Raw genomic sequence first — 57,671 nt, forward strand, 5'->3', positions numbered from 1 at the left:
AAACGCTTAGGGTTTAAAACGCCTATGCAGGCGTTCTATAATATTAATTAGCGTTGCACTTGGTGTGTTAATCTAAGCGGTAAATAATTGATCGTTGCTTGTCTTAAATATTTTTTTAAAGCCTGTTTTAAAAACTTTCTTAAGGACTCAGATAACAGGCTTAATTAAAACAAGCAACAATCAGCATATCATTAATGCCCTAGTCACCCTTTGCAATTTTAGGTGGACCTTTTAGCAAATGCTCATCGACGAACTCATTAGCCGAGTTATGATCAGCAGACTCTTCGGTGATGAAATATTGCTGCGCACGATATAAAATCAAGCGATCGCGACTTAAACCACGCAACAGCGCATACATCATGACAAAGACTACCAGAGCAAACGGCAAACCTGCCACGATAGCGGCGGCTTGTAGCGCACCCAAACCACCAGCTGCTAATAATATTGCAGCAATGACCCCTTCCATCGTCGCCCAAAACAAGCGCTGAATCTTTGGCGGGTTGGTATCGCCGCCTGCCGTCAACATATCGATGACAAAGCTTGCCGAATCAGAAGACGTGACGAACCATAATACAATCATGATAACAATCAGCAAGGTCACAGGTTTTGTCAGTGGATAGTATTCGACCAGTTTAAAGATCGCACTACCGGTATCGGCTTGCACTGCTTCAATCAGTCCAGGACTCAGCATGTCAGGGTTGATCGATGCCAATAGCTCCATATGGATAGCAACACCGCCAAACGTAGTAAACCAGAAGAATAAAATCGTCATTGGGATTAATAAGACTCCCAAGACAAATTCACGAATAGTACGACCACGACTGATACGGGCAATGAATACGCCGACAAAGGGTGCCCAACTTACCCACCACGCCCAGTAAAATATCGTCCAGCCGCTTTGCCAATCGGTATTGCTATAGGCTTCGCCCCACGCCGATAACGTCACAATCGACCCTAGATAATTACCGATATTTTCGATAAAACTGTCGAAGATAAATAGCGTCGGACCCAAAATCACCATAAAGACCAACAGAATACCCGTCAGTCCCATATTAATATCACTTAGACGTTTGATGCCTTTATCAAGACCCAGCATCAAAGAGATACATGCCATGGCAGTCACAAATGCAATAATCGCAAATTGCACGCCCAAACTATTAGGAATACCGAACAAGTTCTCCAGACCAGAATTTATCTGCATCACCCCTAAACCCAAAGAAGTCACTACCCCAAACATCGTACCGAATACTGCTAAAATATCAACGGTATGACCCCAAGGACCATAAATCTTGCGGCCCAATATCGGATACAGCGTCGAGCGAATCGATAATGGCAGACCACGGCGAAAATGAAAGTAAGCCAACGACAATGCCACGATGGTATAAATCGCCCAAGCGTGTAAACCCCAATGTAAAAACGAGATGTTCATCGCTTGTTTGGCCGCTTCTATTGTCTCCGCTTCACCAAGTGGTGGGGCCATAAAGTGATACAACGGCTCAGCCGTACCCCAATAAACCAAACCAATACCGATACCCGCCGAAAACAACATCCCTATCCAAGAGATGAGGCTATATTGCGGACGTTCTGTTTGTTTACCCAAGCGAATATCGCCGTAACGGCTCATGGCTAAATAGATACAAAAAACGAGTGCCACGTTGACCAAAACAATAAATAGCCAACCAAACTTATCGGTAATAAAGCTCTGTAAAAAACTAAAAAGTGCGCCGGCAGCTTCCGTAAAAAAAGCGCCAAAAATAATAAATCCGACAATCAACAACGTCGAGGTTATAAACACAGGTTTACTGACCCGTGGAAACGGACCCAATCGACCTACTTTTACTTCGTCCATGTGCTAATCTCGTTATATAAGGGCTGCTACCTTAACAAAATAACCTTTGATTATCAAATAATTACAAAATATAGCCATCAAGAAACACCCTATTTGCTCTAATGTTTTCCTATTCTTAAACTTATCTAAAAATATGATGTATAGATGGTAACAAGTCAAAATTCTGGTTTAGAGTAAAATAAAAGCCATCTACTCTATTCATTTTCTAAGCTTTAAAACTATAAAAGGTGCTGGATTTATGGTAAAAATCGCAGTACCCTTTATGTAGATTTATGAATTAATTTTAACAGTGCTATCATTCACTCTTTATAGCAATATACTATTTAGGTAGCAATTGCAGTAACTTAGCCGCATCGCCGTCCTCTAATAACCAGACTTGTCCATCCACGTTCAGTACACTACGAATACGCTTCCCCATATCATAGCGGTAACGTTCAGAGGCACTGTTGCTGTCATCAAAACTCACTATGATGAGCGCTTTTGATGACAGGCCGCTGATTAGCGCATTGCCTTGCCATGCTGGAAAATCATTATGAGTCCCGGCTGAATATATACTTAATGAAGAAGGTGAGATGACGGGTGTCCAAGTCACTTTGGGCGCAGTCAAGTCAGGCCGAGTGTCATGGTCAGGAATGTCTGTACCCGAATAATTACGACCGTTAGAGACCAGCGGCCAGCCATAGTTATTGCCTTTTTCGATTAAATTAAACTCATCACCACCTCTTGGCCCCATCTCATTTGCCCACAGCCGACCACTGTCATCAAAGGCCATACCCAGTACGTTACGATGCCCAGTTGTCCAAAACTGTGCCTTAATTTCCTTATTTTCGTTGGCGAATGGATTGTCTGCGGGTACGCTACCGTCAGGGTATAGTCGAATGATTTTGCCCAAGTTGACGCTCATATCTTGCGCTGGCGTTTTTTCTTGCCGCTCACCTGAACTGATATAGAGATAGCGACCATCGGGAGAGAATAGCAAACGGTGACTATAATGCCCCTGCCCTTTTACCTTTGGCGTCTGCTGCCAAATCGGGGTAATAGATTGCAGACTAGGAGCAGCGCTACCTATACCTGAGAGCTTAGCGCTAATCACTTTCGCGCCAAATTTATTGTCATCAGCACCCGTGCCGCTTTCAATATAACTGAGATATATGACATTACTGGTAGCAAAATCTGGCGCTAGAATAATGTCACCTAGACCGCCTTGCCCGCCATACGCAACGGTCGGCACGCCGCTTACTTCGGTTTTAGTATCGGTAGCAGTATCGACCATGAAGAGCTCACCGGTCTTTTGGGTAACCAGTAATGTTGGTGGCTCATCATTGGTATTGGGTAGCGCGGTCATCGCCCATGGTTCATTAAAGGTAGCGACAGTCTTAGTGGCAAAGGCAGGTTTTTCAGTGCTCGCTGCCGAATCTTTGGCAGAAGCCTGACCTTCTTTGTACTCTGTCAGATCTGCATCGGTATTGACTGCTGATGGGTTTGAGCACGCAGAGGCGCTAAATAGCAGGGCTGCTATGATTAACGGCAAGATTAATGGCGTGCTAATATATTTTTTATTGGTCATCATCATGATGTCATCTCCCTTAATGTTATATTGGCTTTATTAGGGCTTAAGTGATAGTGCGTGAAAAATAATATCGAACCATCACGCACTGCTGATATCCATTTTTCTTGCTTGCTGTGCCTGCGCGGACAGAGGCGACAAAAAATTGATATCAGCAATACCATCGTATTTTTAGGATATTTTGACTATAGTTATAACATAATCAAAGTATGACAACGGTAAAATGATTATAGAGCGCAAAGTAAAAACCCCTTATCTGCCTATATAAAAAATAGACAAATAAAGGGTTGGTTTTAAAGCATAACCGTCATTTAGCAACAATTATTTAGCGTTTACTATTAGCTCATTCGAAGCTTATCAAAGGTAAGCTTATCATCAGCGCCGACATCGACTTTGATGATATCGCCAGCGACAAAGTCACCAGACAGCAATTTTAATGACAGCGGATTTTCGATCTCTTGCTGGATAGCACGTTTTAGCGGACGCGCACCATACACAGGGTCATAACCCACGGCGACCAGCTTGTTCATCGCATCAGAGGATAGCTCGATGTCCATCTCGCGCTCATGCAAACGCTGACGTAATCGATCCAATTGAATGTCAGCAATACCTGCCATTTGCGACATACCGAGCGGATGGAAAACCACAATCTCATCAATACGGTTGACGAACTCTGGACGGAAATGCTGACCGACAGAATCCATGACCTCCGCTTTGATATCGTCGTAGCTTTCGCCAACCATCTCTTGAATTTTATGCGAGCCTAGGTTACTGGTCATGATAATAACGGTGTTTTTAAAGTCCACCACGCGACCTTGCGAATCGGTCAAACGACCATCATCCAACACTTGTAGCAAGATATTGAACACATCAGGGTGCGCTTTTTCGACTTCATCAAACAATATCACGCTATAGGGCTTACGACGTACCGCTTCGGTCAACGCGCCACCTTCTTCATAGCCAACATAACCTGGAGGCGCACCCACTAAGCGACTGACGCTGTGCTTCTCCATATACTCACTCATATCGATACGAACAATCGCATCTTCAGAGTCGAATAAGAAGTTCGCCAATGATTTGGTCAGCTCGGTTTTACCGACACCAGTAGGCCCAAGGAACAAGAACGAACCAGATGGTCGATTCGGATCCGACAAGCCCGCACGGCTACGACGCACGGCATTGGCGACCGCTTCGACTGCTTCATCTTGACCGATGACGCGCTCGTGGAGTTTCTCTTCCATCGCCAGCATTTTGTCACGCTCGCCTTGCATCATTTTACTGACCGGAATGCCCGTGGCGGCGGCAACCACTTCGGCAATTTCATTATCCGTGACCTTGTTACGTAGTAGTTTTACCCCACTATTTTCACCAGTCTGCTCTTTTTGCTCAGCCAAGTCCGACTCATGAATTCGGCGCTCTAACTGCGGAATGGTCTCATACTGCAGCTTACTCATGGTCTCATAATCGCCCTCGCGGCTGGCTTTATCATAGGCGATACGCGCTTTGTCTAGCTCGTCTTTTAGCTGCTGACTGCCTTTGACCAGCGCTTTTTCTGCTTGCCAAATCTCATTGAGATCGGCGTACTCTTTTTCTAACTCTTCTATTTGTGCATCAAGTACTTTACGCTCGGCTTGCGCGCCAGCGTCTTCTTCATTTTTGAGCACTTCACGCTGCATTTTTAACTGAATCAAACGGCTATCAAGCTTGCCAAGTGACTCAGGCTTGCTGTCCATCTCCATACGCAGACGACTGGCAGCTTCGTCGATTAAATCAATCGCCTTATCCGGCAGCTTGCGGTCAGTAATATAGCGATGGCTCATGCGTGCGGCAGCAATAATCGCACTGTCTTGAATATCGACCCCATGATGCAGCTCGTAACGCTCTTTGAGGCCACGCAAAATCGCAATGGTATCCTCGACCGTTGGCTCATCGACCAATACTTTTTGGAAGCGACGTTCAAGCGCGGCATCTTTTTCGATATACTTGCGATACTCGTCCAAAGTCGTCGCACCGACGCAATGCAGCTCACCACGGGCTAGCGCAGGCTTTAGCATATTACCCGCATCCATCGCACCTTCTGATTTACCCGCGCCAACCATGGTATGTAGCTCATCGATAAATAAGATGACATTGCCTTCTTGCTTGGCCAAATCACTCAATACGCTTTTGAGGCGTTCTTCAAACTCACCACGAAATTTTGCGCCGGCAATAAGCGCACCTAAGTCTAATGACAGTACTTCTTTACGGCGCAACCCTTCTGGTACATCACCATTGATGATTTTTTGTGCTAAGCCTTCGACGATAGCGGTTTTACCCACACCCGGCTCACCGATAAGTACTGGATTATTTTTAGTCCGACGTGACAGTACTTGAATGGTGCGGCGAATCTCTTCGTCACGACCAATGACTGGATCCAGTTTGCCAAGCTCCGCCTGCTCAGTTAAGTTAATCGTATATTTATTCAGCGCGTCACGTTGATCTTCCGCGTTTTGATTGTTCACGGTTTCATCACCACGTAATTGTTCAATAACGGCTTTTAATTTGGCTGCCGTCACGCCAGCGCTTTCAAATATTTTTTTGGTTTCGCCTTGTTCAGCGAGTGCTAATATCACCCATTCAGTGGCAATAAAATCGTCGCCTTCTTTTTGCGCTTGGCGATCGGCCAAATTCAAAATTTTGACCGAATTAGGGTTCAAATTAACGTCACCTGTTGGTTCGCTAATCGTCGCTTGATTATCAAGCGCCTTTGCCACGCCATTTTTTAGCGCAGGAATAGACGCGCCCGCTTGCTGGCAGATAGACAAGTTAGACTCGTCTTGCAGCAACACGGCAAGCAAATGCACAGGATCAATTCCTGTATGGTCGCGCCCTAGCGCCAAACTTTGGGCTTCTTGAATCGCAGATTGCAATTTTTGGGTAAATTTTTCGAACCTCATATTGGTGTCCTTTTAGAATTAATAATATTTTATATCTGATAGTAGCTGCGGCTTTTTATAAGTATCAAACAATGCCCAAGCTTTTCGTTGTTATCTATATCAGGTTTGTTGAGTAATATTTCAATATCAATTTAACGGTTATCAACAATCAATAATGGCTTATCAATATCAGCTCCTATCAATAACAAGCCAATAGCAAGCAGTGCGCATTGCACCTGATTAATATAAACCTTACTTATAACAATGATATGACGATAAGGCATTAATAGGCACATTGATGAGCTATTTCAAGGGAATATAGGAAAGAAAAATAGGTAGTGTTAAGTTTGTGAAAAAGAGAGAGGAATAGTTTAGGAGTGTGAATAAATCGTCGAAAAAAATATGCGGTTATTACAAAATATCTAAAAAGCTAATCAACTCAGCAAGCATTAAGTATACATAAACCTTAAAAGTGGCTTATTCAACAATTTCAATCGCGGTGCCTACTTTCACAGCCGCCATAATTTCATCCATCTCATCATTAGTGACGGCGATGCAGCCATCTGTCCAATCGCGTTGTTGATTGAGCCCGGCTAAATGACCAAAGCCATTCATTTGCCCATGAATCATAATGTCGCCACCTGGATTGACGCCGCGAGACTTAGCCTGTGCTTTATCTGCCGCATTTGGGTAGCTGACATGGATGGAGCGATGGGCTATTGAGTTTTCATTTTTATAATCTAAGGTATAGTAGCCTACTGGTGTGCGCTGATCCCCTTGTTGGTGCTTATGTCCTATCGGGCTGTCACCTAATGCAATGCGATAGGATTTGACCACGATATCTTTGCTTAATAACTTTAAAATGCGCTCAGACTTGTCAACAAAGACCTTATCGACAATGAGCGTGCTAGGAATAGACTGACCTTTATCAACCGCGTTTTTTGCCTGCGAGGAGGTTTTGACATAGCCTATCGCACTGGTACTAATGATGGCAGTCAGACCAAGTCCTATCGCAATAAACAACCAACGAGATTTGGTGCTAAGACTGAAAGAGAAAAATGACATAGGCTTTGGTCCTTATAAGCAATGCTTGATAGCAACGAGTCATAATATATCAAAGCACTATGTCATATTTAATGATCAGGTTTTGTGCAAAAATGATGAATAAGATAACAACGTGTTCTGGCAGTTGTCAAACTAAACCATACGAATGGCACCATCAAGACGAATCACTTCACCATTTAGGTAGGCATTATCAATAATATGGGTCACCAGTTTGGCAAACTCATTCGGTGCTCCTAGGCGCTTAGGATAAGGAACGGCTGATTCTAATTGCGTGCGTGCTTTTTCCGGTAAGCTCTCCATCATTGGGGTGGCAAAGACACCCGGTGCAATCGTCATCACGCGAATGCCATGACGAGTCAGCTCACGAGCTAATGGCAGCATCATACCGACAACGCCAGCTTTAGATGAGGCATAACTGGCTTGCCCGACTTGCCCATCAAAAGCAGCGATAGAAGCAGTATTGATAATGATACCATTGTCCGCGTTCTGCTCACTATCAGGGTTCACATTCGCTGCTACGCGCTTAGCAATACTAGCTGCTACTAAACGTGCAACATTGAACGAGCCCACTTGATTAATCATAACACCGCGACTGAACTGATCGAGATCAGCAGGATTGTTTTCACGATCCAGTAGCTTTTGCACCACGGCAATACCTGCACAGTTAATAGAACCTTGCAGACCACCAAACTCTTTTTCTGCTGTATCTACCGCCACTTGCACCTCATCACCACTGGTCACATCACAACGAACAAAACGCGTATTATCGCCCAGCTCAGCTACTAGCGCTGACCCTACTGTTTCATTCAAATCAGCGATGACGACCTTGCCACCTTGAGCGACGATAGCGCGAACCACGGCTTCACCCAATCCTGATGCACCGCCGGTGACCAAAAAGCTATTTTCTTTAATCTGCATATTATTCCCTTAATAAATTTTTGTTTGATGTTGATGTTTAACGTTTTTATAACTGCTCTTTTTATAACTGCTCTGCGCCCCTACTCTGGACCAAGAGGCTTCAATCTGCAGACAGGCTACGCAGCAAAAAGCGCTGAATTTTACCGCTTGGTGTTTTTGGTAGTGCACTCACAAATTCAACTTCCCGCGGATAAGCGTGAGTCGATAAACGTTTGCGTACCAAGTCTTTGATTTGCTGAGCAATCTCTTCAGAGCCCTCGATGCCATCTTTGAGTACCACATAGGACTTAATCGTATGCCCACGCACCTCATCAGGTATACCAACGGCAGCAGACTCCGCGACCGCTGCGTGCTCGAGCACAGTGTTTTCGACATCGGTAGGACCGACCCGATAGCCTGCCGTGATAATGATGTCATCATCACGTCCTGAAAACCAATAGCTGCCGTCACTATGACGCTCGACCACGTCGCCTGTCAAATAGTAATCTTCAAAAAACGCTTGTTTTTCATTCCAACTATAGCCTCGGAAATAAAACGCAGGCGACTGACTGACCACGACTGCCAATTGTCCTTGCTCACCATCGGGCAATACTTGCATATCATCATCGAGCACTACCAGCGTATGCCCCGGTAACGCCATGCCCATCGAGCCGACTGGACATTTATGCGCCAAAGCATGATGCTCGCAGCAGGTCATACCAGTCTCTGTCTGCCCATATTGATCGCAAACCTGACAGCCCAAATGACTTTCCACCCAACTTACTACTTCAGTATTCAGCGTCTCCCCTGCCGAGTTAGCGCAGCGTAGAGACAAGGCGTTATCGTCATTTGCGGACGATGCATCAAAAACACCACTCGATTTCATCATCCGAAAAGCCGTTGGCGATGACGCTAGATTGGTAATCTTATGGCGCACCATAAAGTCGCGGGTATTGGTCGCATCAAAGCCTGCTTCGTTAAAGTAGGTCGTGACCCCTAATAATAAAGGCCCAGTAATCGCATAATATAGCCCATACGCCCAGCCGGGATCAGCCATATTCCAGTAGTTATCAGTCTCGCGCAGATCAATCGCATAACGCATATATAGATAAAAAGCAGGCAACGCCGCTAATGACACACTAACGCCTTTTGACTTGCCCACCGTACCTGAAGTAAACATTTGCAAGAATGGTGCATCCGTATCTAGCAAAACAGCTTCTATCGCTTGCGGCTGCGTCACCCTCATCTCGTGATAATTGTCATCACCCCAAGCGTCGCTATCATGAATACTGCCAATAAGTACCATTTTGGCTTGTTTGGCCAAATCTTCAAACTTGCCACGATTTTCCTGATTGGTAAATACCACCTTGGTATTGGCCTTATCCATACGGTACTTAATCGAATCGTAACCAAAAGCGGTAAATAGCGGCTGGTACACTGCCCCAATGCGCCATGTCGCTAATACAACCGTTAGTAATTCAGGCGTGCGCGGTAGCATGGTGGCGACTTGGTCACCGGCTTTTACACCATAGGACAATAATAAATTGGCAACTTGCGCACTCGCTTCATCCAACTCGCCAAAGCTCATGCGCGTTATGTTACCGCTAGTATCTTCATGGACTAAGGCCGTATTGTCCGCGCGACCGTCACGCACATGGCGACCACAGCAAGCCATGTAAGCATTTAATCGATCATCCAAATGCGCGCCAAATATTTCCTCTAACAACGCATTCATCTCGAAGTTATTATAATAATCACTATAATTGATGGGTGTTTTAGAAGTATCCGCTGTAGCGTGCGCGGTTTGTGTAGATGAGGTATTCATGGGCTAATCCTTTAGCGGTGGAGATCGAGCTGAAAATATCAATTGCTATCACAACAGTCGATATCCTATAGACTGTGTTACTTGATAAAATTGGGCGTTAATCATTAGGGTCTGTTAAAAAAGCACGTTAACATCTAATTCAATACATAACGTATCATTTATAAATATCTGAGTCCAGATAATTATCTTACTATTAGCAGTTGTTAGACTGCTATATATTCTTCTAATGTGCTTACTTTATAAAGCAACTATTCCCGAGGCCTTTATTTTATAAGCCTCTTATTTTCTAACGCAGTTACTCTAGTGCGCTTAGTCAAGTACGCTTAATCGAATGTACTCAAAAAGCCCAGCAGTGCTTTTTCTTCACAGCTTTGATACTTTCGAGTGCGTCCACGGCGCGCTTGTTTATAGGGCTCAAAAAACTGACCTGCCAAAAACCGTTCAATAATAACAGGGTGAATATAGGATGCTCGGCACACGCTTGGAGTATTGCCAAGCTCATCTGCCACTTCTTTAACCATATCAGTGACCAACTGTTGGCGCGTCCGACTGTCCGGCTCGCTAGTCAATATCTCTTTGCCACTGGCGGCTTCAAGCTCGTCATACAGATGACTGGCAGCCAATACACTGGCCATCCAAGTACGAAAATCCTTGGCACTATACAGATTGCCACTATATAAATGATCGCTTTTATTATTGCTGGCATCAGTGCAAAGGTGCTTACGCAAATAATCATTGATATCGGCACTATCGACGACTTGCTTATGACCATTATCATCTAAGTATTTAAAAATTTGATAACCGGGCAGCTCAGAACACGCTTGTACAATCTCAATCAAACGCTCATCCTGCAATTCGATATGATGGGCTTTGGCACTTTTTCCGACGAAATCGAATGCCAAGCCATCGTCTATCTCGCTCACATGTTTGCTACGCAATGTACTGAGACCGTAGCTTTTATTCATCTTCGCATAGCGGCTATTACCGATTCGAATTAACGTCGTCTCAAGCAATTTAACCACGGCAGCCAGTACATTGGCGCGTGATAGCGGCGCTGCTTCTAAGTCTTCTTCGACTTGCGCACGTAGGTTTGGCAATGCCTCCGCAAAACCTATCATCGCATCGAACTTGGCTTGGTCACGTACCGTATCCCACTCAGGATGATATAAGTATTGCTTGCGCGCTTTGCCATCACGACCGGTCGACTGCAGATGACCCTTATCATCTTGGCATATCCATACCTCTGACCACATCGGTGGAATGACCAAGGCATCAAAACGCTGGCGCAAAGCCTTGTCTTTCACCGTCTTGCCAGTAGCATCTCGGTAAGTAAAACCGCGACCCCAACGCTGACGACTATAACCCGGTTCATTATCACTGACGTAGCGCAAATTCGCCCGACGTGCTAAATGCTCATAATCGTGACGAATATCCTCTGAGGTCGTTTGTGCAGCTGCTTTGGTCATAAATAATACACTTTTAAATAATAGTGGTTTTAGCATAATTAACTATGAGAATTTTTGCTGTTTACTTGCCACGGATAAAGTGTAATCGCTATGTAAAAATGCTGTATAGAAGGGTTATCAATTATGATTGATTGCGTCATAATTGAACGTCTGTCCATTAATAAAATCAAGTGAACACCCATGAAAAATATTTCGATAAAAATAATCCCATTGTCTAAAGCTGATTACGATGCTTGGTTAAAATTGTGGCAAAGTTATTTAATTTTTTATGAAACTCGTCTGCCACCAAGTACCACAGAAAAGACTTGGCGCAACCTGCTTGATAGCAATATGCCAATTTATGGCTTTGGGGCATGGGTCGATGAAACGCTGGTAGGTATCACGCATGTCGTGCTACATCCCAATACATGGAATACCACCGAATGCTGTTACTTAGAGGATCTGTATGTTAGTGAGTCTGCCCGCGGGCAAGGCATAGGACGCGCACTGATTGAACAGGTTTATGACTTTGCTGATAAGCAACATTGCAACCGTGTCTATTGGACCACGCAAGAAGGCAACACCACAGCACGCAAACTCTATGATGCCATCGCCACCCAAACGGACATGGTGCAATATCGTAAAAAATTATAACGATTGACAAAGATAGTCAAAATATTTTAAAAACGCGATGGTATTGCTGATATAAATTTTTTGTCGCCTCTGTCTGTGCAGACACAGTAAGCTAGAAAAATTGATATCAGCAGTGCGTGATGGTTCGATATTACTTTTCACTGACTATATCTTACGACTGAAACTTAATCTTACGACTGAAACTTATCTTAAAATTTAACCATAAAAAAACGCCAAGCGTTAAACACTTGGCGTTAATTATTATATTACTACTTTAAAATCGCTTATTTACCATATACACATAAATAAGCAGTTTCCACTTCAACTTTAACATTGAATTTCTGATTGGCTTCAACGGTAAACTGCTCGCCCGCATTAAAGGTTTGCCACTCAGTGCTTTCTGGTAGCTTAACTGTCAATGCACCACTCACCACACTCATGGTTTCAAATTCGCTAGTACCGAATTCATACTCGCCAATTTCCATCACGCCAACGGTAGCGGGCTTGGTCGCGGTTTGAAAAGCAATAGAAGTGACTTTATCATCAAAATAATTATTAACGCTTGGCATAGTTTTCCTTAATAAGGTTTTAGGTAATATTTGAAAGTTTTTTTACAATCCCGCTTTTAGACTTGCTTCGATAAATTGATCAAGGTCGCCATCTAGCACTGCACCGGTGTTAAAGGTTTCAACGCCAGTACGCAAGTCTTTAATACGTGAGTCATCCAGCACATATGAGCGGATTTGACTGCCCCAACCGACGTCAGATTTACCATCTTCAACCGCTTGTTGCGACTCCATGCGTTTTTGCATCTCAAGCTCATAAAGCTTGGCACGTAGCATCTTCATCGCCGTCGCTTTGTTGCCATGTTGGCTACGCTCATTCTGACAAGTCACCACCACACCACTCGGCTCATGAGTAATACGCACCGCAGAGTCAGTGGTGTTCACGTGCTGACCACCCGCGCCTGATGAACGGTAAGTATCGATACGCAAATCAGCTGGGTTGATATCAATCTCAACGTTATCATCAATTTCAGGCGAGACAAAAACAGCGGCAAATGAGGTATGGCGACCGTTGTTACTATCAAATGGTGATTTACGCACTAAGCGATGCACGCCAATTTCGGTACGTAACCAACCAAAGGCATAATCACCCTTAATCTCAATCGTGGCTGATTTAATCCCAGCAACGCTACCAGAAGATACTTCAATCACGTCAACTTTAAAGCCATGCGCCTCTGCCCAGCGCGTATACATGCGCAGTAGCATCTCGGCCCAATCTTGCGCTTCTGTGCCGCCACTGCCTGACTGGATATCCAAGTAGCAATTATTAGGATCCATCTCGCCACTAAACATGCGACGGAACTCTAAGTCAGCAACGCGCTTCTCCGCATCGTCAAGCTCGGCTTGTACATCAGCAAGTAACGACTCGTCTTCTGCTTCTACCGCCAGCTCCAGCATGGCAGATGCATCTTCTAAGGTGGTCTCAAGCGAGACCACGACATCGATGACGCCATCAAGCTGGCTTTTCTCTTTATTAATCTTGGTTGCACGCTCTGGATCATTCCATAGCTCGGGGTTTTCTAATTCTAAATTGACTTCTTCTAAGCGTTCTTGCTTACCATCGAAGTCAAAGATACCTCCGCAAGTCCTGTCCACGCTCAGATAGATCTTTGATTTGTTCTTGATACGGATTGATTTCCATAAGTATTCCTGTGTTTTTAAATAAATATCTCACTGATATGGCGCTATTTTAAATGAGATTGACGATAAATAGTTGACTAATTATCAATGCCTTTATATTAAATAATCATAGACCAGCTAAATTGACCAATCCTCTACTGCCCAGCGATGGGCTAACGCATGCGCATGCAACGCGTCATCAGGGGACACGCAAATAGCCACATCCGCCCATTCAAGCAAAGGAATATCATTTTTGGAATCTGAATAGGCATAGGTTTTATCAAATTTTATGCCAGCCAGTTGCTTTTTATTCAGCCACTTATCGAGATGGTATATCTTGCCTGCCTGAAAGTTTGGTTTGTCCATCAGCTTACCAGTATAGCGCTGATCTTTGATTTCCAAAGGCGTAGCCAAGACATTGGCATCTTCAATACCAAAACGTTTAGCGATAGCCGACACTACAAAGTCATTGGTCGCCGAAATAATCACCACATCATGACCTTTTTCGACATGATGACAGAGCGCCTCCATCGCTTTTGGACGAATATGAGGCTCGATTTCAGTCTTAATATAATCTTCTCGCAACTCATGCAGTCTATCCATCGGCAAACTGCTCAAAAACTGGGCGACGAATTCATTATATTCGGTCGCATCAAGCGTGCCTTCGATGTACTGTTCGTAAAATGCTTGATTGGCTGTACGATATTCAGCTTCATCAACGAGGTTATGCTTGACGATATATTCGCCCCATAGGTAGTCGCTATCGACATCGAGCAAGGTATGATCTAGATCGAATAACGCCAATTCTTTTCCATCAGTGTGTGCTTGAGTTGCCTGCATAATTGGAGCCTTATGATTTTTTAAGGGAATGATTTTTTGAATGAAAAATATTTTAGAGAAAATATTGGATATAAAATGTGCTGATAATTCTCTATAAGCCTACTGTTCACCGAACAAAATTATGCTAACTTGTTTACTTTAAAATCTCATTAGCTTATCTTTAGCTTGCTTGATAATAACAATAGAGAACCTTATGAAAGCGCCTGATGATAAAACTGCTTTGTTTAATCGACCGCGACGCCCTGCCCGCTCCATCAGAGAAATTAGGCGACGGCAGTTAGGCAAAAGCTATCAATCGCCTTTAGAGCGTCTGCTTTATGCGCTGTTAAATGGCTTGATGTATGGCTTTGGCGGCTTACTTATCGACCTTGCGATTGTTGTCATTCGCTCACTTGCTGGCATGGGCAATGGCGAGATATTCTGGTTATTTACGCCGTTTATGTTGGTTTTGGGTGCTTTAATAGGCTTTATCGTTGGCAAAAGCGCCGGTGCCGAGAGCGTCAATGCTTTGCATAATGATGAAACTGGCAACAACAATGCTTATCTTAACGACTACTCGATACGCCATGACGTTTTTCGTGGAATAATCATCGGTATTATCATTTTTGCCGTTATTTGGCTTATCATGATGCTAATGGCATAAATAACATAAAAGCTTCTGCCCCAAAATTATTTGCTCAAAAAACGTTTCAATAAAGGATGAGAAATCAATAACGCTCAATCTGCTTATCACTTATAAAACGATTATCTAAAGATAAATCAATGCTCACTTTTATATTGATTAATCAGGCATGGCTATTTCTTTTAAGCCAGTCTTAAATGTCTGACAACGATCGCTATAATGCAGCGCAGACCACTTCATCATGGCAGCTTGCTCATCGGTCAAGGTTTTGACTACTTTTGCAGGTGCGCCCATTACCAGAGAATTATCTGGAATCTCTTTGCCTTCAGTGACCAACGCTTTGGCACCAATGATACAATTTTTACCAATTTTGGCATTATTTAAAATAACTGCACCGATGCCAATGAGACTATTATCACCGACTTCGCAGCCATGCAGCATCGCTAAATGACCAATGGTGACATGATCGCCGATCTTTACTTCGATGCCTGCATCGGTATGAATGACGCTGTTTTCTTGCACATTACTATAATCACCGATATGAATGCGCTCATTGTCCCCGCGAATCACCGCCCCAAACCAAACACTGGCTTGATGACCCAAATATACATCGCCGATGACACGTGCGGTATCTGCCACCCAACCGTTAAATGGAACGGCAAACTCAGGCACTTTGTCTAAATATTGGTAAATCATAACGGGTCCTTGTTACATTGGGTATTTTAATAATTATATTCGGTTCAAAGCTATATTTATAACAGCGCCGTCCATTGTGGCAAAGCTACCTGTGAAAATCTAGCTCTTTTAGTATTAGATTTATGGTTATATCAGTCACGAAAATTCATTTTTATAACTTAGGCTATTTTATATATAGTTAGAATATCCTAGAAACGCGACGGTATTGCTGATATCGATTTTTTGTAGCCTCTGTCTGCGTAGGCACAGCAAGCAAGAAAAATGGATATCAGCAGTGCATGATTTATCGATATTACTTAGGCCATTTTATATGGCTCTTATTTTAGGCAATCATGTTCTTTAAAGACGACCATACATATGCATGTCACGCAAATTTTAAACAAAGCCCAAGTATACAGATATCGGCTTTTAGCTAAGTTAATATCGGCTATTTACTACGATCAGCAAAGCCACAGTCATCAACCTTGAGAATCGGCTGGCTATCTTAGCGGATATTGTATATAATGCGCAAAATCTGTGCCTAAGCGAGCGGACATGATGCAAGTTACCTATTCACTACCTAGTGAGTTTTGTAGTTTCCATCGATAATGTCTTCTCGCTTTTTTGTGGAAAAATTTTGGCTTTAGTCCTTTTTTATTCTGGTTTTAACAGCAGCTATAACCCTATAAATAGTGATTATAAGTCAATATTTTCACCCACAAATCATGATGGCACTCACCAATAACAGCGGAGGCAACCCTTGAATTCATCGGCAGAAATACAAGCAATTTTGGCACTAGCAGACGGTACGATCTTTCGCGGTGTGAGTATCGGCAGTCTTGGTCATCGTGTCGGTGAAGTGGTCTTTAATACAGCCATGACAGGGTATCAAGAAATCCTGACCGACCCAAGCTACGCGCGCCAGCTCGTCACCCTCACCTATCCGCACATTGGTAATACTGGTACCAATGCTGAAGATACGGAGTCTGGTAATGGACACCAAGTATGGGCAGAAGGCCTGATCATTCGTGATGCAACGCTGGTTACCTCAAATTTCCGTAACTCTGAATCGTTGAGTGATTATCTACAGAGCCATGATACGGTCGCTATTGCTGATATAGATACCCGTCAGTTGACCCGCCTACTACGTGATAAAGGCGCTCAAAACGGTTGTATCATGACCGCATCTAACGGCGACACGATTAGCAGCGAAGACGAACAGCAAGCCATCAAACTGGCGCAAGAGTTCGCTGGTCTTGAAGGTATGGATTTAGCAAAAGAATGCTGTACGCCGACGACGTTTGAGTGGACCGCTGGTAGCTGGGATTTATCAGATACCTTGCTTAATCGTGATGTAGCTGGTAGCCATGATAGCGGTACGGGCGGCTTCTTTAAGAATTTGGGCACGCACGTTGAAGCAAAATATAATGTTATCGCTTATGACTTTGGTACCAAAACCAATATCTTACGTATGCTAGTCGACCGTGGTTGTCACGTCACCGTTGTACCAGCACAAACGCCTATCGCTGACGTGCTAGCGATGAATCCAGATGGCATTTTCTTATCAAACGGTCCTGGTGACCCTGCTGCTTGTGATTATGCCATCGATGCGGTACGTCACATCATTGAAGAAACGGAAATTCCAACTTTTGGTATCTGCTTAGGTCATCAGCTGATTGGTCTAGCCAGCGGTGCAAATACTATTAAAATGAAAACCGGTCATCACGGTGCCAACCATCCAGTACAAGACTTGGCTACTGGTACGGTGATGATTACCAGTCAAAACCACGGTTTTGCGGTTGACGAAGACACCTTGCCTGCCAATGTTAAATCGACTCATCGCTCATTATTCGATGGTACTAACCAAGGGATTGAGCTGACTAATAAGCCGGTCTTTAGCTTCCAAGGTCACCCAGAAGCCAGCCCTGGCCCGCATGATGCTGCGCCATTGTTTGATAAGTTTGCAGAGATGATGGAAAAGGCTAAGGCATAATCAATGTTGAAATTAGTTTTAGCAACTTTGTTCTTGATATCTTTTTCAGTAGCTAATGCCGATGATAGAAGAAATTTATTGCCTGAAGATACAAAAGAGCAGGTTGCTAAACTAGTTGCTAATAATTCAATTGATACGCCTATTACTTTAGGGGTTTTAGTCGCTAATAATCCAAAATTTTATAACAAAAGAGAAGACGCTGAAAAAATTTCTAATGCTATTTTAGGTTTATACGATTACAGCGGTTATCTTAAGCAATTTCGAACTAATATGAACGACCATGATCCTATAGAAAAGGTGACTGCCCCGCATCAAAAGGCATATTTAACATGTCTACAAAATAATTGGACTCCAGAAAAATATGCAGAGCATCTGCTAACTTATAGCTTAATATATGTAAATTCCATTAATGATAAAGAGTTAAACGAAAAACTGTTGCTATTAAATAATCAGCTAATAAAGGATTACTATAGTCTTTTAGCTCAGACTTGGGAACATTCATTAAAAGCAATAGAAGATAATGACTCATCTCTAAAAGCCTTGCTAACAAAGGATGAGCAACAACTCGACAAGATGTTGAAAAACCCTCGACTTTTGGAACTTCTACAAAATATTCATGAGTCTCCAGGTTTAACATTTTTAACAAATTATCCTATGCTGACCACTTTCGAATTTGATAATGGTATTTTAGCAAGATTTATAAATGGGACTGCAACCATATGTACTGCTGATTTTAATAAAGAGTTCTATAAAATGTTTGATAGAAAATGATTTTTTTATAGAATTCAACTCAACTATCTAATCTATACGAATTTTAAATATTTAACAAATCCCAAACCGCCAAAATAGGACTTAAAAACATTATGCCAAAACGTACCGACATAAAAAGCATTCTTATCATTGGCGCAGGCCCCATCGTTATCGGCCAAGCGTGTGAGTTTGACTACTCAGGCGCACAGGCGTGTAAAGCACTAAAAGAAGAAGGTTACCGCGTTATCTTGGTCAACTCAAACCCTGCGACCATCATGACCGACCCTGTCATGGCGGATGCCACCTATATCGAGCCGATCACATGGCAGACGGTTGAGCAAATCATTGCCAAAGAGCGTCCTGATGCGATCTTGCCAACCATGGGCGGACAGACCGCGCTCAACTGTGCGCTAGATCTAGACAAACATGGCATACTGACTAAGTACGACTGCGAGCTAATTGGCGCGACCAAAGACTCAATCGAGATGGCAGAAGATCGCGACTTGTTTGACAAGGCAATGAAACGTATCGGTCTTGAGTGCCCACGCGCTGAAACCGCTGAAACGATGGAAGAAGCTTTTGCGACCCAAGAAAAGATGGGCTATCCCTGTATCATTCGTCCCTCATTCACCATGGGCGGCTCGGGCGGCGGTATCGCGTACAACCGTGACGAATTCATCGAAATCTGCGAGCGCGGTTTTGATTTGTCTCCAAACCATCAGCTACTCATCGATGAGTCACTCATCGGTTGGAAAGAGTACGAGATGGAAGTCGTCCGTGACAAAAACGACAACTGCATCATCATTTGTGCCATTGAAAACTTTGACCCAATGGGCGTACATACAGGTGACTCAATCACCGTAGCCCCTGCGCAGACGTTGACCGATAAAGAATACCAAATCATGCGTAACGCCTCGCTCGCGGTACTGCGTGAGATCGGTGTAGAAACAGGCGGCTCAAACGTACAGTTCGGTATCAACCCTGATACGGGCCGCATGGTGGTCATCGAGATGAACCCACGCGTATCGCGCTCGTCTGCCCTCGCCTCAAAAGCGACTGGCTTCCCAATTGCCAAAATCGCAGCAAAGCTAGCGATTGGTTACACATTGGATGAATTGCAAAATGACATCACGGGTGGCAAAACGCCAGCCAGCTTTGAGCCTGCGCTTGATTATGTCGTTACCAAGATACCTCGTTTTAACTTTGAAAAATTCCCACAAGCGGACAACATCCTATCGACTCAGATGAAATCGGTCGGTGAAGTGATGGCGATTGGTCGTAACTTCCAAGAGTCAATGCAAAAAGCACTACGCGGTATGGAAACAGGCGCAGATGGTTTTGATGAGCAAGTTGATTTATCCAAAGTCAGTGCTGAGAAGGCTCGTAGCGAAATTATCAATCGCTTAACGATTCCAACCCCTGATCGTATCTACTATATCGCTGATGCTTTCCGCGTTGGTATGAGCGTCGATGAGGTGTTCAACTTCACCAAGATTGATCCATGGTTCTTGGTACAGATCGAAGACATCGTGAAAACCGAAGCAACCGTAAAATCACTCGGCTTTGGCGGTTTAACCGAGAAAAACTTGCGCAGCTTTAAGCGTAAAGGCTTGTCAGATTTACGTTTGGCTAAATTGCTAGGCGTGTCACAGAAGCAACTACGTAAGAAACGCTGGGATATGAACGTCTATCCAGTTTATAAGCGTGTTGACACTTGTGCTGCAGAGTTTGCGACCAGCACCGCTTATATGTACTCAACCTACGATAGCGAATGTGAAGCCAACCCAACTGACAAGAAAAAAATCATGGTCATCGGTGGCGGCCCTAACCGTATCGGTCAAGGTATCGAGTTTGATTACTGCTGTGTACATGCAGCGCTTGCCATGCGTGAAGACGGCTATGAGACTATCATGGTCAACTGTAACCCAGAAACGGTTTCAACTGACTATGACACTTCTGACCGTCTATACTTTGAGCCAATCACATTAGAAGACGTGCTAGAAATCGTCCGTATCGAAAACCCAGACGGTGTGATTGTCCAGTTCGGTGGTCAAACGCCATTGAAGCTTGCCCGCGCGTTAGAATCAGCGGGCGTAAAAATCATCGGTACCAGCCCTGATGCGATCGACCGCGCTGAAGACCGTGAACGTTTCCAGCATATGATTCAACAGCTAAACCTAGTACAGCCATCGAACGCCTTAGCAACGAGCTTGGAAGATGGTTTGGTCAAAGCAAAAGACGTGGGTTATCCATTGGTTGTACGCCCGTCGTATGTCCTTGGTGGCCGCGCGATGGAAATCGTCTACAACGAAGACGAGCTAAGACATTACCTGCGTACTGCGGTACAAGCCTCGAACGAAGCGCCTGTCCTACTCGATCGCTTCTTAGATGACGCCATCGAAGTCGATGTCGACTGTGTATGTGACGGTACTGATGTCGTCATCGGCGGTATCATGCAGCATATCGAACAGGCGGGTGTCCACTCAGGCGACTCAGCCTGTTCATTGCCGCCATACTCACTGTCTAAAGAGCTATGTGATGTCATGCGCGCGCAAACAGTCGCGATGGCAAAAGAGCTTGGCGTGGTTGGCCTCATGAACGTTCAGTTCGCGGTCAAAGGTGAAACGGTTTATATCTTAGAAGTGAACCCTCGTGCTGCCCGTACTGTCCCGTTTGTCTCTAAGTGTATTGGTACATCATTAGCACAAATCGCCGCTCGTTGTATGGCTGGCACGTCATTGAAAGACCAAGGCTTTACCACTGAAATCGTTCCTGCATTTTTTGCCGTAAAAGAAGCGGTATTCCCATTTGCTAAATTCCCTGGTGTCGACCCTATCTTGAGCCCTGAGATGAAATCAACGGGTGAAGTCATGGGTGTGGGTAAAACCTTTGGCGAAGCATTCTATAAAGCCGTCATCGGTAGTAATGAGCGCCTGCCCGGTCTACCTGTTGAGGGCGAAAGCAAAACGGTCTTTATCTCGGTACGTGATAGTGATAAAACACAAATCGCCCCTATCGCCCGTCAGCTAGCGGACTTTGGCTTTAACATCGTCGCTACTACTGGTACGCAAGAAGTCTTGGCTCAGAATGGTATCGAATGTAAGCAAATCAACAAAGTCACCGAAGGTCGCCCGCATATCGTTGACGCCTTGAAAAACGGTAAGATTGACCTTATCATCAATACGACTGAAGGCAAACAAGCTCAAGAGGATTCGTTCTCTATTCGCCGTAGTGCACTACAAGGCAAAGTCTTCTATGTCACGACGTTAGGCGCGGCAGATGCGGTTTGTAAATCTTATGGCATTGACCTACCGTTTGAGGTCTATAAGCTACAAGATTTGCACGAACAAGCAAAGACTATTGCTTAGCTCTATTGACTTAGCAGCATAATTTCAGTAGATTAAGCATAATGGCAACGCTCGTTTAACAGCGGATGCAAAACTTGTTATCGATTTTTATATAACAATAGGGCTTTAAAAAAACGTACGGCTTAAAAAAGCAGTACTTTAAAAAAATAAAGTTTTAAAAAGATAGACCTAAAAAGCATAGTGGCTAAACTGCGACTATGCTTTTTATTACGTAAAGTTAAAGTGCCTTGCTTGTCAGTGTATCCACGCTCACAGATAAGCGCATGTTTAGTTGTTACGCAGTCTAAACCTCATTCTTTTTATATCTTCACATACTCATTGCAACAACACTGACACCATCTCACTATTCACTAAGAGTAGGAGATGGTGTGGTGTTATTGGTTTAAGGAAAAAACATGCAACGTTATCCCATGACTCCTCAAGGACATGCGGCTCTAGAAGCCGAATTAAAACAGTTAAAAAGTATCGACCGTCCACGCATCACTGCTTCTATCGCTGAAGCCCGTGAACACGGCGATTTGAAAGAAAATGCTGAATATCATGCTGCTCGTGAGCAGCAAGGTTTTTGTGAAGCGCGTATCCGTGATATCGAAGCCAAACTTGGCGGCGCGCAAGTGATTGATCCTGCAACATTACCAAAAGATGGTCGTGTGATATTCGGCGTGAGCGTCGTTATCGAAAACATGGACACCGGAGAAGAAAAACAATACAAAATCGTTGGTGATGATGAAGCGGACTTTAAAGCGGGTAAAATCTCAGTCAATTCACCGATCGCACGTGGTTTGATTGGTAAGTCTGAAGGCGATGAAGCACGTATTGAAACGCCAAAAGGCGTGGTCGAATACGAAATCATGAAAGTGATTTACGATTAATTTTCCTGATTTGAGAAATATCTGGATAGAAAGCCTTTGATAGCAATTCTTTGATAAAGAAAAAGCTTTTGATAACAGAAGTATCTTAACGCGAATCAGCTGGCAATTCGCCTAGCAAATGAGCGTAGAAAGTAGTACACAACCTCATTATGAATAGAGCAGAAGTTACACAACGCTGCTTTTTTAGTCTGTTTGTTTTAGCGCATAATTGCTCGAGTATAGATGCTGAGCCTTGTGACTATTACAAGTGTCTCATTATAAGTATTAGACATAAGTGCTTAGCAACTGACTAAAATAATGATGGAGAGATAGCGAACGTTGGCTATCATTAGTATCTTTACCCTCGTTATTTGACATGGTTTACATGCTCATTTGACGGGGGTTTTTCTTTTCTAGGTGTTGTTTTCTAAGCGTTATTTTTTACGCTTTGCTTTCTGCTACTACATTAGCGGCTTTATTTACTGTTATTTTAAAGGAATCTATTATGACCATACACATCGATATGCCAGCGTTACTGACTATAAATAAGAAGGCGTTTACCCAGCACAGCCTCGTCAAAAAAAGCGTGATAAGCACTGCTATTCCAACAATTTTAGCAGGCGCTTTATTGACGGTATCTACCGCACATGCTGCGCCTGAGATCGCCATCACTTCGTCTGCTGGTAGTAGCACTACCGTCGTTGAGCAGTATTCTGACGGTAAAACCGCGACCATTACAGCGACACCACACGGCATCACCATGCAAGACGGCATGCCTTATGCTGTGACTCAAGTAACTAACGTTCCTCGCTATACGGTTCGCCAAGTCGCCAGTGGTGCGAGCAATACGGTCGTCACCCAAGGCAGCACCACGGTTACGAGCGTACCTGTGACCAACCAAGTCACCAATCAAACAAGCAACGTTGATGTCATAGCCGTGCCGACGACTAGCGTGACACAAGTATTGCCTGTGACGACGGCTACCCAATTGCCAGTCATCAATACGCCAACGACAACCATAGTGACGAACCAACCTGCAACGACGCAAATAGTATCTACGTCTTTAGATGCTCTGCAACTGACCCCGACCTTTAGCACGCCTGACGTGGTGAATGCACAAACCAAAGTGATGAAAATATTAAAAAATAAAGATGGTCGCGAAGTGGCTGTACCTGCGAACCATATCGCACCTGGCGACATCATCGAATACCACACCACTTATACCAATACCACGGCACAACCCGTCACTGACATCAATGCCATGGTGTCACTGCCAAATGGCGTGCAATTGGTATCATTGAATAGCCCACTACCAACGCTTGCGACAACAGGCGGCGACAGTTATCAGACTATCCAACAAGTTGGCAATACTGTAGTTATCACAGAAAATTACTCTGGACTCAAATGGAACTTGGTAGATCTTCCTGCTAACGTACCGCAAACGGTTGTTATACGTGCGAAGGTTCAGTAAAAATTAGATTTGAAAGTTTAGATTTGAAAGTATTGTTATTTAATAAATCTTAAAATTAATAAAAGGTCTTGCCGGCTAATTTCCTAGTCAGCAAGACCTTTTTGATGAGCGTACCTTATTCCTTAACAACCAACCTTTTGCTATAGTGCTATTAATTCAAAACAAATATCCGGTCATTACTTCCATGTATAAATTTACTCCTCTCTATTCATTGGCTTTTATCATTTACAGCTGTATTTTGAGTTCTATATCTTGGGCTGAAGCTGCCGAACCAAAATTTGACGATAGCTTTTATATGTCGAAAATTTGTACTGCCTATATGAGTAAAGACGGTCATGAGTATTGCGATGATGGTTACATCCTTAAAAGCGAAACCTTGAAAGACGGTCAAGTAAAAGAAACTAAACTTATGGATGGAATAGGTCATTACGGCTGGAACCATACTTCGCTCAAAAAAATCGATAAAGATACTTATCATGTTTACGTTGGCTGTGGCAATCCGTGCGGTGCTAATATGCTATTTGGTCGTGGCGGCAAGGAGCAATACTTTGGCCGTTATTTCACCTTTGACCTAAACAGTCCGTGTAGCGTTGGATATAATAGTGATAAACAATTATGGACGGCTAGCCGATTTTTTTCAGATAAAGAAATCGATTTTCCTTCGACCTATGACCCTGACGCTTTTGCAGCTTACCCCAAGTACAACGTCGAGTTTGACAAAAAAGGACGTCTTATTATCAAAGAATACTTCTCAGAAGAAGTGGTTCAAACGTTGCCTAACCCCTGTTTCTCTAATTAAAAAACTCATAAATAGCACGACAACAGTTGTCGTATGAAATCGATATTTCCCTAATAATTACAGTGACTTACAAGACAATTTGCTAAAATAATAGCCAATAAATGAATTGGTAATCTTATGGCCACCATCAATTATGAACGACTACAAGGCAAGCTCAATATTTTAGCGGACGCGGCTAAGTATGATGTTTCTTGCTCATCTTCCGCTGGTACGCGCAAAAACCAAGGCGGTGGCCTCGGTGATGCCTCAGCAACGGGTATTTGCCACAGCTATACCGAAGATGGTCGCTGCGTTAGTTTACTCAAAATTCTGCTGACCAATCATTGTATTTACGACTGTGCTTATTGCACCTCGCGCAAAAGCAATGACACCCCACGCGCGGCCTTTAGTGTTGAGGAAGTAGTCGATCTAACCATGCAATTCTATCGTCGTAATTATATCGAAGGACTGTTTCTCAGCTCAGGTATTTTCAAAAGTGGTGACTATACGATGGAGCGCTTGGTCGAGGTCGCCAAGATATTGCGTACCCGTGAGCGCTTTAATGGCTATATCCATCTGAAGACTATTCCGGGCGCATCAAAAGAGCTTTTGTTAGAAGCAGGGCTTTATGCTGATCGTTTGAGCGTCAATATCGAGATTCCAACGATATCTGGCTTGGCTTTACTCGCACCAGAGAAATCGCATGATGAATTAAAAGCACCAATGGAAACCGTTAAAACTGAAATTATTACGATAAAAGAGAGCCGTAAAACCCATAAAAAAGCACCGAAATTTGTGCCAGCAGGTCAAACCAGTCAAATGATCGTTGGTGCCAGTAATGAGACCGATTTGCAAGTAATTCAGCTATCGAGTCATTTTTATAAACAGTATGATTTAAAACGCGTTTACTACTCTGGCTATGTACCGATGTTGTCCGACAGCCGCTTGCCAGCGATTGGAACGCCCGTGCCGATGATACGTGAAAACCGCCTTTATCAAGCGGATTGGCTGATGCGTTTCTATGGTTTTGGTGCGCATGAGATCGTAGAGCCAGACTCGCCATTTCTAGACTTGGACTGTGACCCAAAATTGGCTTGGGCAATCCGCCATCGTGAGCATTTTCCGGTCAATATTCAGACAGCGAGCTATGAGATGATTGTACGCATCCCAGGTATTGGTACCAAAACGGCCAAAAAGATAATGAAAGCGCGCAAGTTTAATCAGTTAACGCTTTATCATCTAAAAAAGATGGGCGCAGCGGTTAACCGTGCCAAATACTTTATTGCAACAACGGGTAAGAATGAACATTTAGCGCATTTAACCCGTGATAACTTCCGCCAATATGTACTGGCGCAAACGCAGACCAAGTATAAAGATCAACGTAGTGGTCAATTGGCGCTATTTTAAAAACCATTTAGAACGAGTATTTAGAAAAACTGTCTTTAAAATCAGCCATAACATTTTTAGAGTTATCTTAGGATAGACAATGTCGATACTTGCTCAACACATAACGTATTCTGTCGGTCACTTAATGCCCAGTATTGTGCTTTATGAGCCAAGTTTTGAAGGTTGGCTGAGTGCCGTTTTTTATGTCTATGCTAATAAGTTACAGGACGATGCATCCTTACGGATAATTGCTGAGGATTGTTATGTACCGTCATTAATCTCACAAGCGACAAGTGTTGCCACTGATGAAGACAAAGCCGAACGGGTACTAACCAAGCTGCATAAGCTTTTGGGACGCTCGGGCATACGTAACTTGCTTTGGGGGTTTTTATCTGAAAAAGACAACATCGGCACCACTTTATTTCAAGTGGTGAAGTATGCCATTGACTACCCTAGCCGTCATATTATGCAGGATTTAGGTAATTTAGATGTGCTTGAACTGGTACAGACGGTCAAGTCTGTCGGTCGTGAGAAGCATCGCATGGAAGCCTTTGTGCGCTTTGAACATACCACTGATGATATCTACTTTGCCCGCGTTGAGCCTGACTTTAATGTTTTGCCATTGATTGGTGAGCATTTTCGTCAGCGCTACCAAGACCAACACTGGGCGATTTATGATTTGACTCGTAATTATGGTATTTATTATGACAAAAGCCAAAGCACGCCCAAACGCCCCGCTGCCCTGCAAACGATTACTGACCTTGATGATGCAGTACTGCGTAACCCTGCCAGCATTCATAGTCCTGATGAGCAGCGCTATCAAAGATTTTGGCAGGGTTACTTTACCAACGTCAATATCAAAGAGCGTAAAAACCCGCGTTTGCATAAGCAATATTTGCCGCAGCGCTATTGGAAATACCTAAGCGAAAAACAAGTACTGCCCAATGCTAAGCATCTGCAAAAACGTCGCTAAGGTAGTCATACGTTTTTGACCCAATAAGAGTGTCTATTACTTATTTGCTAAACGACTCAAAAACCAAACGCCTCTTTTACGCTTCATGGTTGAGTTTTTTGCGCTTTTAACTGACAATAGCAGTTTAATATTTTAACCGGTGACCCACGCTATTATGAAAGTTATGCGCTTACTGTCGTCTTTAAAGCATGATGAATCCGAGCGCGGTATTTTTCATCTTGGGCGCGCACTGGTCAAAAATGGCCATACCTCTATCATTGTCTCTAGCGCGGACTATGACAATGATTTGGTAAAACGCTTAGAGCGTGACGGCAACCTCTATCATCAGCTGTATATGAATAAAAAGTCTTGGCTATCCCTGCTCCAAGTCAGCGCCTTACGACGCCTCATCGAGAAGTATAATCCTGACGTCATTCATGTGCACTCGCGTACGCCTGCGTGGATATTACATTTGGCACTACGCCGCGCGCGCGTTAAACGTCCGCCAAAGCTAGTGTCGACCATGTATGGCTTTTATCCCATCAATAAATACTCACAGGCGTTGCTCGATGTCGATACCATTATTACGGTGTCCGATAGTGTCACCAACTATCTAAAAAAAGGACTGCGCCGCGAAGACGTCGATCCCAAAGTCATTAAGCGTATCTACCGCGGTATCGATACCCGTCGCTATCCTTATCGCCACAATCCGTCTGTCTATTGGCTGCGGCATACCTTTGCCGAATATCCTGAGCTTGAGCATAAAAAGTGGCTGGTGTTTCCGACCGTAATCGGTAACGAATACGGGCAAGAATGGCTCATCGATATATTGGGCAATCTGCAAGAACAATTTCCTAATATCCACGCCATTATTATGGACGATGACTTTAGAGATGGTGATGTCGCCCACGAAGACTTTCGTCAGCGCACCAATACCTTGGGACTTGCTGAGCGCATCACTTACGTCGGCAGCAAACGCAATGATATGCGTGAATGGTTGTCAGCGGCCAATATTGTTATGGCGCTTGCCAATGAGCCCGAATCAATTGGTATCAATGCGCTGCAAGCCATTCATTTAGGGACGCCTGTGATTGGCTGGGATCAGGCAGCATTTAGTGAAATTCTACAGCCGCTCTACCCGCAAGGCTTGGTAAAAAAATACAATGCCAATGCCTTGTGTAAAGCGGTTAGGAACCAGCTAGAAAGCGTAACGCGTCCAGAGATGACCAATCAATTTACCATGCGCGAGATGATCGAAGAAACGCTTGCCGTCTATCAAGGCTTATATGATGAATCGCTAGTAGAAGAGCAAGCGGCAGCTGATGCGGCAGCGGTACGAAGAATTAAAAAGAGCCTAAAGAAGTCTGCTAAGCTTACCCTTGCACCCACGCACAAAAATACTGGGTCGATTTATATCAAGCCTGAGCGTATTAATACTAATGGCAAGGCAAAGCTACTCAAAAAAGAGGATAAAACGGGTCATATAGCAAAGTCTACTGAGGAAGATCTCAAGCTCTAAATAAACCTCCAAATTCACTGTACAAAACCTCATCGAATGACGTCAACAGCCTTCTGTTTATCCTTTATTATCGTCAAATATAGAAACCTCTCCTGATACGCAGTGGTATTTCATTACCTAAACTCGACATATTTTGTCCCCCTTCTATAGCAAATCCTTAACCTGTCATTATTCCTTCATTATTTGCCAATACAATGATATTTCTGGTATTTTAATGACTATATACCTTGAAAAACCCTTTGCGTGTCATCAGGTAGTGGGAGTAAGAAAGACATGGTTCTAGGCGGCGGCCACATTACTATTATTACTCAACCTCAGCCGTCAAGTAATAACACTACAATGACAGCGCTATTAAAATGCTAGAGTCATTGTAGATGTTTTGGCACTCTTTTTACGAATCTGAAAACTATAAAATGACTGACAACCATAAGAACAATCCACGCGCTTTATGATAAAAAATAGAGTAATTTGCCACACAATCAAAAATGGATCTTAATCCAAGGACATTTTAAACTAAAGGACATAACTATGAGCGAATATCAAGTTAGCAACCCATCTACAGGTGAAATTGAAGCCACTTATCCTACAGCGACTGAGCAAGATATCCAGAATGCCATTGAGCAAGCGGATAATGCGTATCAGGACTGGCAAAAAACGTCGCTTAGCGAACGTAGTGTTATATTAAATAAAGTCGCTGACCTCTATATTGAGCGCCAAGACGAGCTAGCACGTATCGTTGCCAACGAAATGGGCAAGCCTGTCGCACAAGCCAAAGGTGAAATCCAGCTAGTTGCCGAAATTTATCGTTATTACGCAGACAACGCAGCGCAGCTATTAGCACCAAATAAGATTGATGTTGCAGAAGGTTCAGCCTCGGTAGAAAAACTACCAGTTGGTGTGTTACTTGGCATCATGCCATGGAACTATCCACATTATCAGGTAGCACGTTTTGTCGCACCGAACTTTATGGCAGGTAATACGGTCATTCTAAAACATGCACCGCAATGCCCTAATACGGCAGAAGTCATCGCTGAGATGCTGACAGAAGCAGGCTTGCCTAATGGCGTGTATAACAATGTTTTTGCTACTAACGATCAAGCAGCAACGATTATTGAAGACACTAGAGTTCAAGGTATTTCTTTGACAGGCTCTGAACGTGCAGGACAAGCGGTTGCAAAAATAGCAGGCGGCGCACTTAAAAAAGTCGTTTTAGAACTTGGCGGCTCTGATGCCTTTATCGTTGCAGCAGATGCTGACATCGAACAAGCCGTACAAGGTGCGATCACAGGTCGTTTCGGTAATACTGGCCAGGCTTGTAATGCTGCTAAGCGTTTAATTATCGTCGAAAGCGTTTACGACCAGTTTGTTAAAGGCTTTACTGACGCCGTACGTGGCATGAGCCTAGCTGATCCACAAAGTGAAGATACTTTCATTGGTCCGATGTCTTCGAAGGCCGCAGCAACCAACTTGCAAGAGCAGTTAGACAATGCTGTTAAAGCTGGTGCAACCGTTCTAGTCGAAGGCGGCATAGTCAAAGACAAGCCCGGTGCTTGGTTTGCACCTGCTGTATTGACAGACGTCAATGATTCAATGGATGTTTATAGTCAAGAGTTGTTCGGTCCTGTCGCCGTTATCTACAAAGCGGATGACATTGCACATGCTATCAAAATTGCTAATGATGTGCCTTTTGGTTTGGGTGCTTCTATCCAAACTCAAGATGCCGCATTGGCAGCAGAGATTGCTGAGCAATTAGAAGTGGGTATGGTAACTATTAATGCTCCTTCTGGTACCGAAGCCAACACTCCATTCGGTGGCGTTAAACGCTCAGGATTTGGTCGCGAGCTAGGTACTCTTGGTATTACAGAATTTCTAAACTACAAGTTGATCCGCGATAAATCGTAATCAATAGCGTATTTTTTAGATAAACAAAAAGCCTAACATTAAATGTTAGGCTTTTTTATGCATGATCATTGATAAAAAAATCTTATCGTTTAGGTGGGTTATCTTTTAGCCACAACTGGTTAACAATTTTTAATTCACGTAGCTCTTCTGCCATAATTGACTCACTAATACCCGGATACTTGATCCTTGCATAGCCATATAATGCAATACCTAGCACAGTCCAGCCAAAGAAAATCCACCATTCAATGGGTGTTAGCGCCGATGGCATACCTGGCATATATAACATCAATAAACCAAAACTTAGTGCAATCGTAACCATACCAACGAGCTTACCTGCTGGTATTTTAAATGGACGTACCATATCAGGTTCGCGGTAGCGTAGTACTAGGAATGAGATAGCGACACAGGTATAAGCAATAACGATACCAAAGCCACCGGCATCGACGATCCAAACCAGCATTTTACGACCAAATAATGGCGCTAATGTCGCCAAACCACCGATTAATAGAATGGCATTCGACGGCGTCTTATACTTTGGATGTAGCTTGCTCAAGAAGGCAGGCAACATACGTGCTTTTGACATGGCGTATAGTAGACGACTACCACCGATTAAGAAGGCATTCCAGCTTGATAAAATCCCAAGCACACCGCCAATCACCAGCAAAATTCCTGCCCACTTACCTTGCCATGCATTGGTCATCGCATCAGCAGTAGCAAGGGTTGAGTCCTCTGCTTGTACAAGTGGCAGCGTCGTCCCCACGCTCCAAGCAATACCCACATACCACATCACCGCAACGACGATAGAGATGATCAAAAACTTACCGATATTAGGACGAGTTAGATCGATCTCTTCTGCTGCCTGCGGGATAACGTCAAAACCAACAAACATAAAAGGCACCATGACGATGACCGCCATCATACCGCCGATACCACCAATAAACGCGGGCGCTTGTATCGAATTTGAGCCCTCAGGATTGAACAAGACCGCACCGATAAACAGTAATGTACCGACGAATAAAATGCCCAATACCGCCGTTTTTTGAAACCAAGCACTGACTTCCATACCGCGTATATTTAGCCACGTCACAATAATTGAGCCGAGCATCCCGACGCCTACCCAGGTGGCATAGACATCCCAACCAGCGATGGTCCACAGATACCCTTGGTTATAGTTGGGAATGAAATACTCTACGACGGTCGGTAAAGCAACTGCCTCAAAAGCGACCACTGAAAAATAACCGAACAGAATACTCCACGAACAAATAAAGGAGACATTCACCCCTAGTGCTCGGTGCGTATAAGTATGCTCACCGCCCGTAATCGGCATGGAGGCCGCCAGCTCAGCATAAGTCACACCAATCAGTATCACTGCCAAACCGCCAATAAAGAACGCCAGCATCGCGCCCCATGTCCCAGCAGATAAAATCCAGCCTCCTGCCAAGACTACCCAGCCCCAACCGACCATAGCTCCGAATGCTAAGGCAATAATATCTAGCGTCCCTAACGATTTTTTTAATTCAGACATAACTTGCTCCTTGTCTGTGTGTCGTCCGTGTTAACCTTTTATGGCCACACTATTTATGGCCACACTATGTTTTGTTTAGTGGGATAGCACCCATCATAATTATCATATATACCTTTTGATTCAAGCTGTCATATACTACCAGAGCACTTTTAAACCGCTACGGTGTTACCCGCCCTAGATGTACTATCTGCGGTCGGCCGCCTTATAGCGATTTTAAAATTCCTTGACTATACCTGTTTGAGATTCAAATAGTAGAGACAGCAACGGCGTCTTGACTTGCAAGGCGCCGTTGTAAAAAATGTACTCAAAGCGAGTGCCATATGGGCAATCTTGCTGTTCTATCAACTATTGGCTCAATATTTATTAAGCCGTTAGGATACCTTTGATGATATCTAATCCTTCTTGCAGTACTTCATCTTCAACGGTGAGCGGCACCATCACACGAATGGCGTTGCCAAACATGCCGCACGAGGCTAATAGTAGACCTTGCTCGAATGCTTTGGCTTTTAAGTTAGTAGTCGCCTCGACATCAGGCTTGCCGTCACTGTCGATTAATTCAAACGCAAGCATCGCGCCTTTATGACGAATATGACCGATGCTACTTAGGTTTAAATCCTTTAAGAATGCTTCGATTTTGTCGCCAATCTCAATACTACGCTCAAGCAGGTTCTCTTCTTCGATGACTTCCATCACTGCCAATGCAGCAACACACGCCAATGGGTTACCAGAATAAGTACCGCCCAAACCACCTACTTGCGGCGCATCCATAATATCAGCGCGACCGATAACCGCAGAAATAGGATAACCACCTGCCAAGCTCTTGGCACTGGTCATCAAGTCCGGCTCAACGCCTAACTGCTCACTGGCGAACAACGTACCCGTACGCGCAAAACCACACTGCACTTCATCAAAAATCAGTACGATACCATGCTCATCACAGATAGCGCGTAAGGCTTTGGCAAATGATGGCGTCACTTGATGGAAACCACCTTCGCCTTGTACTGGCTCGATAATCATCGCCGCCACTTCACTAGGATCGATATCCGCTTGAAAGATCATCTCAAGGCTATGCAATGCTTGTGCTTCGGTGACGTTCAGCTCTTCTGCTGGGAATAGCGCATGAAAGACAGGACCAGGCATCGGACCGAAGTTCTTTTTGTACGGCAATACTTTACCCGTTAGGCTCATGCACATCAGCGTGCGACCATGCCAACCGCCAACGAAAGAGATGACGCCCGGGCGACCAGTTTTTGCACGAGCAATCTTTATACAGTTTTCGACGGCTTCTGCGCCAGTGGTTAAAAAGAACGCTTTTTTCTCACCGCTGATAGGGGCTTTTTCGCAAAGCTTTTCGGCAAGATCGACATAGCATTCATAGTTAATCATTTGTGCCGCAGTATGGGTAAACTTATCAAGTTGCTCATGGACACGCTGAGTGATTTTCGGATGGCTGTGACCAGTATTGAGTACTGAGATACCGCCGACGAAATCGATATAGCGATTGCCTTCCACATCCCAAACTTCAGAGTTTTTGGCTTTTTCTGCGAAGATAGGAAAGGCAACACCAAGTCCTGTTGGTAAAACGGCTTTGCGGCGCGCAAGTAATGATTGATTGGTCGTAGTCATGAGAATGTCCTTTTCATTATTTTTAATATGAGCGCCATTGATTAGATAGTCGCTCATTTAACAAGCATTAGGTGCTAGATAAGAGGTGCTTTTAATAAACAGCTTACAGTGCGGCGTTGAAATCAAACATTAGCTGACGTCAGAACACCAGTATTTGGTCACGACATATTCTTCGATGCCGTATTTTGAGCCTTCACGGCCAAAGCCAGACTGCTTGACGCCACCAAATGGCGCAACTTCAGTAGATATCAAACCAGTGTTGTGGCCGATAATGCCGTACTCAAGACCTTCGGTGACGCGCCATGAGCGTGCATAACTGCCGCTATAGAAGTAAGCGGCCAAACCATAAATCGTGTCGTTGGCTTGACGGATGGCTTCTGCTTCATCGTCAAAAACGAATATCGTCGCGATAGGACCAAAAATCTCTTCAGCAGCGATATCCATGTCGGTACTGATATCGGTAATGACGGTTGGGTTAAAGCTAAGCGGAGAAGCGTCATTTTTGTCACCACCAGTGACCAAGTGAGCGCCTTTATCCAAGGCATCTTTTAATAACGCTTGTACTTTTTCTAAGCCCTTTTCATTGATCAAAGGACCAATATTAACGCCCTCATCCATACCATTGCCGACGTTAAGTGCTTCAACTTTTTTCACAAAAATATCGAGGAATTTATCTTTGATACTGGCTTGTACGTAGACACGGTTGGCACATACGCACGTTTGACCAGCGTTGCGGAATTTGGAGGCAATTAAACCATCAGCAGCTTTTTCGAGATCGGCATCATCAAAGACGATAAAGGGCGCATTGCCACCCAATTCTAGAGACAATTTTTTGATGGTTGGTGCGCACTGTGCCATCAAGGTACGACCGACTTCAGTAGAACCGGTGAACGATAGCTTTTGAATACGGGCATCACCCGTTAAGATTTCACCGATGACCGATGATTTGCCCGTCACTACTTGAATGACGCCTGCTGGGATACCAGCTTGCTCAGCTAATACACCAAGGGCTAAGGCCGAAAACGGGGTTTCGGTGGCAGGTTTGATGATGATGCTACAGCCAGAAGCCAAAGCAGGAGCCGCTTTACGGGTAATCATTGCCGCAGGGAAGTTCCAAGGTGTAATTGCTGCACAGACACCGACCGGTTGCTTTAAAACAACGTGGCGCAGTTGTGATTGATTGGCGGGGATGACATCGCCGTAGACGCGCTTACCTTCTTCGGCAAACCAGCGAATAAAGCTGTTGGCATAACCAATCTCACCACGTGATTCCGTCAATGGTTTACCTTGTTCGGCAGTCATAAGAATCGCGAGATCTTCTTTGTTTTCATCAATAAGATCGGCCCACTTTTGCAGTAGCTCGGCACGTTCTTTGGCCGTTTTTTCCGCCCATGATACTTGCGCTTTATGAGAGTAAGCGACCGCTTCATCGACGTCTTGTTTGGTTAAGCTTGGCACCGTACCGATGACTTCGCCATTAAAAGGATTGGTCACATCGATAGTCGCGCCGTCACTGGCACCTTGCCAGCCGTCTTTGATAAAACACTGCTGTTTTAGTAGCTCTGAATTCGATAGGGTTAGCGTATTTTTTGGCATCGTAACACTCCATGTGGGTCGTGATTTGCGCATTTATTATGGGCAAGCTATTTAACAATTTGATAATGTGGCCATTTAAAGTGAAAACTCAAAACTATGCCATTTTAAAAGTACGGCAACACCATTCATTGTTAGTAAGCTCATTATAAGAGACTAAAAATCAAAACGATCAGTCAGTAATAATTATTGCTCATCTGTATTTTGTTCAATATACTGAACATTAATTCTATATATGAGACATCATTATAAGAATGATGCGTCACTATTTGCAACCTTTATTCAAATTATTTTGAGTATTCTCTTCACTATTTTGGTTTTTACTTTTTTATAGGCGACTTATGAGCACAACGGCCGTTCCAGCATTGGACAAAACCTTTCAGATTTTAGATTTGATTACAGCAAGTCAACAGCCCTTGACTGCCGCTTATATCGCCAAGCAATTAAAGCTGCCGCGTAGTTCAACCCATAACATTTTGCAAAGCTTGCTGGCCAAGCATGTCATCTATAAAGATAGCGACAGCCGCTTTCATTTAGGCTCCTATCTGATGTATTGGGCCGGCAAGTATGAGCAGCAGCAAGGCGTCATCCAGCTATTTAAAGACCTCATCGTGCAGTATCCTATACTCATGCAGCATACCGTTACCTTATCCAAACTTGACTTGGGCGAAGTAGTATTTTTGGCCTGTCATGAAGCGCCTGCCCCGCTCGGCTTTACCTTCCGTGCTGGTGTGCGCGTGCCAGCGGTATTTTCAGCGACTGGCAAAGCGATGTTGTCTACGCTCTCCATCCAAACCATCGAATCTTTGTACGAAGGTATCTTCCCTGAACCACTGACGCCAAACGGTGTCGATAACTTTGCGGACTTATCTACTGAGATGGCCGCCATTCATGACAGTCGTATCTCACTCGATGACGGGCAATTACGCGAAGGTATGTACTGCTTGGGTACTTATATTCGCAATGCGTCAGGCAATGCCGTTGCAGGTATGGCGGTTAGCTTTTTGCAGGCAGAGTACGAGTCTAAGTATGCTGAGGTCAGTGCTGTGCTGATTGAATTGGCACAGCAAATTGAGCAGCGTTTGGGTTTTAAAGAGGAGCATTTGGCTTAGCTGTCTGATAAACGTCTCAAACAGTCAAATGAGCCATTAACTAAACAATCCCATCCGCTTTAAGCTTGGCAATCATCTCGCTGTCGTAACCCAAATCAGCAAGCGTGCTATCGGTATGCTCGCTCAATTGCGGTGGCGGCGTACGATAGCTGACAGGTGATGCAGAAAGCTTAATGGGATTACCCAGTGCTCTAACAGGACTACCCTGCTCACTAAAATCAACAATCATCTCGCGTGCCAATGCTTGCGGCATGGCTAAAGCTTCGGCCACGTTATGAATAGCACCGCACGGAATGCCTTCTTGATCCAATACCTCTAACCAATAGTTGCGTGGTTGCTCGCCGAACTTTTTGGCCAGCTCATTACATAGCAGCTCACGATTGGCAACGCGTTGCGGATTGGTCGTAAAGCGGCTGTCGCTATGCCAATCAATACCCAATACGTCACAAAGCTTGGCAAACTGGCTGTCATTACCACAGGCTAAGATAAAGTGCGCCTCCCCCTCACCAGCAAACACTTGATAAGGCACGATATTGGGATGCTGATTACCCAGTCTTGGCGGTACATCACCTGAGGCTAAATGATTCATACCGACGTTCGCTAACATCGCCAGTGCACTGTCAAGCAATGCTACATCGACATGTTGTCCAAATCCGGTATGCTGACGTGCCAGCAGTGCCGCTTGAATACCAATGGTCAGCTGCAAGCCTGCAAACAAATCAACGACGGCCACACCAACCTTGTGCGGTTCGCCGTCGCTTGGCCCAGTAATATTCATTAGTCCTGATAGCCCTTGAATAATATAGTCGTAACCGGGGCGCTTGGCGTCGGGACCTGTCTGACCAAACCCCGTCAATGACGCATAAATCAGACGTGGATTGGCTTGTTTTAAACTGTCGTAATCTAAGCCGTATTTCTTTAAACCACCCACCTTAAAGTTCTCAACGACAATATCGCTATCAGCAATGAGCTGTTTGATAATGGCTTGTCCTGCCGGTTTAGTAATATCGACGGTAAGCGATTTTTTATTGCGGTTAATAGTGGCGTAATAAGCGGAAGTGTCATCGCTGAATTTTGGCGGGGCCCAATGACGCGTTTCATCGCCGATATGTGGACGCTCAACTTTTATGACTTCTGCGCCCAGATCAGCAAGTACTTGTGTGCAAGAAGGGCCCGCCAATACTCTCGATAAATCCAGTACCTTGATACCATGCAACGCGCCCTCTGGCATATTAGCCCTATCAGTCATAATCATCCCTTATTTTGTAGCGTATTCTTTGATTTTTTGATCATAAAACTGTTCTGCATCATTTAGCCGCTTAACGGTTAAATCATGAAGAACAACTGAAAAACGTACGCTACTGTCTATAACTGCTTCGTAAAAAGCAAAACAATAACGTACGTCACAAAATACAGTTGTATCAATTAAAAACGCTTAAAAGAACGCTTGAATACCCGTCTGTGCACGACCTAAGATGAGCGCATGAATATCATGCGTCCCTTCATAAGTGTTGACCGCCTCTAGGTTCATGACGTGACGGATGATGTGATACTCATCAGAGATACCGTTACCGCCATGCATATCACGAGCGATACGCGCGACATCCAGCGCTTTACCACAGTTATTACGCTTAATCAGCGAAATCATCTCAGGCGCTGCATTGTCTTCATCCATCAGACGCCCAACACGTAGCGCTGCCTGTAGACCCAACGTGATTTCAGTTTGCATATTGGCAAGCTTCAACTGTACGAGCTGCGTCGCGGCTAGCGGACGACCAAACTGCTTGCGATCTAGCGTGTATTGACGAGCCGCTTTCCAGCAAAACTCAGCCGCGCCCATTGAGCCCCAAGCGATACCGTAACGGGCTTTATTTAAGCAACCAAACGGCCCTTTTAGACCACGGATATCTGGGAAGGCATTGGCTTCGGGAACGAACACTTTGTCCATGACAATCTCGCCAGTGACTGAGGCACGCAGTGAGAACTTCCCTTCAATCTTCGGCGCTGATAAGCCTTTCATGCCTTTATCTAAGATAAAACCACGAATATCACCAGCGTCATCTTTTGCCCACACCACAAACACATCCGCGATAGGACTGTTGGTAATCCACATCTTATTACCCGTCAGCTCATAACCGCCATCCACTGCACGCGCACGAGTCGACATCGATGAAGGATCAGAGCCGGAATCTGGCTCAGTCAGACCAAAGCAGCCGACATATTCGCCTGAAGCCAGCTTCGGCAAATATTGCTCTCTTTGCTCTTCGGTGCCGTACGCCCAAATAGGATGCATGACCAAGCTTGACTGTACACTCATCGCTGAACGATAGCCCGAGTCAACCGCTTCAATTTCTTTGGCAATCAAGCCGTAAGCGACACTAGACAAACCGGCACAGCCATAACCTTCAATCGTCACCCCAAGTAAGCCCATCTCACCCATTTGGCGCATGATATTACGATCAAAGTTCTCGTTGCGATTGGCCTCTAAAATACCAGGCATCAGCTCTTTTTGAAAAAACTGACGAGCACTTTCAGTGACCATGCGCTCTTCGTCAGTCAGCTGATCGCGTAATAAAAAAGGATCTTCCCAATCAAAACGTGGGCTAGTAGATGTTGCCATGTGGAGCTCCTTGGTGTCAGTCATCCTGACCGACGAGTAGTGAATGAGATATGAACTAACTTAGTAAGATATTGACTTCTTAATTCCGCTGTGCGAAACTTAGTTTCATAATATAAAACTATTTAAGCAAAATTTAGCCGCGTTGTAAACCCTTTATCAACACAGACGATTATAAAATGACAAAAAATGTATCAACAGCTCTGCCATTATTAGACCGAATCACTACTGTCATTGGTCAAAGCAAGGAAGATAATGACCGACAGTTTGTCACTGCGCTGGGACGTGGACTGACTTTATTAGCAGCCTTTGAAGACTGTGAGCAGCTCAGTCATCAACAATTATGCCAGATGACACAATTACCAAAAGCAACCGTTACACGCCTAATTTATACGTTAACCACGCTTGGATTTTTACGTCTTACCGAGCACGGACAGTATCAATTGGGCAGTAGCACGGTGCGACTCAGCGCCACTGCGTGGAGTCGCCACGATATGGTCGCAGCCGCTGAGCCACTGCTAAGGCAGTTTGCGAGTAGCAATGAAGTATCGGTGAACTTGGCAACAGAGGTCGAAGGAGAAATGCGCTATCACGCTTGTTGTCGCAGCCCTGCTCGCCTATCGGTCAATTTGCAAGTTGGCTCAGCAGTGCCGGTCACCCGTACCGCTATTGGTCGCGCTTTTTATGCAGTGAGCTCGCCAGTGAGACAGGCTGTTATTAGAAACAATCTACAAGAGCATTTATCCAAAGAAGAGTATGACCGCGCGCAGACTGCTTTATCTGAGTCTGCAGAGTATTATGCAAAATACGGCTATACGGTATCAGATGGTGAGTTTTCTACCGATATATTGGCCGTCGCCGTTGGCGTATTTGATGTGGCCACTGGACAGCATGCCTATTCGCTTAATGCCAGTGTGCCGAGTGCCAATTGGCAAGCGGACGAATATGCAGCGATGATTGTGCCAAAATTGCAGGCGTTGGCTGAAAGGATTGGCAGTGGTGGTTAGACAAGATGATTGAATTTATTATTTTTCATCGAGGTATACAGATACTGATAATATGATGAAATAGACTAATTATTATTCAATCAAAAATTTTAGAATTTTCTATGTGTTTGCTTTAAGCGCATAGACTACCCTTAGCCTATTCTAAGAGCAAAATTAGCACTCTGTTACCCAATTAAACCGATGCAGTGATATCATATGTGTATGATATCATCGATAAATTTAAGCGCTTTATTTTCCCATAATAACAATGATAACCGTATAGTTATTTTTTAACCTGTTATTTGCTAAGTTAGCGCCTTTTTAACTTATAGTCGATACTAAATAAAATGGATACGTTATTTAGGGTCTGTTGAACATTCAAATGTGGAACTGGTATAAATTTTTCTGGCTTGCTTTGCCCACGCCGACAGAGGCTGCAAAACCAACATTAAAAACTAAGCATCCCAGTCCCGCTGTATCTTTTTCGTATTGGACTGACTATATCGTTGCGTTTTTTAATCTTTACGCCTTACTGTTGAGCCTTGCTATGCCTGAATCTCGTACCAATCTAAACCCCAAACCTGAAAACAACTCCCCTTACCTGACTGGTGTTCTGCTACGTTACAGCACTTTTGCGGCAGCTATCTTGCTATTCTTAGCAGGGCTACTATTAACCAATTGGTGGCTGATTATTCTCGGTGGTTTGGCAGTAGGTTTGGGTATTTATGACTTGATTCAATCAAAGCATTCTATTCTTAGCAATTACCCTATCGCGGGTCATATTCGCTATGTCCTCGAAGACTTCCGTCCTGAGATTCGTCAGTATTTATTAGAGGATGATAAAGAGCAAGTACCGTTTTCACGCCAGCAACGTGCGCTCGTTTACCAACGTGCAAAGAACGTCAGCGATACCAATGCCTTTGGTACGTTGGATAATTTATACGCGCATGGTAAGGAGTGGTTTTTGCAGTCGGCAGTGAGTCAACCGTTAGAGAGCCAAGACTTTCGTATTATCGTTGGCGGCGAACGCTGCCAACAGCCGCACGATATGTCGGTGTTTAATATCTCGGCGATGAGCTTTGGTAGCTTATCAGCCAATGCCATTATGGCGCTCAATCAAGGTGCAAAGATTGGCGGCTTCACTCACGATACCGGTGAGGGCGCGATTAGCCCGTATCACCGCAAGTTCGGTGGCGATTTGATTTGGGAATTGGGTACGGGGTATTTTGGTTGCCGTGATGACAACGGCAATTTTGATCCACAGTCTTTCGCCGAAAAAGCGGTCGATCCACAAGTTAAAATGATTGAGATTAAGCTCTCTCAAGGTGCAAAACCTGGTAAAGGTGGCGTGCTACCTGCTGAGAAGATCACTCAAGAGATTGCTGATACCCGTCAAGTTCCTCTTGGGCAGGATTGCGTGTCGCCATCTTCGCATACCGCCTTTAGTACGCCACGCGAAATGGTGGCTTTTTGGCAACAGCTACGTGACTTATCAGGCGGCAAGCCCGTTGGTTTTAAGTTATGTGTGGGTCAACCGTGGCAGTTTATGGCCATTGTCAAAGCCATGATAGAAACGGATAACTATCCTGACTTTATTGTTATCGATGGCGCTGAAGGCGGTACGGGCGCAGCACCGGTTGAATTTATGGATAACGTCGGCATGCCGATGGTTGAAGGGTTTTTATTGGTACACAACACCTTGGTTGGTGCAGGCATCCGCAACAAGATTAAGCTTGGCGTCAGCGGCAAGATCGTATCCGGCTTTGATATTGCGCGTATGATTGCTTTGGGCGCAGACTGGTGCAACTCAGCGCGTGGCTTTATGTTTGCCGTTGGCTGTATTCAGTCACGCTCATGTCACACCAATACCTGCCCGACTGGTGTGGCTACTCAAGACCCGTATCGTCAAAAAGCACTGGATGTCCCCAGCAAAGCCGAGCGCGTCGCAAGCTTCCACAAGAACACCCTCAAATCTCTCGCCAGTATCGTGGGAGCGGTGGGACTTGAACACCCAAGTCAGTTGCAGCCTTATCATATCGCTCGCCGCTTAGACGACGGCCAAATCAAATTATTATCTAAGTTCTTTTACTTTACCGATAGAGGCGCTTTACTTGATCATAGTGCCCGCGCAGACGTTTTCAACCAGATGTGGGTCATGGCAAACCCCGATAGCTTCTTAGCCAATAACGATGCGTTGATTGCTTATAACAAGGACTCGCGTGATAAAGGCAAAGAAACCAGCGCACCCACAGAAGCAAGCCTGGGTAGTCCTGAATATAATGAAATCAATGGTGGTCGGCTGATTGGTAATGTCAATAATACCTTTCGCGACTTCCCGCCTGCTAGCAAATAATAAGCTAATAGCCATACAAGCCTATAAATTATAGACCCAATTATATCGTTAAAATCTTCTAAAAACGCGATGCTATTGCTGATATCAGTTTTTTGTAGCCTCTGTCTGCGCAGGCACAGCAAGCAAGAAAAGTTGATATCAGTTGTACATGATATATCGATATTACTTTTCACTGACTATAGTCCTAATATAAAAGACACCTCATTGATGCCAAGTTTCGGTTTTGCTTTACCCCACTCCCTACTGGCGGCAGCGCTTATGGCCTTGAGCGTTAGTGCCTGCCAGCCGATAGGTGCTGATGCATCTGACAATGATACAGAAAACTGGTCATGCGAAACACAAAACTCGCCGTTTTCTTATAGCATCTGCCGTATCGATACCAATGCATTAAATAGCGAGCGCTACTCTTTACAGCTGTTTTGGCAATCGTCTGCAAGCGAGCAACCTTTGCTAACCTTTGACAATGTAATAGCGACCTTGCCAGACAATCAAACGCTTAGTTTTGCCATGAATGCAGGCATGTATAACGAAAATTATGCACCGATTGGCTATACTGTCATCGATGGTAAAGAGATTCGTGCGTTAAATACCAAAGAAGGAGGCGGCAATTTTCATTTATTGCCCAATGGTGTGCTGTGGTGGGATAAGTCTGGCAAGGTAAAAATCACTGAAAGCAATGCTTTAAATGAGCAGCTTGAGAGCGGCAAAGCGCAGCCTTGGTATGCCACCCAATCGGGTCCGATGTTGGTTATCAATAACGAGATACATCCGCAGTTCAACTCTGATAGCACCTCACTCAAGCTACGCAATGGTGCCGGTGTTTGCAGCGATGGTAGCATCCAATTCGTCAATAGCGATGAGCCTGTGACGTTTTATCAATTTGCTGCGCTGTTTAAAGATGACTTAAACTGTGCAAATGCGCTATTTTTAGATGGCGGGATTGCATCGGCATTATATGCACCCAGCATCGCTACACATGATAAAAAAGAGATGGGTGTGATGATTGGCTTGGTTGAAAATAAAAATTAATATACCTTTTATACCTCTGCCTTCCTAAGCAGTTACTAACCATTTATTGTTTGAAATTAAAAAAGCACTTGAGACGATTTTGTCATCCAAGTGCTTTTTCTTTATCAACAATAGCTAAAAACTAGCCGCCCAGACTCATTTTAGGACCAAAGGGCTCATAATGGACGCTATCAACGCCATGATCTAATGTCATCAAGCCATCAATCATACTTTCCATAAATGGCATCGAGCCACAGACATAAATATCAGCAGGCTCAGGCAAGGTAGCAAGCCATGCCTCATCTAATAGTTGCCCAGACTCGAAGTAAAAAATATGCTTTTCTACGTGGTCGGCCTTATCTAACAGCGCATTCACTTCAGGATTAAAAGCGTGATGCGCTTCATTTTGGCAAGCATAAACCCAGATAATATGTCGTTTCGGATTGGTCAATACTTGCGCTTCTAACATGGATAATACAGGGGTCACGCCAACACCAGCACTCATCAATATCAATGGAATCTCATTTTGCTCAACCAGCTCTTGGTTGAGCGCAAAGTCGCCCGCCGGTGCCGACAATAGAACGGTATCACCCACTTCTAAATCATCATGTAGATAGTTAGAAACCAAACCGTGATGCTCATTACGGTTGTCGCGTCTCACAGCGAACTGGACGCCTGTATCGGTACTGGCAGAGTACAAAGAATAATGACGCAGGGCAACATGGTCGCTGGCCTTTGGATCTGTTTTGACCGTGATATATTGACCAGCGGTTAGATTTAATTTACTCAGGTCAATACTTTGTGTACTTTCTGAATGCTCGTTCACTGGCACAACCGTAAAGGCGGCGATATCCGTGGCAGCCGCTACCTTTTCAGTCACTTTAAAAGGTGAAAAACCCTGCCACATCGCCTCTTCATACATACCATGTTCAATCTGGATAAATACCGAAGCAATCTCATCATAAGCTTCCGTCCAAGCCGTAATGATATCATCATTGGCAGCCTCGCCTAGCACTTCTTTAATGGCACCGATTAAGTGCTTACCAACGATGGGATAATGCTCGGGCAAGATTTGTAACGCGCGATGCTTGTGACTGATTTGGGTGACCTGTGGCAATAACGTCGCCAATTTATCTAAGTGCTTAGCAGCGGCTAACACTGTCGTCGCCAGAGCCGTCTGTTGACGGCCCAATTTTTGATTGGTTTCGTTAAATATGTCCAACAGCTCGGGATGCTCTTCAAACATGTTTTTATAAAATACCGTGGTAATTGCCGTTCCATGCTCTTCAAGGACGGGTACGGTTGCTTTTACGATTTCTAACGTTTTTGGTGAAGCCATAATATCTCTCTTAGTGATGTATAACATTGCTTGGGTAAGGTTAAAGTTAAGTTGTCAGCGGTGATTAGAATTGCCTAAATCAATCAAACATTTTGGCAATTCTAATTGAAGGGCTGACATAAATCTTTATAAGATATATTTAAAATGAATCTTATCATATTTGTCTACGCATACCAATACTGAATCAGTATTTTCAGTTATTTTTAGCGTGATTGGCTTTTAGAGTGACAAGTTTTTAAAGTAACAGGCTTTTAGAATAAGCATCTCTGATTACTACTCTGGTAAAAACCAACAAAGCTGCAAACGGACGCTTATTTTGTGCCAAAAAAAGCAGCCATTATGAGCTTATAATGGCTGCTTGATTAGAGTCTGTTATACATGCAAATATAATACTGTTGGCGACTATTCTTTAGAGCAATCAGGATAATGCTCTAAACGATTGCGCTATAACTAGCGCGCCATATAGTTGGTCATCTCTTCAACACCGTGCAGAGTCATGGGGTACATCTTGTTATCAAAGATTTTTTTGATCTCAATGATGGTCTGGGTATACTGCCAATAAGAAGGCGCTTCAGGATTGAGCCACGCCACCTTGTCAAAATGCTCCAGTACCCGCTTCAACCACACAATACCTGCCTCATTATTCATATATTCAACGCTCCCACCGACCGTCATCAGCTCATATGGCGACATCGACGCGTCACCAACGAAGATAACGCGATACTCGCGACCGTATTTATTGAGCAGCTCATAGGTTGGCATCGGCGCACTATGGCGACGGTTATTGTCCTTCCAGACATAGTCGTATAGACAGTTATGAAAGTAAAAGAACTCTAAGGTTTTAAATTCATTTCTAGCCGCAGAAAATAGCTTCTCTAAAGCCTCGACATGGACATCCATACTGCCGCCGACATCAAACAGCATCAGCACTTTGACACGATTACGCCGCTCAGCTTGCATATGAATATCGAGCACGCCTTTTTTGGCGGTGCGCTTGATGGTCTCATGAATGTCTAGCTCATCGGCGCTACCGGTGCGGGCAAACTGACGCAAGTTACGCAGTGCCATCTGAATTTGGCGCGTACCAAGCTGACTGTCGTCATCGAGATTGCGATATTTACGCTGCTCCCAGACTTTGGCTGCGCTACGCTTACGCGATTCACCGCCGACGCGTACTCCTTCTGGATGGTCGCCATAGGCTCCAAAGGGTGACGTACCGCCAGTGCCGACCCATTTACTGCCGCCTTGATGACGCTCTTTTTGCTCTTTAAGACGCTCTTCAAGCGCTTTCATCAGCTCCTCTAACGAGCCATATTTTTTTAGCAATCGGCGCTGTTCTTCGGTCAGATTTTTTGGATCGAGCTTGAGATCTAGCCACTCTTTAGGAATGTCCGTCAGCTTGGCCAACAGCTCATCCATATCGAGACTGTCGACGCCTTCAAAATAATCTGACATGGCGCGGTCAAACTTATCAAAGTGGCGCTCGTCTTTGACCATGCACAGCCGAATCAGCCGATACATATCATCACGACTGGCAAAGGTGGACAGCTCTGGATTTTCAGGATGCGTCTGCATCATCAGCCCTTGATCTAACGCGGCATTTAGGTCAAGTAGCTCACGGGTACTGACCGGCACACCGTAAGTACGTAAGGTATAGAACAATTTGATAAACATAAGAGTCGCATCACTTATTGGCTGATATGGTGACGAATGAAGCCGTTTTATGGGCTTCAATCATGAGCTTTAATCATGACAAATGGTCTGTCGCTTAACGACGCATCATATTAGCAAAGCGCTGCAATAAATTGACATCGGCTTCGTTTTTGAGCAGTGCACCATATAACGGCGGAATAGACTTCTCACCGCGCAGGTTTTCTTCTAGCTCTGCTTGAGCCATATCGTCAGCCAGTAGCAACGTTAACCAATCGACCAACTCTGAGGTTGATGGTGGCTTTTTAAGCCCTTGAACATTACGCAGCTTATAAAAGATATCGAGCGCATCATTGACCAGTTTTTCTTGAATATTAGGGAAATGGACGTCGATGATTTGACGCATAGTGTCCTCTTCTGGGAAGTCGATATAATGAAAGAAGCAACGACGCAAGAAGGCATCGGGCAGCTCTTTTTCATTGTTTGAGGTGATAATAACGACAGGACGCTGTGCAGCAGTGATGGTCTCGCCTGTCTCATAGACATAAAACGACATCTTATCGAGTTCATGCAGCAAGTCATTCGGGAACTCGATATCGGCTTTATCAATTTCATCAATCAATAACACACTGCGCTCGTTACTGGTAAAGGCATCCCACAGCTTACCGGGCTTGATATAGTTGCCAATCTCATAAACCTTATCATCACCCAACTGCGAATCACGCAAGCGCGAGACGGCATCATATTCATACAGCCCTTGCTCCGCCTTGGTGGTTGATTTGATATGCCACGTAATCAGCGGCATACCCAAACTTTCAGCCACTTCTTCAGCCAGTAAGGTTTTACCTGTACCCGGCTCCCCTTTGATGAGTAGCGGCTTTTGCAAAGTCATCGCCGCGTTGACTGCCAGTTGTAAATCATCGGTTGCAATATAGCTTTGCGTGCCAGTAAAGCTTTTCTTTGTTTTGTCAGTCGTGGTCATAATCAAGTCTCAGTTATTGTTATAAATTAAATGAATTAGAAGGCAAGTGATGAAAGGTAAATAATGAATTAGATTAGCACAGCATGATTGATTGCCAAAATACTCATGCGTTCGCAGTTGCTCGCAATTATCACCAATATCCAAACATACTACTCTATCTAGGCATGGATTGATAAACGAACACGCTCACATAAAAAAAGACACGCGCGGGTGTCTTTTTTTACTTATTCAGATTATTGCTTATGCAGATTGTTACTTATTCAGAGCTCTAGTACCTTCATCAGGGCAACTTTACCGTTAAAGCTGATCGGTTTTTTTGGGTAATTTGCTGTCTTTTTTTAAATTGACGTCCGCTTTAGGCTGCGACGCTAATGAGCCATTATCAGGCTGTCCAACGAGGTTTGGATTTTCTGTCAGATAATTGCCAGTGGTTAATTGAACCGTTGCCTGCGTGTCTTCTGCACTACGGCTGCGTGCTTTGTCCAAACTTGACTCAAACGCGCCGCGAATAAGTTGCCAGACAAAACCAACAAACAAGCCAACCACTAACACCACCAGTATCGGTAGCATATTAGCAACTGCGCCCGCCATATCCTTCATCATGATGGCATAGACGACACCAATGCTCGCCGGCGCGATCACACTAGGATCGCCAAGGGTGGTGCCCGGTGCCAACAACACAGCAAACAGTATCATCCAGCTCATACCACCGAGCGGCCGTGGTAGCATGCGAGCGACCAACAACCACAATACCAACACAATCACGACACCACCAAGATACGCATACATCGGTAAGTCTGCGGGTGGCACATCTTTTACCAGCTGTCCCCACCAGATAGTAATCTCACCGAGAATATCACTGATGGCTTCTAGCGGTAAGCTGTTTACGATATTTTTTAACCAGTCCATGCGTGTTTAGTTACCTGCGTTTATAAACCTAGCAAGACGTTGTGCGCCTAGCAGTAGCTACAATAGCTATATGGTACGTTCTGTCGTACTAAAAATAAGACCGAATACATCATCGACATGTACGCTTGATAGGTTCTAGTTTATCACGACTTCTTAATAAAAAGCATGCTGCCCATTGCTGAGACCTGTTTTTTTATCGCTTACTCAAAGAAAAGAATGAAGTGTACTTGCCTATTAATCGTTGCAAAAAAGCATGTTAGTCGTAAATATTGTCCTGCGCTTCGCGTGCACGTAACTCTGCTTGCCGGCGCATAACGTCTTGTGGCGGCATCTGTACAAAGTATCCTTGCGCTTGTAACTTTGCCAATACCTCTGCTTTATCAACGCGCGCAAGCGTCGGTGTCGCCCCTAAATCTAGATGCATCACAAACTTACTGCGACCTAAACCAGCACGAAATTCTTTGGGTAACACGCCAAGCCAGTCCTTCAGCTCGTCGGTGTCATCAGGATAATCAGGGCGAGCAATATAGACATACATACCGTCATGTTTGGAAAATTTATAAATATCACAATGCATAAGGACCACCTATCAGAAACTATAGGCGTAGGTTAGCATAATTTCGCTAAATTTCAGTAGTCGCTTTACGTTCTGCTATGGTAAACCATGCCAAAATTATGCGCTGTCATAAAGACTAAAGCGTTCAACTTATCGATACTTCGACCGTTTATTCTAACAATAATGTCGTTTTCGACAAAATTATGCACTTTAATGCGGTTGATGACTTGTAAAAGCGCCCTGAACCTTTCATAATAAAAGCGTTTTTCAGGAGAGAGTCTGCGGGCACAACTGTTGTATCAGACCGTATTGGTCATACCACGTTGCACGTTGCCACCAGACCACCGAAGGCGCATCCACCCTGCCAATCGCTCAGGTAAAAGGACTGAAAAGCACATGTCATCTTTGTTTGCTGTGATGCCATCATTTGTGCATCACATACTCAAGCATTGGGCATAACAAATCTGGAGAGCGGTAAGGACGGACGACGTCTTACCCACCGAAGGGGAGAAAATACGCTATCATCAGTGATAGGTCTTTTAAAGCCAAGCTCTTTACATATTTTTTAGAGCTGCCTTTAAAACTATGATGATTCGTGTTGAAAATCTCAGGTCACAGGACAGATAGGGCTTTTGCTTAAACCGACGTTCAGCGTTTGTTTGGCTTATTGCTCTATCTTTATTTTCTGTGCCGCCCTTGGTTGCAATGCTTGCACCCTGCAATATTGCTTCTCTCTACTATGATACTGCACATCGCTCATTACTCTACCGAGTACGACTGATGTACACATAAGGATTTGTTATGACCGATACCCACTCTCAAGAAACTCACGCTCAAAATACTCAAGCACCGCAGCGCACGCCCCTTTACCAGTCTCACGTCGATAGTGAGGGCAAACTGGTGGATTTTTCTGGTTGGGAATTACCCATTCATTACGGTTCACAAATCGAAGAGCATGAAGCGGTGCGTACCGATGCTGGCATGTTTGATGTCTCACACATGGTCGTCGCTGATATCAAAGGTGGTGATGCCAAAGCTTGGCTACAGAAACTATTGGCCAATGATGTTGATAAACTAAAAACCGTCGGTAAAGCGCTATATTCTGGCATGCTCAACGAGCAAGGCGGCGTCATTGATGACCTAATCGTTTACTTAATGAATGAAGAGGCTACCGAATATCGTATCGTCTCAAACGCTGCTACTCGTGATAAAGACATGGCACAATTTGAAAAAGTCGCCGAAGGTTTTGACATCAATATTACTGAGCGTCCAGAGCTTGCCATGATTGCCGTGCAAGGACCAAATGCGGTTGCAAAACTGGCACAAGCTAAACCTAGCTGGGCAGATACGTTGGCTGAACTTAAGCCTTTCGTTGGTGCTGACTTAACAGACATCGAAGGCGCTGATTGGTTCGTGGCTCGTACGGGTTACACTGGTGAAGATGGCGTCGAAGTGATTATGCATGGCGATGCTGCTCCAGCATTCTTTGAATTATTAAAAGTCAATGGCGTGAAGCCAGCCGGCCTTGGCGCGCGCGACACGTTGCGCATGGAAGCCGGTATGAACCTCTATGGTCACGATATGGACGAGACCATTAGCCCTTACGAATGTAATATGGGTTGGACACTCGCATTAAAAGACGAGCGTGATTTTGTCGGTCGTGAAGCTTTAGTCAGCAAACGCCAGCAGTCAAAAGACGACAACACCGCCATGAAGCAAGTTGGCTTACTATTGACAACGCGCGGTGTATTACGTGAAGGTATGAGTGTGACTATCAATCAAGGCACGGACAATGAACAAACTGGGGTGATTACCAGTGGTACCTTCTCCCCTAGCCTAAAAAATTCGATTGCGATTGCCCGTGTCCCTGCCAGCTTATCAGATGATGACAATGTACAGGTCGATTTGCGTGGCAAAGGTAAGTTCGCTGATGTCCGCGTCCTTAAACTACCGTTTGTCCGTAATGGCAAGCAGCAGTTTGACTCTTAGTCATCATAAATTCTATTATTAGCTTCCACTATTTTTGTAAACCATCCTCTATCACTTAGGAGAGAGACCATGAGCAATATCCCAGCAGAACTAAAATACATCGCCAGCCACGAGTGGCTACGCCTAGAAGACGACGGTACTATCACTGTTGGTATCACTGACCATGCTCAAGACCTATTGGGTGACGTGGTGTTTGTTGAACTTCCTGATGTTGGCGACACCATTGCCGTTGATGACGAAATCTCAGTCGTAGAGTCTGTAAAGGCTGCCTCTGACGTCTATGCGCCTATTTCAGGTGAAGTCGTTGCCATCAATGAAGCACTAGAAGATGATCCAGAAATCATCAACTCTGACCCATACGGTGGAGGTTGGTTCTTTAGAATGAAGCCTGACAATATTGCTGATTACGAAGCATTGCTAACCGCTGATGAGTACGAAAACGAGCTGTAGTCAATCCACTATAAAAGTGTTACAGCGTTAACCTCGCTTGAAGTATGATCTATACATCTGCATTCGGTTGCCTTGTACCACTTTTAAATTGAATCGATTCTATAATCTGATTCTTATTCTCTCGCTTGAAAGCGGTATTTGACTGAACTGAAATACCGCTATTTGTAATCTAAAAAAATGTAACTTAAAAATACAACTAGAAAAATATAATTTACTATGACAGATATTGGCATCAGCTGGTATCTGACCACTTTTTTCCAAAACACTTATCGCTCAATTTATTACGTCTAATCGCTATCTGATTTATTCATATCAATCACTTGTCAGACGCTATTGAGCAGACACACTCAATACTGACCGAGTTGATCACTTAATCCCCAGCATGGATCCTAATATGACTTCCGACTCTGATAACAACGACAATATTGCCACACCCAAACACACACCGCAGCTGCAAGCGTTTCGTGAAGTGGTCGAGTCACGCCGTTCCGTGCGTCGCTTTACTGACACACTGATACCTGACGATGTGTTAGCAGATTGTCTGCGTTTGGCCATGCTAGCGCCGAACTCGAGCAATCTACAGCCGTGGGAATTTTATGTGATCGATGATGCGGATAAGCGCAAACGTACGGTCAAAAACTGCATGAATCAAAATGCGGCAAAAACGGCAGCGCGCTTGATTGCGGTCGTTGCGCGTACGGATATCTGGCAAGATCACGCCCAGCAAATCTTACGTGAATATCCTGAATCGCCAGTGCCCAAAAAAGTCAAAGACTACTACACCAAAGTCGTCGCCATGGACTTTTTGCGAGGGCCAGCCAACGTGGTGTCAGCGGCAAAATGGAGTGCTACTCAAGTATTTAGACGGGTAAAAGGGCCGATCAAGTCACCTTACTATACTTTTGAAGACACCAAAAACTGGGCCACCAACAATACGGCACTGGCTGCTGAAAACTTAATGCTGGCACTACGTGCGCACGGCTTTGATAGCTGTCCGATGGGCGGCTTCGATGAGCCTGCCATGAAGCGCTTGTTAGGTTTAAGCGATGATCAGCACATCATTATGATGATTGGTGCTGGCGAACGCGCTGACAATGGCATTTACAGCAGCCAGTTCCGCTTTGACCAAGAACAGTTTGTCCATTACGTTTAATTAACCCTAACGTTATTTTATTTAAGTCAATCCCTTTATTACTCCCTTAACCAAGGACTGTCATGACTATCTCTCAAAACCCGACGTTTGATACCTTTCAAGGTTTATTTAACGAAGCTGAATTTGTCTATCGTCATTTAGGCTCAAATGAGACCAAACAAGCTGATCTGCTCAGTACAATTGGTTATAAAGACATGGCGAGCTTTATCAATGATACGGTGCCTGAGCCCGTACGCTTGCACAAAGACTTAGACTTGCCACTGGCGATGAGTGAGCACGCCGCGTTGGCTAAATTGCGCGCCATGGCAGATAATATCACCGTTAATAAAAGCTACATCGGTCAAGGCTATTCACCTGTACGTATGCCTGCGGTTATTCAACGTAATGTGCTTGAAAATCCAGGTTGGTATACCGCTTACACCCCTTATCAAGCTGAAATTGCTCAAGGTCGTCTAGAAGCCTTACTTAACTTCCAGCAAGTTTGTATCGATTTGACTGGTCTAGAAATGGCTGGGGCATCGTTACTTGACGAAGCCACTGCTGCTGCTGAAGCCATGGCCATGTCAAAGCGGGTGAGCAAAAGCAAATCAAATCAGTTTTTTGTTGATGACCGCATTTATCCACAAACCTTAGATGTCATCAATACTCGTGCCAAGTATTTTGGTTGGGAAGTGGTCGTTGGTGATTTTGAAACCGCTAAATCAGGTGATTATTTTGGGGCATTATTCCAATACGTCGGTGTTGAGGGCGATGTAAAAGACCTAACCGACGTCATCGCTGCGGTGAAGAAAAACAAAACCTACGTCAGCGTCGTCAGTGACATCATGAGCTTGGTGTTACTAAAATCACCAGCCGATATGGGCGCAGACGTAGCGTTAGGTAGCACCCAGCGTTTTGGTATTCCCATGGGCTTTGGTGGTCCACATGCCGCTTATTTTGCGTTCTCTGATAAAGCCAAACGCTCAGCACCTGGCCGTATCATTGGCGTCTCAAAAGATTCGCAAGGCAATACGGCATTACGTATGGCATTACAAACTCGTGAACAGCATATCCGCCGCGAAAAAGCCAACTCAAACATCTGTACCTCGCAAGTATTGCTGGCGAACCTAGCAGGTATGTACGCAGTTTATCATGGTCCAGGTGGCGTGAAGCGTATCGCCACACGTATCCATGCTTTTGCCACAGCCTTCGCCAATGTCATTAGAGAAGCTAATGACAGCAACTTAAGCGTGGTACATGATCAGTTCTTTGATACCGTCGTTATCGATTGCGGTTCAGAAAAACTGGCGACGCAAATCTTTGAAAATGCGGACAATGTTGGTTATAACTTATGGCGTCTCGATGATAACAGACTGGGTGTCGCCTTTAGTGAAACCAGTGATCAGCAAGACTTTACGGTGTTAACTCAGCTGTTCGTGAATAAGTCGCATGATTTGCCTGAGACTGCTAGCCTGTCACTTGATAGTGCATATTTACGTACCGACGACATCTTAACCCATCCGGTATTTAACACGCATCATACCGAGCATGAGATGCTGCGCTACTTAAAATCGCTCGAAGACAAAGATTTGGCGATGAACCGCAGTATGATTTCACTCGGTAGCTGTACCATGAAACTGAACGCAACCAGTGAGATGCTACCGATTACGTGGCCTGAATTTGCCAATGTGCATCCATTTGCACCGCGCGATCAAGTCACCGGCTACATTGACATGATTGATAGCCTACAAGACCAACTCAAAGCCATTACTGGTTTTGATGATGTGTCTATGCAGCCAAACTCTGGTGCGTCAGGTGAATATGCTGGCCTACTGGCGATTCGCCGCTATCATGAATCATTGGGCGAGACCAATCGTGATGTCTGTCTCATTCCAATGTCAGCGCACGGTACCAACCCTGCGACTGCCATGATGATGGGCATGCAAGTCGTCGTGGTCAAAACGGATGAAAATGGCAACGTTGATATCGAAGATTTGACCGCTAAATGTGAAGAGCATAGCGCCAATCTAGGTGCATTGATGATTACTTACCCGTCGACGCATGGTGTATTCGAAGAAGGTATCCGTCATATTTGTGATTTGATTCATAAGCATGGCGGCCAAGTCTATATGGATGGTGCCAATATGAATGCGCAGGTCGGCATGATGCAGCCTGCGGATGTCGGTGCAGACGTCCTACATATGAACTTGCATAAAACCTTCTGTATCCCACATGGCGGCGGTGGTCCTGGTATGGGCCCTATCGGTATGAAGGCACATTTAGCACCATTTATGGCCAACCATACGCTAAGCCCTGTACATAATGCCCAAAAAGACTGTTCTGCCGTATCGGCAGCGCCTTATGGCTCAGCCAGCATTTTACCAATTTCATGGATGTATATTGCCATGATGGGCCGTGATGGTCTGCTTAAAGCCACTGAGCTTGCGCTATTGAATGCTAATTATGTTGCCGCGCAATTAAAAGATCATTACCCTGTGTTATATGCTGGCAAAAATGGTCGCGTCGCGCACGAATGTATTATCGATATTCGTCCGCTAAAGGAAGAAACTGGCATCAGCGAAAGCGATATTGCCAAGCGCTTGATGGATTATGGTTTCCATTCACCAACCATGAGCTTCCCAGTGGCTGGCACTCTGATGATTGAGCCAACTGAATCTGAATCTAAAGAAGAGTTAGATCGCTTTATCAGTGCGCTAAAATCTATCAAAGCTGAAGCGATGAAAGCCAAAGCAGGCGAGGACAACTGGACGCTAGAAGATAACCCACTTGTCAATGCACCGCATACTGCCGCTATGGTCACCAATAGCGAGTGGACGCATCCATACAGCCGCGATGTTGCCGCATTCCCATTGCCTTATGTACGTGCTCATAAGTTCTGGCCAAGTGTTGCTCGTATTGACGATGCTTATGGCGATAAGAATCTGATGTGTTCGTGCCCAAGTATTGAAAACTATATGTAGTTTTCAAACAAGTATGAATAATTGATATAAAAATAAACCTCCAAGTCAGTAGCTGATTTGGAGGTTTTTATTGGTCTACAAGTTAATGATAGCTAATAACAGTTGATAAGAAGAAAAATCAATAGGCTAATGATATTATACGCGTATTTGATGAATAATTATCGAGTGCCATTACCTATGCCAACAAACCGCGTCATTCTGATTCATGGCTTACATCAAGCCGCATTTGTTATGCGTCCATTGGCTAAACGCTTGCAAGCACAAGGGTTTGATACCCATCAATATGGCTATCGCAGTATGCGTGACGGCATCAAAACCAATAGTGCCCGATTAAATGACTGGCTAGAAAACCATCATCATCCAGACCAGCCAATCGATTTGGTCGGTCATAGTTTGGGCGGTTTAATTATTCGCGATTTTGTCACTGCGTATCCGCAATGGCAAATTGGACGGTGCGTCACACTAGGTACGCCGCATATGGGTAGCATTTGTGCGGATTATATTTGGCGCTTGATCCCAGCTGTGGTGGGACGCTCATATATCGATGCATTAGATGGAACCGTCGCACCTTTACCAAAACACATTGAGCTTGGTGTGATTGCAGGGAATCGCCCGTATGGTTTGGGACAGTTATTTTTGCATCATCATAACCGCAAACTGCGTAAAGCAGATGTGCCACCACTGAAGCAGCAACTTGACCACGATGGCACAGTGTATGTAGAAGAAACCAAAATGGAGGCAGCAGTCGATCATATCGTCATGCCAGTCTCACATACCGGCATGTTAGTTAACAAAGAAGTCGCTAAACAAGCCTTTTACTTTCTAGAGCATGGGAAGTTTGAGCGTTAGATTGGAAAAAAACCAGATAACAAGTTAGATTTAAATTGAGTATAAACTAATGAGCAATAATGAATTTGATCCAAATAAATATAGTTATTTAGAGACTAGACCAAATAATCTTAAAATATTAATTGTTATAATACTCTGCTCTGGCTTATTTGGTGTCTACTCATATTTTAGCGACAAGTCCAAAGTCATAAAGTTAAATGAGCCACCTTTAGACCCTTTTTGGAGTTTTGTTGTTAGTAACGAGCAAGTAGAAGTGTATACTGATTTAGTCAATGTAAATATGGAAAATCAAGACTCTGATAAAGTAGATTATTGGGAAAAGATAGTTATGCTAAACGGATTTGAAGTAAGTGACGACATCAACGATCAAATACTATTGGATTTTGACAAACCTTTAGAGACTATTATTAGTCACTTCTTAGTAAATTGTTCGAATAGTACTTATCAACGTTTAAATACAATTTATACTCAAGTTGATGGCAAAACACGATTTATGAATACATACGACGATCCGTTACCAGCTGTTGCCATCAATGATGATATGTTAAATTATTATAGTTCACAGTATGCTTGTCAAATTAAAGATATGGACATCGCACAACGACTGGCTACGGTCGAATAATCTATTGGTTAACAACAATCGCTTTACTTAACACCCATGCCTTGCTGTAATTCAGTTTTGTGCTTCTCAATTACTGGTATCAAGGTTTGCGTCACCCACTCATTGCGCCAGCCTTTTAAGCCTTCTGGTAGCTTGCTTAAATCTTTATCAAATGCAATCACTTCATACAGCTGCCCCAGCCATTTTTTACGCATTAATACATTAGCAGGCACGCCAATAGCTTCTGCTTGCTCATCGATCGCTTGTTGCACAGCCTTTGACAGCACTTTGTTTTTTGAGCGATAAGGCGGCAATAGACAGTCTGGATATTCAGCAGGATGCAGATTTTTTGCCTCTTTTATTACTTTAAGCAACTCTTCGCCATACAGTCGCAACATGCTACGGTGCATCGTGGTTTTATGCGC

The 57,671-nt window shown here is 44.3% G+C and carries 44 protein-coding genes and 2 riboswitches (1 of these 46 running past the window's edge); of the genes, 22 read left to right on the forward strand and 22 right to left on the reverse strand.

Annotation, left to right across the window (positions count from 1 at the left end):
* Nucleotides 1–199: 199 nt before the first annotated feature.
* From AAEY80_RS06685 to AAEY80_RS06715, 7 genes are all read right to left on the reverse strand, one after another.
* Nucleotides 200–1,849: a BCCT family transporter gene (locus AAEY80_RS06685; protein WP_025651073.1), complete on the reverse strand. Its 1,650-nt coding sequence runs from the start codon at nucleotides 1,847–1,849 to the stop codon at nucleotides 200–202.
* Nucleotides 1,850–2,168: 319 nt separating this feature from the next.
* Nucleotides 2,169–3,422, reverse strand: a complete 1,254-nt coding sequence (locus AAEY80_RS06690) for a PQQ-dependent sugar dehydrogenase (RefSeq protein ID WP_201583983.1) — start codon at nucleotides 3,420–3,422, stop codon at nucleotides 2,169–2,171.
* 332 nt (nucleotides 3,423–3,754) lie between these two features.
* Nucleotides 3,755–6,352 (reverse strand): ATP-dependent chaperone ClpB, encoded by a 2,598-nt coding sequence (gene clpB, locus AAEY80_RS06695; protein WP_025651071.1) that lies wholly within the window; start codon nucleotides 6,350–6,352, stop codon nucleotides 3,755–3,757.
* 456 nt (nucleotides 6,353–6,808) lie between these two features.
* Nucleotides 6,809–7,396 (reverse strand): L,D-transpeptidase family protein, encoded by a 588-nt coding sequence (locus AAEY80_RS06700; protein WP_201566020.1) that lies wholly within the window; start codon nucleotides 7,394–7,396, stop codon nucleotides 6,809–6,811.
* 132 nt (nucleotides 7,397–7,528) lie between these two features.
* A complete protein-coding gene (locus AAEY80_RS06705) occupies nucleotides 7,529–8,314 on the reverse strand; it encodes an SDR family NAD(P)-dependent oxidoreductase (protein WP_101212137.1) in 786 nt (261 codons plus the stop codon).
* Between the two features lie 100 nt (nucleotides 8,315–8,414).
* Complete coding sequence (locus tag AAEY80_RS06710; protein ID WP_201566018.1) at nucleotides 8,415–10,118, reverse strand: AMP-binding protein; 1,704 nt, start codon at nucleotides 10,116–10,118, stop codon at nucleotides 8,415–8,417.
* Between the two features lie 323 nt (nucleotides 10,119–10,441).
* A complete protein-coding gene (locus AAEY80_RS06715; protein WP_101212144.1) occupies nucleotides 10,442–11,584 on the reverse strand; it encodes a DNA topoisomerase IB in 1,143 nt (380 codons plus the stop codon).
* Nucleotides 11,585–11,764: 180 nt separating this feature from the next.
* Here AAEY80_RS06715 and AAEY80_RS06720 point away from each other — a divergent pair, with 180 nt between their 5' ends.
* Nucleotides 11,765–12,217 (forward strand): GNAT family N-acetyltransferase, encoded by a 453-nt coding sequence (locus tag AAEY80_RS06720; RefSeq protein ID WP_173239696.1) that lies wholly within the window; start codon nucleotides 11,765–11,767, stop codon nucleotides 12,215–12,217.
* Nucleotides 12,218–12,480: 263 nt separating this feature from the next.
* On the opposite strand, the gene ppnP is transcribed toward AAEY80_RS06720, so the two are convergent.
* From ppnP to AAEY80_RS06735, 3 genes are all read right to left on the reverse strand, one after another.
* On the reverse strand, nucleotides 12,481–12,765 hold the full coding sequence (gene ppnP / locus AAEY80_RS06725; RefSeq protein WP_025651065.1) for a pyrimidine/purine nucleoside phosphorylase: 285 nt from the start codon (nucleotides 12,763–12,765) through the stop codon (nucleotides 12,481–12,483).
* A gap of 42 nt (nucleotides 12,766–12,807) precedes the next feature.
* Nucleotides 12,808–13,903, reverse strand: a protein-coding gene (gene prfB / locus AAEY80_RS06730; protein ID WP_101212133.1) for a peptide chain release factor 2 whose coding sequence is annotated in 2 segments (ribosomal slippage) — nucleotides 12,808–13,830 and nucleotides 13,832–13,903 — 1,095 coding nt in all. Because the reading frame shifts where the segments join, the coding sequence is not laid out codon by codon here.
* Between the two features lie 116 nt (nucleotides 13,904–14,019).
* The gene (locus AAEY80_RS06735) at nucleotides 14,020–14,721 is read right to left on the reverse strand and encodes an HAD family hydrolase (protein WP_025651063.1); all 702 of its coding nucleotides are present in this window, start codon (nucleotides 14,719–14,721) and stop codon (nucleotides 14,020–14,022) included.
* A gap of 193 nt (nucleotides 14,722–14,914) precedes the next feature.
* Between AAEY80_RS06735 and AAEY80_RS06740 the strand changes: the two genes are divergently transcribed.
* A complete protein-coding gene (locus AAEY80_RS06740; protein WP_025651062.1) occupies nucleotides 14,915–15,364 on the forward strand; it encodes a hypothetical protein in 450 nt (149 codons plus the stop codon).
* A gap of 138 nt (nucleotides 15,365–15,502) precedes the next feature.
* Here the strand turns inward: AAEY80_RS06740 and AAEY80_RS06745 are convergent, their stop codons facing one another.
* A complete protein-coding gene (locus AAEY80_RS06745; RefSeq protein ID WP_173239695.1) occupies nucleotides 15,503–16,039 on the reverse strand; it encodes a gamma carbonic anhydrase family protein in 537 nt (178 codons plus the stop codon).
* Nucleotides 16,040–16,778: 739 nt separating this feature from the next.
* Here AAEY80_RS06745 and carA point away from each other — a divergent pair.
* The 10 genes from carA to AAEY80_RS06795 all read left to right on the forward strand — a co-directional run bounded on the left by carA (nucleotide 16,779) and on the right by AAEY80_RS06795 (nucleotide 30,988).
* On the forward strand, nucleotides 16,779–18,011 hold the full coding sequence (gene carA / locus AAEY80_RS06750) for a glutamine-hydrolyzing carbamoyl-phosphate synthase small subunit (protein WP_201576811.1): 1,233 nt from the start codon (nucleotides 16,779–16,781) through the stop codon (nucleotides 18,009–18,011).
* Between the two features lie 3 nt (nucleotides 18,012–18,014).
* Nucleotides 18,015–18,782 carry a hypothetical protein gene (locus AAEY80_RS06755; RefSeq protein WP_201566002.1) on the forward strand — a complete coding sequence of 256 codons (768 nt, stop codon included), beginning with the start codon at nucleotides 18,015–18,017 and terminating at the stop codon, nucleotides 18,780–18,782.
* 92 nt (nucleotides 18,783–18,874) lie between these two features.
* A complete protein-coding gene (gene carB, locus AAEY80_RS06760) occupies nucleotides 18,875–22,129 on the forward strand; it encodes a carbamoyl-phosphate synthase large subunit (protein WP_201566000.1) in 3,255 nt (1,084 codons plus the stop codon).
* Between the two features lie 395 nt (nucleotides 22,130–22,524).
* A complete protein-coding gene (gene greA / locus AAEY80_RS06765; RefSeq protein ID WP_045445504.1) occupies nucleotides 22,525–23,001 on the forward strand; it encodes a transcription elongation factor GreA in 477 nt (158 codons plus the stop codon).
* A gap of 484 nt (nucleotides 23,002–23,485) precedes the next feature.
* Nucleotides 23,486–24,451, forward strand: a complete 966-nt coding sequence (locus tag AAEY80_RS06770) for a hypothetical protein (RefSeq protein ID WP_227687595.1) — start codon at nucleotides 23,486–23,488, stop codon at nucleotides 24,449–24,451.
* Between the two features lie 184 nt (nucleotides 24,452–24,635).
* Entirely contained in the window at nucleotides 24,636–25,250 is a 615-nt protein-coding gene (locus tag AAEY80_RS06775) for a hypothetical protein (protein ID WP_201576814.1), read from the forward strand.
* Between the two features lie 117 nt (nucleotides 25,251–25,367).
* Complete coding sequence (locus tag AAEY80_RS06780; RefSeq protein ID WP_201565989.1) at nucleotides 25,368–26,636, forward strand: putative DNA modification/repair radical SAM protein; 1,269 nt, start codon at nucleotides 25,368–25,370, stop codon at nucleotides 26,634–26,636.
* Between the two features lie 79 nt (nucleotides 26,637–26,715).
* Nucleotides 26,716–27,588, forward strand: coding sequence for a TIGR03915 family putative DNA repair protein (locus AAEY80_RS06785; RefSeq protein WP_201617219.1), 873 nt, complete (start codon nucleotides 26,716–26,718; stop codon nucleotides 27,586–27,588).
* A 154-nt stretch (nucleotides 27,589–27,742) separates the two neighbouring features.
* A complete protein-coding gene (locus tag AAEY80_RS06790; protein ID WP_101212127.1) occupies nucleotides 27,743–29,086 on the forward strand; it encodes a glycosyltransferase in 1,344 nt (447 codons plus the stop codon).
* 528 nt (nucleotides 29,087–29,614) lie between these two features.
* Nucleotides 29,615–30,988 (forward strand): NAD-dependent succinate-semialdehyde dehydrogenase, encoded by a 1,374-nt coding sequence (locus AAEY80_RS06795; RefSeq protein ID WP_025651051.1) that lies wholly within the window; start codon nucleotides 29,615–29,617, stop codon nucleotides 30,986–30,988.
* A gap of 82 nt (nucleotides 30,989–31,070) precedes the next feature.
* Here the strand turns inward: AAEY80_RS06795 and AAEY80_RS06800 are convergent, their stop codons facing one another.
* The 3 genes from AAEY80_RS06800 to AAEY80_RS06810 form a co-directional block, all read right to left on the reverse strand.
* Nucleotides 31,071–32,513: an APC family permease gene (locus AAEY80_RS06800; protein ID WP_101212126.1), complete on the reverse strand. Its 1,443-nt coding sequence runs from the start codon at nucleotides 32,511–32,513 to the stop codon at nucleotides 31,071–31,073.
* A 363-nt stretch (nucleotides 32,514–32,876) separates the two neighbouring features.
* Nucleotides 32,877–34,139 carry a 4-aminobutyrate--2-oxoglutarate transaminase gene (gabT, locus tag AAEY80_RS06805; protein WP_350588093.1) on the reverse strand — a complete coding sequence of 421 codons (1,263 nt, stop codon included), beginning with the start codon at nucleotides 34,137–34,139 and terminating at the stop codon, nucleotides 32,877–32,879.
* A 129-nt stretch (nucleotides 34,140–34,268) separates the two neighbouring features.
* Nucleotides 34,269–35,735 (reverse strand): NAD-dependent succinate-semialdehyde dehydrogenase, encoded by a 1,467-nt coding sequence (locus AAEY80_RS06810; RefSeq protein WP_350588094.1) that lies wholly within the window; start codon nucleotides 35,733–35,735, stop codon nucleotides 34,269–34,271.
* 338 nt (nucleotides 35,736–36,073) lie between these two features.
* Here AAEY80_RS06810 and AAEY80_RS06815 point away from each other — a divergent pair, with 338 nt between their 5' ends.
* Entirely contained in the window at nucleotides 36,074–36,844 is a 771-nt protein-coding gene (locus AAEY80_RS06815) for an IclR family transcriptional regulator (protein ID WP_025651254.1), read from the forward strand.
* Between the two features lie 40 nt (nucleotides 36,845–36,884).
* Here AAEY80_RS06815 and AAEY80_RS06820 read toward each other — a convergent pair whose 3' ends face one another.
* Nucleotides 36,885–38,093 carry a CaiB/BaiF CoA transferase family protein gene (locus AAEY80_RS06820; protein WP_502945552.1) on the reverse strand — a complete coding sequence of 403 codons (1,209 nt, stop codon included), beginning with the start codon at nucleotides 38,091–38,093 and terminating at the stop codon, nucleotides 36,885–36,887.
* Between the two features lie 186 nt (nucleotides 38,094–38,279).
* The gene (locus tag AAEY80_RS06825) at nucleotides 38,280–39,464 is read right to left on the reverse strand and encodes an acyl-CoA dehydrogenase (RefSeq protein WP_101212124.1); all 1,185 of its coding nucleotides are present in this window, start codon (nucleotides 39,462–39,464) and stop codon (nucleotides 38,280–38,282) included.
* 176 nt (nucleotides 39,465–39,640) lie between these two features.
* On the opposite strand from AAEY80_RS06825, the gene AAEY80_RS06830 reads away from it, so the two are divergent.
* The 3 genes from AAEY80_RS06830 to AAEY80_RS06840 all read left to right on the forward strand — a co-directional run bounded on the left by AAEY80_RS06830 (nucleotide 39,641) and on the right by AAEY80_RS06840 (nucleotide 43,829).
* Nucleotides 39,641–40,468, forward strand: coding sequence for an IclR family transcriptional regulator (locus tag AAEY80_RS06830; protein WP_201632054.1), 828 nt, complete (start codon nucleotides 39,641–39,643; stop codon nucleotides 40,466–40,468).
* Nucleotides 40,469–40,994: 526 nt separating this feature from the next.
* A complete protein-coding gene (locus AAEY80_RS06835; protein WP_201565968.1) occupies nucleotides 40,995–42,800 on the forward strand; it encodes an FMN-binding glutamate synthase family protein in 1,806 nt (601 codons plus the stop codon).
* 207 nt (nucleotides 42,801–43,007) lie between these two features.
* Nucleotides 43,008–43,829, forward strand: coding sequence for a phosphodiester glycosidase family protein (locus AAEY80_RS06840; protein ID WP_025651264.1), 822 nt, complete (start codon nucleotides 43,008–43,010; stop codon nucleotides 43,827–43,829).
* Nucleotides 43,830–43,950: 121 nt separating this feature from the next.
* Here AAEY80_RS06840 and AAEY80_RS06845 read toward each other — a convergent pair whose 3' ends face one another.
* The 5 genes from AAEY80_RS06845 to AAEY80_RS06865 all read right to left on the reverse strand — a co-directional run bounded on the left by AAEY80_RS06845 (nucleotide 43,951) and on the right by AAEY80_RS06865 (nucleotide 49,265).
* On the reverse strand, nucleotides 43,951–45,147 hold the full coding sequence (locus tag AAEY80_RS06845; RefSeq protein ID WP_025651265.1) for a globin domain-containing protein: 1,197 nt from the start codon (nucleotides 45,145–45,147) through the stop codon (nucleotides 43,951–43,953).
* 450 nt (nucleotides 45,148–45,597) lie between these two features.
* The gene (locus tag AAEY80_RS06850; protein ID WP_025651266.1) at nucleotides 45,598–46,821 is read right to left on the reverse strand and encodes a vWA domain-containing protein; all 1,224 of its coding nucleotides are present in this window, start codon (nucleotides 46,819–46,821) and stop codon (nucleotides 45,598–45,600) included.
* A 94-nt stretch (nucleotides 46,822–46,915) separates the two neighbouring features.
* Nucleotides 46,916–47,779 carry an AAA family ATPase gene (locus AAEY80_RS06855; protein WP_025651267.1) on the reverse strand — a complete coding sequence of 288 codons (864 nt, stop codon included), beginning with the start codon at nucleotides 47,777–47,779 and terminating at the stop codon, nucleotides 46,916–46,918.
* A 297-nt stretch (nucleotides 47,780–48,076) separates the two neighbouring features.
* Nucleotides 48,077–48,688 carry a hypothetical protein gene (locus AAEY80_RS06860; protein ID WP_025651268.1) on the reverse strand — a complete coding sequence of 204 codons (612 nt, stop codon included), beginning with the start codon at nucleotides 48,686–48,688 and terminating at the stop codon, nucleotides 48,077–48,079.
* Nucleotides 48,689–48,944: 256 nt separating this feature from the next.
* Nucleotides 48,945–49,265 (reverse strand): YcgL domain-containing protein, encoded by a 321-nt coding sequence (locus AAEY80_RS06865; protein ID WP_350588096.1) that lies wholly within the window; start codon nucleotides 49,263–49,265, stop codon nucleotides 48,945–48,947.
* 237 nt (nucleotides 49,266–49,502) lie between these two features.
* Nucleotides 49,503–49,642: riboswitch (glycine riboswitch) on the forward strand.
* A gap of 56 nt (nucleotides 49,643–49,698) precedes the next feature.
* Nucleotides 49,699–49,877, forward strand: a riboswitch (glycine riboswitch).
* A 168-nt stretch (nucleotides 49,878–50,045) separates the two neighbouring features.
* Between AAEY80_RS06865 and gcvT the strand changes: the two genes are divergently transcribed.
* From gcvT to AAEY80_RS06895, 6 genes are all read left to right on the forward strand, one after another.
* Nucleotides 50,046–51,233, forward strand: a complete 1,188-nt coding sequence (gcvT, locus tag AAEY80_RS06870) for a glycine cleavage system aminomethyltransferase GcvT (RefSeq protein ID WP_201565964.1) — start codon at nucleotides 50,046–50,048, stop codon at nucleotides 51,231–51,233.
* A gap of 69 nt (nucleotides 51,234–51,302) precedes the next feature.
* Entirely contained in the window at nucleotides 51,303–51,683 is a 381-nt protein-coding gene (gene gcvH / locus AAEY80_RS06875; protein ID WP_350588097.1) for a glycine cleavage system protein GcvH, read from the forward strand.
* Between the two features lie 394 nt (nucleotides 51,684–52,077).
* Nucleotides 52,078–52,836, forward strand: a complete 759-nt coding sequence (locus AAEY80_RS06880; protein WP_201632043.1) for a nitroreductase family protein — start codon at nucleotides 52,078–52,080, stop codon at nucleotides 52,834–52,836.
* Between the two features lie 62 nt (nucleotides 52,837–52,898).
* Nucleotides 52,899–55,796, forward strand: coding sequence for an aminomethyl-transferring glycine dehydrogenase (gene gcvP, locus AAEY80_RS06885; protein ID WP_350588098.1), 2,898 nt, complete (start codon nucleotides 52,899–52,901; stop codon nucleotides 55,794–55,796).
* Nucleotides 55,797–55,946: 150 nt separating this feature from the next.
* Nucleotides 55,947–56,645 carry an esterase/lipase family protein gene (locus tag AAEY80_RS06890; RefSeq protein WP_025651274.1) on the forward strand — a complete coding sequence of 233 codons (699 nt, stop codon included), beginning with the start codon at nucleotides 55,947–55,949 and terminating at the stop codon, nucleotides 56,643–56,645.
* Nucleotides 56,646–56,694: 49 nt separating this feature from the next.
* A complete protein-coding gene (locus tag AAEY80_RS06895; protein WP_201575667.1) occupies nucleotides 56,695–57,267 on the forward strand; it encodes a hypothetical protein in 573 nt (190 codons plus the stop codon).
* 23 nt (nucleotides 57,268–57,290) lie between these two features.
* Here the strand turns inward: AAEY80_RS06895 and AAEY80_RS06900 are convergent, their stop codons facing one another.
* A protein-coding gene (locus AAEY80_RS06900; RefSeq protein WP_101212110.1) for a ribonuclease D crosses the window boundary here: on the reverse strand, nucleotides 57,291–57,671 show its 3' portion. The gene runs 942 nt beyond the window's last position; the window shows 381 of its 1,323 coding nt (coding positions 943–1,323); the start codon falls outside the window, past its right edge; it ends in the stop codon at nucleotides 57,291–57,293.

Origin of the sequence: Psychrobacter sp. 78a-MNA-CIBAN-0178 (assembly GCF_040309625.1) — a bacterium.
GTDB lineage: Bacteria > Pseudomonadota > Gammaproteobacteria > Pseudomonadales > Moraxellaceae > Psychrobacter > Psychrobacter okhotskensis.

What these genes read in the sequence shown, in the direction of transcription:
- AAEY80_RS06685 (WP_025651073.1), bottom strand. Translation starts at nt 1,849, where the DNA reads ATGGACGAAGTAAAAGTAGGTCGATTGGGTCCGTTTCCACGGGTCAGT.
- AAEY80_RS06690 (WP_201583983.1), bottom strand. Translation starts at nt 3,422, where the DNA reads ATGATGATGACCAATAAAAAATATATTAGCACGCCATTAATCTTGCCG.
- clpB (WP_025651071.1), bottom strand. Translation starts at nt 6,352, where the DNA reads ATGAGGTTCGAAAAATTTACCCAAAAATTGCAATCTGCGATTCAAGAA.
- AAEY80_RS06700 (WP_201566020.1), bottom strand. Translation starts at nt 7,396, where the DNA reads ATGTCATTTTTCTCTTTCAGTCTTAGCACCAAATCTCGTTGGTTGTTT.
- AAEY80_RS06705 (WP_101212137.1), bottom strand. Translation starts at nt 8,314, where the DNA reads ATGCAGATTAAAGAAAATAGCTTTTTGGTCACCGGCGGTGCATCAGGA.
- AAEY80_RS06710 (WP_201566018.1), bottom strand. Translation starts at nt 10,118, where the DNA reads ATGAATACCTCATCTACACAAACCGCGCACGCTACAGCGGATACTTCT.
- AAEY80_RS06715 (WP_101212144.1), bottom strand. Translation starts at nt 11,584, where the DNA reads ATGACCAAAGCAGCTGCACAAACGACCTCAGAGGATATTCGTCACGAT.
- AAEY80_RS06720 (WP_173239696.1), top strand. Translation starts at nt 11,765, where the DNA reads ATGAAAAATATTTCGATAAAAATAATCCCATTGTCTAAAGCTGATTAC.
- ppnP (WP_025651065.1), bottom strand. Translation starts at nt 12,765, where the DNA reads ATGCCAAGCGTTAATAATTATTTTGATGATAAAGTCACTTCTATTGCT.
- AAEY80_RS06735 (WP_025651063.1), bottom strand. Translation starts at nt 14,721, where the DNA reads ATGCAGGCAACTCAAGCACACACTGATGGAAAAGAATTGGCGTTATTC.
- AAEY80_RS06740 (WP_025651062.1), top strand. Translation starts at nt 14,915, where the DNA reads ATGAAAGCGCCTGATGATAAAACTGCTTTGTTTAATCGACCGCGACGC.
- AAEY80_RS06745 (WP_173239695.1), bottom strand. Translation starts at nt 16,039, where the DNA reads ATGATTTACCAATATTTAGACAAAGTGCCTGAGTTTGCCGTTCCATTT.
- AAEY80_RS06755 (WP_201566002.1), top strand. Translation starts at nt 18,015, where the DNA reads ATGTTGAAATTAGTTTTAGCAACTTTGTTCTTGATATCTTTTTCAGTA.
- carB (WP_201566000.1), top strand. Translation starts at nt 18,875, where the DNA reads ATGCCAAAACGTACCGACATAAAAAGCATTCTTATCATTGGCGCAGGC.
- greA (WP_045445504.1), top strand. Translation starts at nt 22,525, where the DNA reads ATGCAACGTTATCCCATGACTCCTCAAGGACATGCGGCTCTAGAAGCC.
- AAEY80_RS06770 (WP_227687595.1), top strand. Translation starts at nt 23,486, where the DNA reads ATGACCATACACATCGATATGCCAGCGTTACTGACTATAAATAAGAAG.
- AAEY80_RS06775 (WP_201576814.1), top strand. Translation starts at nt 24,636, where the DNA reads ATGTATAAATTTACTCCTCTCTATTCATTGGCTTTTATCATTTACAGC.
- AAEY80_RS06780 (WP_201565989.1), top strand. Translation starts at nt 25,368, where the DNA reads ATGGCCACCATCAATTATGAACGACTACAAGGCAAGCTCAATATTTTA.
- AAEY80_RS06785 (WP_201617219.1), top strand. Translation starts at nt 26,716, where the DNA reads ATGTCGATACTTGCTCAACACATAACGTATTCTGTCGGTCACTTAATG.
- AAEY80_RS06790 (WP_101212127.1), top strand. Translation starts at nt 27,743, where the DNA reads ATGAAAGTTATGCGCTTACTGTCGTCTTTAAAGCATGATGAATCCGAG.
- AAEY80_RS06795 (WP_025651051.1), top strand. Translation starts at nt 29,615, where the DNA reads ATGAGCGAATATCAAGTTAGCAACCCATCTACAGGTGAAATTGAAGCC.
- AAEY80_RS06800 (WP_101212126.1), bottom strand. Translation starts at nt 32,513, where the DNA reads ATGTCTGAATTAAAAAAATCGTTAGGGACGCTAGATATTATTGCCTTA.
- gabT (WP_350588093.1), bottom strand. Translation starts at nt 34,139, where the DNA reads ATGACTACGACCAATCAATCATTACTTGCGCGCCGCAAAGCCGTTTTA.
- AAEY80_RS06810 (WP_350588094.1), bottom strand. Translation starts at nt 35,735, where the DNA reads ATGCCAAAAAATACGCTAACCCTATCGAATTCAGAGCTACTAAAACAG.
- AAEY80_RS06815 (WP_025651254.1), top strand. Translation starts at nt 36,074, where the DNA reads ATGAGCACAACGGCCGTTCCAGCATTGGACAAAACCTTTCAGATTTTA.
- AAEY80_RS06820 (WP_502945552.1), bottom strand. Translation starts at nt 38,093, where the DNA reads ATGACTGATAGGGCTAATATGCCAGAGGGCGCGTTGCATGGTATCAAG.
- AAEY80_RS06825 (WP_101212124.1), bottom strand. Translation starts at nt 39,464, where the DNA reads ATGGCAACATCTACTAGCCCACGTTTTGATTGGGAAGATCCTTTTTTA.
- AAEY80_RS06830 (WP_201632054.1), top strand. Translation starts at nt 39,641, where the DNA reads ATGACAAAAAATGTATCAACAGCTCTGCCATTATTAGACCGAATCACT.
- AAEY80_RS06835 (WP_201565968.1), top strand. Translation starts at nt 40,995, where the DNA reads ATGCCTGAATCTCGTACCAATCTAAACCCCAAACCTGAAAACAACTCC.
- AAEY80_RS06840 (WP_025651264.1), top strand. Translation starts at nt 43,008, where the DNA reads ATGCCAAGTTTCGGTTTTGCTTTACCCCACTCCCTACTGGCGGCAGCG.
- AAEY80_RS06845 (WP_025651265.1), bottom strand. Translation starts at nt 45,147, where the DNA reads ATGGCTTCACCAAAAACGTTAGAAATCGTAAAAGCAACCGTACCCGTC.
- AAEY80_RS06850 (WP_025651266.1), bottom strand. Translation starts at nt 46,821, where the DNA reads ATGTTTATCAAATTGTTCTATACCTTACGTACTTACGGTGTGCCGGTC.
- AAEY80_RS06855 (WP_025651267.1), bottom strand. Translation starts at nt 47,779, where the DNA reads ATGACCACGACTGACAAAACAAAGAAAAGCTTTACTGGCACGCAAAGC.
- AAEY80_RS06860 (WP_025651268.1), bottom strand. Translation starts at nt 48,688, where the DNA reads ATGGACTGGTTAAAAAATATCGTAAACAGCTTACCGCTAGAAGCCATC.
- AAEY80_RS06865 (WP_350588096.1), bottom strand. Translation starts at nt 49,265, where the DNA reads ATGCATTGTGATATTTATAAATTTTCCAAACATGACGGTATGTATGTC.
- gcvT (WP_201565964.1), top strand. Translation starts at nt 50,046, where the DNA reads ATGACCGATACCCACTCTCAAGAAACTCACGCTCAAAATACTCAAGCA.
- gcvH (WP_350588097.1), top strand. Translation starts at nt 51,303, where the DNA reads ATGAGCAATATCCCAGCAGAACTAAAATACATCGCCAGCCACGAGTGG.
- AAEY80_RS06880 (WP_201632043.1), top strand. Translation starts at nt 52,078, where the DNA reads ATGACTTCCGACTCTGATAACAACGACAATATTGCCACACCCAAACAC.
- gcvP (WP_350588098.1), top strand. Translation starts at nt 52,899, where the DNA reads ATGACTATCTCTCAAAACCCGACGTTTGATACCTTTCAAGGTTTATTT.
- AAEY80_RS06890 (WP_025651274.1), top strand. Translation starts at nt 55,947, where the DNA reads ATGAATAATTATCGAGTGCCATTACCTATGCCAACAAACCGCGTCATT.
- AAEY80_RS06895 (WP_201575667.1), top strand. Translation starts at nt 56,695, where the DNA reads ATGAGCAATAATGAATTTGATCCAAATAAATATAGTTATTTAGAGACT.